51 protein-coding genes and 1 pseudogene (2 of these 52 only partly in view) are annotated in these 57,243 nt (G+C 70.7%); 22 read left to right on the top strand and 30 right to left on the bottom strand.

What is annotated here, in order from left to right:
- The 7 genes from AB0J90_RS00535 to AB0J90_RS00505 form a co-directional block, all read right to left on the bottom strand.
- Positions 1–1,290, bottom strand: partial view of a glycosyltransferase family 2 protein gene (locus AB0J90_RS00535; RefSeq protein WP_363590721.1) — the 5' portion only. The gene continues 48 nt to the left of window position 1, outside the view; 1,290 of the gene's 1,338 nt are visible here — the first part of the coding sequence; the start codon lies at positions 1,288–1,290; its stop codon lies beyond the left edge, outside the window.
- Positions 1,283–2,362: a histidinol-phosphate transaminase gene (locus AB0J90_RS00530; protein ID WP_363590720.1), complete on the bottom strand. Its 1,080-nt coding sequence runs from the start codon at positions 2,360–2,362 to the stop codon at positions 1,283–1,285. Before AB0J90_RS00530 ends, AB0J90_RS00535 begins: the two co-directional genes overlap by 8 nt.
- Positions 2,359–3,642, bottom strand: a complete 1,284-nt coding sequence (locus tag AB0J90_RS00525) for an NAD(P)/FAD-dependent oxidoreductase (protein WP_363590719.1) — start codon at positions 3,640–3,642, stop codon at positions 2,359–2,361. The genes AB0J90_RS00530 and AB0J90_RS00525 overlap by 4 nt, the downstream gene beginning before the upstream one ends.
- Positions 3,639–5,318: a prenyltransferase/squalene oxidase repeat-containing protein gene (locus AB0J90_RS00520; RefSeq protein ID WP_363590718.1), complete on the bottom strand. Its 1,680-nt coding sequence runs from the start codon at positions 5,316–5,318 to the stop codon at positions 3,639–3,641. Before AB0J90_RS00520 ends, AB0J90_RS00525 begins: the two co-directional genes overlap by 4 nt.
- A gap of 13 nt (positions 5,319–5,331) precedes the next feature.
- Positions 5,332–6,441, bottom strand: a complete 1,110-nt coding sequence (locus tag AB0J90_RS00515) for a UbiA family prenyltransferase (RefSeq protein WP_363590717.1) — start codon at positions 6,439–6,441, stop codon at positions 5,332–5,334.
- Between the two features lie 7 nt (positions 6,442–6,448).
- Entirely contained in the window at positions 6,449–7,480 is a 1,032-nt protein-coding gene (locus AB0J90_RS00510) for a polyprenyl synthetase family protein (RefSeq protein WP_363590716.1), read from the bottom strand.
- A gap of 492 nt (positions 7,481–7,972) precedes the next feature.
- Positions 7,973–9,262, bottom strand: a complete 1,290-nt coding sequence (locus tag AB0J90_RS00505) for a glycosyltransferase (RefSeq protein WP_363590715.1) — start codon at positions 9,260–9,262, stop codon at positions 7,973–7,975.
- Between the two features lie 138 nt (positions 9,263–9,400).
- Between AB0J90_RS00505 and AB0J90_RS00500 the strand changes: the two genes are divergently transcribed.
- Positions 9,401–10,270, top strand: a complete 870-nt coding sequence (locus tag AB0J90_RS00500) for a TauD/TfdA family dioxygenase (protein ID WP_363590714.1) — start codon at positions 9,401–9,403, stop codon at positions 10,268–10,270.
- Between the two features lie 76 nt (positions 10,271–10,346).
- On the opposite strand, the gene AB0J90_RS00495 is transcribed toward AB0J90_RS00500, so the two are convergent.
- Positions 10,347–11,045: an SDR family oxidoreductase gene (locus tag AB0J90_RS00495; RefSeq protein WP_363590713.1), complete on the bottom strand. Its 699-nt coding sequence runs from the start codon at positions 11,043–11,045 to the stop codon at positions 10,347–10,349.
- A 114-nt stretch (positions 11,046–11,159) separates the two neighbouring features.
- On the opposite strand from AB0J90_RS00495, the gene AB0J90_RS00490 reads away from it, so the two are divergent.
- Entirely contained in the window at positions 11,160–11,747 is a 588-nt protein-coding gene (locus AB0J90_RS00490; protein WP_363590712.1) for a TetR/AcrR family transcriptional regulator, read from the top strand.
- A gap of 109 nt (positions 11,748–11,856) precedes the next feature.
- Here the strand turns inward: AB0J90_RS00490 and AB0J90_RS00485 are convergent, their stop codons facing one another.
- Positions 11,857–12,255, bottom strand: coding sequence for a hypothetical protein (locus AB0J90_RS00485; protein ID WP_363590711.1), 399 nt, complete (start codon positions 12,253–12,255; stop codon positions 11,857–11,859).
- Positions 12,256–12,476: 221 nt separating this feature from the next.
- Here AB0J90_RS00485 and AB0J90_RS00480 point away from each other — a divergent pair, with 221 nt between their 5' ends.
- Together AB0J90_RS00480 and AB0J90_RS00475 are read left to right on the top strand one after the other, a co-directional pair.
- Entirely contained in the window at positions 12,477–13,325 is an 849-nt protein-coding gene (locus tag AB0J90_RS00480) for a metallophosphoesterase (protein ID WP_363590710.1), read from the top strand.
- A complete protein-coding gene (locus AB0J90_RS00475) occupies positions 13,322–13,981 on the top strand; it encodes a 4'-phosphopantetheinyl transferase superfamily protein (RefSeq protein ID WP_363590709.1) in 660 nt (219 codons plus the stop codon). The genes AB0J90_RS00480 and AB0J90_RS00475 overlap by 4 nt, the downstream gene beginning before the upstream one ends.
- Positions 13,982–14,009: 28 nt before the next feature.
- Here AB0J90_RS00475 and AB0J90_RS00470 read toward each other — a convergent pair whose 3' ends face one another.
- The 3 genes from AB0J90_RS00470 to AB0J90_RS00460 form a co-directional block, all read right to left on the bottom strand.
- A complete protein-coding gene (locus AB0J90_RS00470) occupies positions 14,010–14,744 on the bottom strand; it encodes an HAD family hydrolase (protein WP_363590708.1) in 735 nt (244 codons plus the stop codon).
- Between the two features lie 790 nt (positions 14,745–15,534).
- Positions 15,535–15,882, bottom strand: a complete 348-nt coding sequence (locus AB0J90_RS00465) for an Lsr2 family protein (protein WP_326558798.1) — start codon at positions 15,880–15,882, stop codon at positions 15,535–15,537.
- A gap of 211 nt (positions 15,883–16,093) precedes the next feature.
- The gene (locus AB0J90_RS00460) at positions 16,094–18,013 is read right to left on the bottom strand and encodes a ricin-type beta-trefoil lectin domain protein (RefSeq protein WP_363590707.1); all 1,920 of its coding nucleotides are present in this window, start codon (positions 18,011–18,013) and stop codon (positions 16,094–16,096) included.
- A gap of 363 nt (positions 18,014–18,376) precedes the next feature.
- Between AB0J90_RS00460 and AB0J90_RS00455 the strand changes: the two genes are divergently transcribed.
- The 7 genes from AB0J90_RS00455 to AB0J90_RS00425 all read left to right on the top strand — a co-directional run bounded on the left by AB0J90_RS00455 (position 18,377) and on the right by AB0J90_RS00425 (position 27,086).
- Positions 18,377–19,381 carry a LacI family DNA-binding transcriptional regulator gene (locus AB0J90_RS00455; RefSeq protein ID WP_363590706.1) on the top strand — a complete coding sequence of 335 codons (1,005 nt, stop codon included), beginning with the start codon at positions 18,377–18,379 and terminating at the stop codon, positions 19,379–19,381.
- Positions 19,382–19,601: 220 nt separating this feature from the next.
- A complete protein-coding gene (locus AB0J90_RS00450) occupies positions 19,602–21,275 on the top strand; it encodes an ABC transporter substrate-binding protein (RefSeq protein ID WP_363590705.1) in 1,674 nt (557 codons plus the stop codon).
- A gap of 111 nt (positions 21,276–21,386) precedes the next feature.
- Positions 21,387–22,493 (top strand): ABC transporter ATP-binding protein, encoded by a 1,107-nt coding sequence (locus AB0J90_RS00445; RefSeq protein ID WP_363590704.1) that lies wholly within the window; start codon positions 21,387–21,389, stop codon positions 22,491–22,493.
- Positions 22,490–23,470 carry an ABC transporter permease gene (locus tag AB0J90_RS00440; RefSeq protein WP_363590703.1) on the top strand — a complete coding sequence of 327 codons (981 nt, stop codon included), beginning with the start codon at positions 22,490–22,492 and terminating at the stop codon, positions 23,468–23,470. Before AB0J90_RS00445 ends, AB0J90_RS00440 begins: the two co-directional genes overlap by 4 nt.
- 3 nt (positions 23,471–23,473) lie before the next feature.
- A complete protein-coding gene (locus tag AB0J90_RS00435; RefSeq protein WP_363590702.1) occupies positions 23,474–24,535 on the top strand; it encodes an ABC transporter permease in 1,062 nt (353 codons plus the stop codon).
- The gene (locus AB0J90_RS00430) at positions 24,532–25,551 is read left to right on the top strand and encodes an ABC transporter ATP-binding protein (RefSeq protein WP_363590701.1); all 1,020 of its coding nucleotides are present in this window, start codon (positions 24,532–24,534) and stop codon (positions 25,549–25,551) included. The genes AB0J90_RS00435 and AB0J90_RS00430 overlap by 4 nt, the downstream gene beginning before the upstream one ends.
- A 107-nt stretch (positions 25,552–25,658) precedes the next feature.
- Positions 25,659–27,086, top strand: a complete 1,428-nt coding sequence (locus AB0J90_RS00425) for a GH1 family beta-glucosidase (protein WP_363590700.1) — start codon at positions 25,659–25,661, stop codon at positions 27,084–27,086.
- Positions 27,087–27,108: 22 nt separating this feature from the next.
- Here AB0J90_RS00425 and AB0J90_RS00420 read toward each other — a convergent pair whose 3' ends face one another.
- The 3 genes and pseudogenes from AB0J90_RS00420 to AB0J90_RS00410 form a co-directional block, all read right to left on the bottom strand.
- A complete protein-coding gene (locus AB0J90_RS00420; protein ID WP_363590699.1) occupies positions 27,109–27,264 on the bottom strand; it encodes a hypothetical protein in 156 nt (51 codons plus the stop codon).
- Between the two features lie 60 nt (positions 27,265–27,324).
- Positions 27,325–27,570, bottom strand: a complete 246-nt coding sequence (locus AB0J90_RS00415) for a DUF4184 family protein (protein WP_363590698.1) — start codon at positions 27,568–27,570, stop codon at positions 27,325–27,327.
- A gap of 20 nt (positions 27,571–27,590) precedes the next feature.
- Positions 27,591–27,695: pseudogene (locus AB0J90_RS00410) on the bottom strand (DUF4184 family protein); the annotation flags it as partial.
- Positions 27,696–27,865: 170 nt separating this feature from the next.
- Between AB0J90_RS00410 and AB0J90_RS00405 the strand changes: the two are divergent.
- On the top strand, positions 27,866–29,098 hold the full coding sequence (locus tag AB0J90_RS00405; protein ID WP_363590697.1) for a right-handed parallel beta-helix repeat-containing protein: 1,233 nt from the start codon (positions 27,866–27,868) through the stop codon (positions 29,096–29,098).
- A 46-nt stretch (positions 29,099–29,144) separates the two neighbouring features.
- On the opposite strand, the gene AB0J90_RS00400 is transcribed toward AB0J90_RS00405, so the two are convergent.
- Positions 29,145–29,507, bottom strand: a complete 363-nt coding sequence (locus AB0J90_RS00400) for a YciI family protein (RefSeq protein WP_363590696.1) — start codon at positions 29,505–29,507, stop codon at positions 29,145–29,147.
- A 224-nt stretch (positions 29,508–29,731) separates the two neighbouring features.
- Here AB0J90_RS00400 and AB0J90_RS00395 point away from each other — a divergent pair, with 224 nt between their 5' ends.
- The gene (locus AB0J90_RS00395) at positions 29,732–30,325 is read left to right on the top strand and encodes a TIGR03086 family metal-binding protein (protein WP_363590695.1); all 594 of its coding nucleotides are present in this window, start codon (positions 29,732–29,734) and stop codon (positions 30,323–30,325) included.
- A gap of 265 nt (positions 30,326–30,590) precedes the next feature.
- Here the strand turns inward: AB0J90_RS00395 and AB0J90_RS00390 are convergent, their stop codons facing one another.
- From AB0J90_RS00390 to AB0J90_RS00370, 5 genes are all read right to left on the bottom strand, one after another.
- Positions 30,591–31,079, bottom strand: a complete 489-nt coding sequence (locus AB0J90_RS00390; protein ID WP_363590694.1) for a histidine phosphatase family protein — start codon at positions 31,077–31,079, stop codon at positions 30,591–30,593.
- Positions 31,080–31,088: 9 nt separating this feature from the next.
- Positions 31,089–32,447, bottom strand: coding sequence for an FAD-binding oxidoreductase (locus AB0J90_RS00385; RefSeq protein ID WP_363590693.1), 1,359 nt, complete (start codon positions 32,445–32,447; stop codon positions 31,089–31,091).
- A complete protein-coding gene (serA, locus tag AB0J90_RS00380; RefSeq protein ID WP_363590692.1) occupies positions 32,444–33,658 on the bottom strand; it encodes a phosphoglycerate dehydrogenase in 1,215 nt (404 codons plus the stop codon). The genes AB0J90_RS00385 and serA overlap by 4 nt, the downstream gene beginning before the upstream one ends.
- Before the next feature lie 193 nt (positions 33,659–33,851).
- A complete protein-coding gene (locus tag AB0J90_RS00375; RefSeq protein ID WP_363590691.1) occupies positions 33,852–34,295 on the bottom strand; it encodes a GNAT family N-acetyltransferase in 444 nt (147 codons plus the stop codon).
- A gap of 78 nt (positions 34,296–34,373) precedes the next feature.
- Complete coding sequence (locus AB0J90_RS00370) at positions 34,374–35,213, bottom strand: NAD(P)H-binding protein (protein ID WP_363590690.1); 840 nt, start codon at positions 35,211–35,213, stop codon at positions 34,374–34,376.
- Positions 35,214–35,368: 155 nt separating this feature from the next.
- Between AB0J90_RS00370 and AB0J90_RS00365 the strand changes: the two genes are divergently transcribed.
- The 4 genes from AB0J90_RS00365 (at position 35,369) to AB0J90_RS00350 (ending at position 40,961) form a co-directional block, all read left to right on the top strand.
- The gene (locus AB0J90_RS00365; protein WP_363590689.1) at positions 35,369–35,803 is read left to right on the top strand and encodes a helix-turn-helix domain-containing protein; all 435 of its coding nucleotides are present in this window, start codon (positions 35,369–35,371) and stop codon (positions 35,801–35,803) included.
- A 137-nt stretch (positions 35,804–35,940) separates the two neighbouring features.
- Positions 35,941–37,788 (top strand): NAD-binding protein, encoded by a 1,848-nt coding sequence (locus tag AB0J90_RS00360; RefSeq protein ID WP_363590688.1) that lies wholly within the window; start codon positions 35,941–35,943, stop codon positions 37,786–37,788.
- A gap of 188 nt (positions 37,789–37,976) precedes the next feature.
- Positions 37,977–39,044: a glycosyltransferase family 2 protein gene (locus AB0J90_RS00355; RefSeq protein WP_363590687.1), complete on the top strand. Its 1,068-nt coding sequence runs from the start codon at positions 37,977–37,979 to the stop codon at positions 39,042–39,044.
- 3 nt (positions 39,045–39,047) lie between these two features.
- Entirely contained in the window at positions 39,048–40,961 is a 1,914-nt protein-coding gene (locus AB0J90_RS00350) for a glycosyltransferase (RefSeq protein WP_363590686.1), read from the top strand.
- A gap of 99 nt (positions 40,962–41,060) precedes the next feature.
- On the opposite strand, the gene lysA is transcribed toward AB0J90_RS00350, so the two are convergent.
- The 4 genes from lysA to AB0J90_RS00330 all read right to left on the bottom strand — a co-directional run bounded on the left by lysA (position 41,061) and on the right by AB0J90_RS00330 (position 46,339).
- Positions 41,061–42,428, bottom strand: a complete 1,368-nt coding sequence (lysA, locus tag AB0J90_RS00345; RefSeq protein WP_363590685.1) for a diaminopimelate decarboxylase — start codon at positions 42,426–42,428, stop codon at positions 41,061–41,063.
- Positions 42,425–42,901, bottom strand: a complete 477-nt coding sequence (locus tag AB0J90_RS00340; protein WP_363590684.1) for an Lrp/AsnC ligand binding domain-containing protein — start codon at positions 42,899–42,901, stop codon at positions 42,425–42,427. The genes lysA and AB0J90_RS00340 overlap by 4 nt, the downstream gene beginning before the upstream one ends.
- A 395-nt stretch (positions 42,902–43,296) precedes the next feature.
- Complete coding sequence (locus tag AB0J90_RS00335; protein ID WP_363591373.1) at positions 43,297–45,513, bottom strand: bifunctional SulP family inorganic anion transporter/carbonic anhydrase; 2,217 nt, start codon at positions 45,511–45,513, stop codon at positions 43,297–43,299.
- A gap of 403 nt (positions 45,514–45,916) precedes the next feature.
- On the bottom strand, positions 45,917–46,339 hold the full coding sequence (locus tag AB0J90_RS00330) for a hypothetical protein (protein ID WP_363590683.1): 423 nt from the start codon (positions 46,337–46,339) through the stop codon (positions 45,917–45,919).
- Between the two features lie 533 nt (positions 46,340–46,872).
- Between AB0J90_RS00330 and AB0J90_RS00325 the strand changes: the two genes are divergently transcribed.
- Positions 46,873–48,723 carry a PAS domain-containing protein gene (locus tag AB0J90_RS00325; RefSeq protein WP_363590682.1) on the top strand — a complete coding sequence of 617 codons (1,851 nt, stop codon included), beginning with the start codon at positions 46,873–46,875 and terminating at the stop codon, positions 48,721–48,723.
- A 150-nt stretch (positions 48,724–48,873) separates the two neighbouring features.
- Entirely contained in the window at positions 48,874–49,548 is a 675-nt protein-coding gene (locus AB0J90_RS00320) for a glycohydrolase toxin TNT-related protein (RefSeq protein WP_363590681.1), read from the top strand.
- Positions 49,549–49,605: 57 nt separating this feature from the next.
- Here AB0J90_RS00320 and gndA read toward each other — a convergent pair whose 3' ends face one another.
- Together gndA and AB0J90_RS00310 are read right to left on the bottom strand one after the other, a co-directional pair.
- Positions 49,606–51,072, bottom strand: coding sequence for an NADP-dependent phosphogluconate dehydrogenase (gndA, locus tag AB0J90_RS00315; RefSeq protein WP_363590680.1), 1,467 nt, complete (start codon positions 51,070–51,072; stop codon positions 49,606–49,608).
- Between the two features lie 106 nt (positions 51,073–51,178).
- A complete protein-coding gene (locus AB0J90_RS00310; protein WP_363591371.1) occupies positions 51,179–52,129 on the bottom strand; it encodes a TerC family protein in 951 nt (316 codons plus the stop codon).
- Between the two features lie 225 nt (positions 52,130–52,354).
- Between AB0J90_RS00310 and AB0J90_RS00305 the strand changes: the two genes are divergently transcribed.
- Both AB0J90_RS00305 and AB0J90_RS00300 read left to right on the top strand, forming a co-directional pair.
- Positions 52,355–53,011: a response regulator transcription factor gene (locus tag AB0J90_RS00305; protein ID WP_363590679.1), complete on the top strand. Its 657-nt coding sequence runs from the start codon at positions 52,355–52,357 to the stop codon at positions 53,009–53,011.
- Positions 53,012–53,023: 12 nt separating this feature from the next.
- Complete coding sequence (locus tag AB0J90_RS00300) at positions 53,024–54,406, top strand: HAMP domain-containing sensor histidine kinase (protein ID WP_363590678.1); 1,383 nt, start codon at positions 53,024–53,026, stop codon at positions 54,404–54,406.
- A gap of 6 nt (positions 54,407–54,412) precedes the next feature.
- On the opposite strand, the gene AB0J90_RS00295 is transcribed toward AB0J90_RS00300, so the two are convergent.
- The 3 genes from AB0J90_RS00295 to AB0J90_RS00285 all read right to left on the bottom strand — a co-directional run bounded on the left by AB0J90_RS00295 (position 54,413) and on the right by AB0J90_RS00285 (position 56,710).
- On the bottom strand, positions 54,413–55,315 hold the full coding sequence (locus AB0J90_RS00295) for a TAXI family TRAP transporter solute-binding subunit (protein WP_363591369.1): 903 nt from the start codon (positions 55,313–55,315) through the stop codon (positions 54,413–54,415).
- Between the two features lie 158 nt (positions 55,316–55,473).
- Positions 55,474–56,160, bottom strand: a complete 687-nt coding sequence (locus AB0J90_RS00290) for a hypothetical protein (RefSeq protein ID WP_363590677.1) — start codon at positions 56,158–56,160, stop codon at positions 55,474–55,476.
- Between the two features lie 205 nt (positions 56,161–56,365).
- On the bottom strand, positions 56,366–56,710 hold the full coding sequence (locus tag AB0J90_RS00285; protein ID WP_363590676.1) for an Lsr2 family protein: 345 nt from the start codon (positions 56,708–56,710) through the stop codon (positions 56,366–56,368).
- A gap of 382 nt (positions 56,711–57,092) precedes the next feature.
- On the opposite strand from AB0J90_RS00285, the gene AB0J90_RS00280 reads away from it, so the two are divergent.
- Positions 57,093–57,243, top strand: the 5' end (the start) of a protein-coding gene (locus tag AB0J90_RS00280; RefSeq protein WP_363590675.1) for a diaminobutyrate--2-oxoglutarate transaminase family protein. Its footprint extends 1,235 nt past the window's final position; 151 of the gene's 1,386 nt are visible here — the first part of the coding sequence; its start codon is at positions 57,093–57,095; its stop codon lies off the right edge, out of view.

Raw genomic sequence — 57,243 nt, 5'->3', positions numbered from 1 at the left:
CTCCACCGGGAAGTACGGCTCGACCGTGGTCCGGAGGAAGTCCAGCTCGTCGACGAAGGGCAGCGGGAGCAGGTCGGCGGCCCGCAGCCGGTCCTCGGTGCGGACCAGTTCCACCCGCCCCGCCACCCGCAGCGACTCCAACAGGTAACCGCCGAGGTCCTCCGGGTTGAAGAAGCGCCACACGTCGACGTTCACCACCCGGTCGAACCGGCGGTCGGCGTACGGGGTCAGCAGGCCCATCAGGTGCGGATTCCGCTCGCCCAGCGGGGCGTCGTAGTCGAAGGTGACCGCGTCCGGACCGAGTCGCGGCTTGCTCGCGCCGAAGCCGACCAGCAGGCTGTTGCCGCCGTCGAGCCGCTCCAGCAGTGCCGGCGGCAACTCGCCGACCTGGCCGAGGCCGTGTGCGCGGCAGACCTCCAGGGCATCCTCGAACCAGGCGATCCGCCGCACCAGGGTGGCCCAGTTGCCCGGGTAGCCGAGCAGCTCCATGTCGTACCGGGGGTGCTTGGTGGCGAGGTACCGGTAGTTCTCGGCGAGCTGCGCCATCAGCACCGGCCAGGCCCGGAAGTGCGGCACCGCGTAACAGAGCGCGTCCGCACCGAACTCGAAGGTGTCCCGGGACCGGCCGTACTGGTGGAAGATCCGGTAGAACAGGTCGTTGTCCTCGCCGCCCCAGGTCACCAGGGTCTCGTCGAAGCCGCCGATCGCCTCCAGGGTGGCCCGGTCCACCGAGGCGTTGTTGGTGTGCCCGTACAGCCAGGGGGCGCGGGGGAAGTCCCGGCGGTGGTTCTCGGCCGCGAACAGGTAGTCCCGGACGTCCTCCCGGTAGTCGCCGATCATCGCCTCGTCCGGGGTGCGCCCCGCCCGCAGCGCCCCGATCGCGGCCCAGTCGACCGCGACACTGCGGCCGAGCAGGACACCCGGGCGGTGGTCGCGTCCGGTGTGGAACTCCAGGTGCCGGCGGAGCAGGTCGGGGTGTGGGCAGTGGTCGGCGTCGACGAACACCACCACCTCACCGCGCGCCTCGTGCAGGCCCCGGTTACGGGCGACCGACCGGCCCCGGTTCTGTTCGTGCCGGACGAAGGTCAGGTCCAGGCGGTCCGCGTACGGCGTGACCAGCGCCTCCAGCGAGGGGGTCGAACCGTCGTCGACGACGATCACCTCGAACCGGTCGACGGGCAGGCTCTGCCGGGTGAGCCCGTCGAGGGTGATGTCGAGCAGGTGCCCGTGGTTGAGCACCGGCACCACCACGCTCACCACCGGGGTGGCCCCGGTTCGTCGGTCACTCACCGGACACCTCCGGGGCGAAGGTGCGGGCCACCGCGAGCAGTCGTTCGTTCGCCTCCGCCGAGCCGACGGTGATCCGTACGCCCTGGTCGGGGTAGGGGCGTACCAGGATGCCGGCCTGCCGGCACCGGGCGGCGAAGTCGGCCGCGGCCGGACCCAGCGGCAGCCAGAGGAAGTTCGCCTCGCTCGGCGCGACCGGCAGCCCAGCGGCCAGCAGTTCGTCGCGCAGTGCGGTGCGGGCCGCGATCAGGTCGTCGCGCCGCTTGGCCAGTTCCACGCCCGCGCTCTCGTCCAGCGACGCCAGCGCCGCCGCCTGCCCGAGGCCGCCGGGGTAGAAGACCAACCCGACCATCCGTGCCGCCGCCGCGATCGCCGGGGCCGCCACCGCGTAGCCCACCCGCAGGGTGGCCAGGCCGTACGCCTTGGAGAAGGTACGCAACACGCAGACGTTCTGGTGCTCCCGGTAAAGATCGAGGGCATCGGGTACGTCGGGATCGGTGACGAACTCCCGGTACGCCTCGTCGATGATCACCACCACCTCGGGCGGGATCCGGTCGAGGAAGTCCTCGAGTTCGGCGCGTCCCAGCACCGCCCCGGTCGGGTTGTTCGGGTTGCAGATCAGCACGCACCGGGTCCGGTCGGTCACCGCCGCGGCCATCGCCGGCAGGTCGTGCCGGTAGCCGTCGAGCGGCACCGGCACCGGCCGGCAGCCGGCGTTGGCGACGATGAGCGGGTAGCCCTCGAAGGAGAGCGCCGGGTACACCACCTCGGTACGGTCGCGCCCGAGCGAGGCGACGATGTGCTGGCTCAGCCCGGCCGAGCCCGGCCCCACCAGCACCTCTGCCGGCGGTACGTCCAACCGTCGGGCGAGCGCCGCGACCAGGGTGCCGGCGGTGTGCTCCGGGTACCGGTTGAGCCGGTGCGCCCCCTCCTGCACCAGGCGCAGCACGCTGGGCAGCGGCGGGTAGGGCGTCTCGTTCATCGCGAGGTCCTCCGGCGCCGGTCCGGTCGGGGCGACCCCGCCCGTCGCGTCGGTGGCCTGCCCGGCCCGGCTCGAGTCCACTGTGCTGGTCATGGTGTCGTACCGCCGTTCGCCGTGGGCCGCACCGTGCCGGCGTACGCGCGCCGGTCGCTGAGCAGCCCGAGTTGGTAGAGCCGGTCGACCGGGGTCAACCGGTGCAGGTCGACCCCGGCGAGATTGCCGGTGGTCAGTCGGAGCAGGCGTGGGTTGGCCGCGGTGTGCCGCATCATCCGCCCGCCCAGCAGTCGCGCCACCCCGGTGGTGCTGGTCAGCATCCGGGCCGCGTTGTGGCTGACCGTCGCGGTGTGGTCCAGCCGGCGCAGCCGGGTGCCGTGGTACTCGGTCAGCGCCCGGTCCACCGCATCGGCCTCGGTGCCGCCGGCCGCCCTGATTAGGTCGGCCAGGGTCTCCGCGTCACCGAGCGAGCTGTTCATGCCCTGCGCCGCCATCGGATGTACGGCGTGCGCCGCCTCGCCGACCAGGGCGAGTCCGGCCGTGGCCAGCCGGGGCGCGCGGAGCCGGTAGACGGCGAGGATCTGCCGGTGTCGCAGGTTCGCCCGCAGCGCCCCGGCGAGCGGTGCCAGGGCCGGCAGCCCGGCCAGTACCCGGTCACACCAGCCGGTCAGCGCGTCCGCGCCGAGCCCGCGCATCTCGTCGGCGCGGATCTGCACGTAGAGCCGGCACCGGCCGCCGGGCAGCGGATAGACCAGCCGCAGGCCTTCCTCGCCGCGATAGGCGCTCACCTCCGGGGCCACCTCGACACCGGGCAGGTCGAAGGCGAGCAGCTTGTGGTCGTAGTCGTGCCGCTCACCGGCGAGTTCGACCGACTTGCGCAGTCGGGAGGAGAGCCCGTCGGCGGCGACCACCAACCGGGCGGCGATCTCCACCGGACGGCCTTCGTCGAGTACCCGTACCCCGGTCACCCGGCCGGCCGGGTCGCGCAGCGCCTCCTCGACCAGCACACCTCGGCGGACCTCCACGTTCGGGTCCAGCGTGCCGGCCAGCGCGCGCAGCACGTTGGAGTACCCGGTGCAGAGGATCTGCCGGTACGCCCCGGGCAGCGCGTCGTAGTCCAGGCCGAGCAGCATCCGCCCGTTCGGGTCCCGGATGGCGAGCCGGCTCACCGGGACCGCGCCGCCGTCGAGCAGCGCCGGCAGCGCACCCCAGTCGTGCAGGATGCGGACCGACTCCGGTTGTAGCAGTTCACCCTTGGCCACCTCGGCCGGTGCCGCCTGCCGGTCCAGCACCAGCACCGACAGCCCCAGGGCGCCGAGCGCACGCGCGCTGGCCAGGCCGCCGACCCCGGCGCCGCAGACCACGACGTCGTAGCTCAACGCGCCGCCGCCCCAACCGCCGCGCGGTAGCTGCCCAGCGCCCGCAGCGCCAGCGACTGGGCGATGGCACCGTTCGGGTAGTACATGTAGTGCCGGATGTAGGCGCAGATCCGGCTGGGCCGCCAGATGCCGTCCGGTTCCTGGGCGCCCAGCAGCCAGCCGATCCCGCGCCGGATCACCTCGTCGTCGGCGGGCACACCGGCGGCGAGCAGGGCCGGCAGGGTCCAGGCGGTCTCCTCCACCGAACCGTCGTCGGTCGCGCCGCCCGAACCCCACGACCCGTTCGCCAGTTGGGCTCGGAGCAGCCACTCCTTGGCCCGTACGGCCACCGGGTCGGCGCCGAGGCCGGCGTGGACCAGCGCGTCGAGCACGATCGCGGTGCCGGTGGTGAAGTCGCGGTACCAGAGGTTGTGGAAGGAGCCGTCGGGGCGTTGCTGGGTCAGCAGCCACTGGGCGGCGGCCACCACCGGTGGGCTGTCCGGGGCGTGACCGGCGTCGCGCAGGGCGATGATGCCCTGGCTGGTGATGCCGGGACACGGCCCGTCGTTGGGCAGCTTGGTGTCGCGTACCCAGAGGCTCCAGGAGCCGCGCTGGTCCTGTCGGCCGACCAGCCAGTCGAGGCCCGTACGCAGCACCGGGTCGCCGTCGTGCCCGGGCAGCCGGGCCAGCGCGGAGAGGATCTCGGCCGACTCCAGGGTGACCGGCCAGCCCCGTGGGCCGGAGTAGCTCCAGCCGCCGGCCGGCACCCCCAGCACGGTGAACGGTTCGGCCTGCTGGTTGCGGTGGAACAGCTCGCGGGTGGCGGCCAGCCGAGGGTCGTCGCCGTAGCCGGCCGCGATCAGCCCGGTGGCGGCGAAACCGGAGCGGGTCAGGTCGAGGTTGGCGACCGCGTCCCACGACCCGTCCGGCCGGACCGAACCGCGCAGGAAGCCGGTGATCGCGGTGACCAGGTGCGGGGCTTCACCGGCGTGGGTCAGACCGAGGCTGACCAGCGCGGCGGGCCACGGGTCCTCGCTGAGCACACCGGTCTGTCCCTCGTGCCGGTGGATCGTCTCCAGCAGGCGCAGCGCGGTCGGCAGGGCGAGCCGGCGGGTGGCCCGGCGCAGCGGACCGGGCGGCGGCAGGGTACGGGTCTGCAGCAGCGCCATCCCGATGAACGGTGCGGTACGGAACGACATCCGCTGCCGCCGTACCTTGTCGAACAGGACCAGTTCCAGCGGCAGCCGGCGCAACTGACCCGCTTCGGGGAGCCCGGCGAGGGCCAGGAACTGCTTGCACATGGCGGTCACCGCCAGGTCGTCGATGACGGCGACCCCGCCGAGTTCGGCCAGCCGGCGACGGCCGGCGGCGACCGCCTCCTCGCTCTGCTTCGGTGCGACGTGGTGCAGGGTGGCGGTGGCGATGATGGTGGGCACCAGTTCGGTGTCGGCGCCGGCCACCCCGCCCCAGCCGCCGTCGGGTCGCTGGTACCGGCGTAACCACTGGGCACCGGTTTCCACGAGTTCGGCCGAGCCGGCCGGGTCGGCGGCGTGCAGGGCGGCGATGGACCCCGAGGTGCCGAGTACGGAGCCGGGCGGTGCGTCGCTGAACGCACCGTCGGGGCGCTGGCGCCGGAACATCTCCTCGGCTCCGGCGGAGATGGCACGGGTGATCTGGTCGATGTGGACCGACTGCATATGGGGACTTCCTTCAGCTGTGTTCCGGTACGTGGGGTAGTGGCACGAGGTCGATCGGGGCTTTGGCCGGACCGGCGGCGGCCGATGGGCTCGATGTTGCCGGATCGGCGGTCGTCGTCGCTGCCCCTACCGGTCCGGGCCCGAGTTCGTAACCGACCCGCATCCTGGCCTGGGTCCACCAGGTGAGCAGCAGGATCGGCAGCAGCAGCACCGCGGTGCGGGTCAGGCCGAAGCCGAGTGCGACCAATGCGCCGGCCAGCCCGATCCGTTCCAGGACGAGCAGTTCGTGGGCGCGTAGCGCGGTGCGTACCGGTAGGTCGGTCCGGTGGGTGTGCAGGGTGAGGAAAACGGCCAGGCCGCCCACGGCGACCACCGCCAGTAGGCCGAGGTAGAACACCCGGCCGCCCGGATGGATCGAGCCGGCGGGCGCGACCAGGCCGCCGACGAGTGCGGCGGCCAGGGTCAGCAGGTAGAAGCCGGTGGCGGTCCTGATCGCGACCCGGTTGCCGTGTTGCACCGGCAGGGTCCGGTAGCCGCCGGCCCGGTCACCGACCACGTCGCGGAGCGTGCCGACCAGGTTGGACGCGGTGTCGTGCGCCCAGATGGAGACGATGAACGGCACCAGCACCCACAGGTACGGTCCGGGCGCCAGCAGCCCCCCGTAGAGCAGAGCCAGCGCGCCGAGCATGCCCCGGACCAGGTTGCCGGCCAGCCCTCGCGCCTTCAGGCCGCGGCTGTAGGCGACGATGCCGCCCGCGGCGAGCAGCGCGACCAGCCCGGTACGCGCACCTCCCGCCACCGCCAGCGCGCCCACCGCCGCCAGGCAGGCGATTCCGCAGACCAGTGCGACGGTCGGGTGCAGCCGGCCGGAGGGGATCGGCCGGTGCGGTTTGCCGATCGCGTCGAGTCGCCGGTCGAACCAGTCGCCGAGGTAGTGCCCGCCGAGCCAGCCGATCGTCGGTGCGGCCCAGGCGGCGAGCAGCCGCCACCAGTCGTGCCGGGCGCCGGTCAGTCCCGCGCCGGCCAGTCCGAGCAGCCCGACGTACCAGAGGGTGTACGGCCGCCAGGTCTGTACGTGCGCGAGCAGTACGCCGCGCAGGCGGCGGTGTGTCGTGCTGACCATCGCGGCCTCACCACTCCCGCGCGGTGGCCCACCGGGTGATTCCCGCGAGCACCGAGACACTGGGCGACGACTCTAGTGTGGACAGTTGGAGCCGGGCCCGGTCGAGATGATCGGTGATGTGCTCCGGGGCGCTTTCCAGCGCCCCGGTCTCGTGCAGCAGTTCGTGGAAGTCCGCCAGCGCGGCCGGGTCGGCCGATCGTCGTCTCAACGCCTCGACCAGTCTCCGGCGCTGGTCCGGGTCACCCGCCCGGTACGCCAGCAGCACCGGCAACGTGGGCCGGCCGTTCGCCAGGTCGTTTGCCGGCGACTTGCCGGACTCGACCGCCGGGGTGGTGTACGCCAGCAGGTCGTCGCGGATCTGGAAGGCGATGCCGAGGTGTTCACCGTAGCTGGCCAGCTGTGCGCAGCGGGTCGGGTCCGCGCCGGCGAGGGTGGCCCCGATCTGGCAGACCGCCCGGAACAGTGCCCCGGTCTTGAGGCGGACCATCTCCACGTAGGTCTCCACCTCGACACCGGGATCGCCGACCAGTTGCGCCTCCAGCACCTGGCCCCGGCACAGGTCGGTGCCGGCCCGGGCCAGGATGGCGACCGCGGTGCCGATCGCGGCGTCCGGCACTCCGGCGGCGCGACATTCCGTGATCGCCTCGAAGGCGGTGAAGATGAGTGCGTCACCGGCGACGATCGAGTCCGGCATTCCGTATACAGAAGGGACGGCGGGACGACCGCGACGGACTTCGTCGGCGTCGATGATGTCGTCGTGCACCAGCGTCGCGACGTGCAGGTATTCCAGGCCGAGTGCGGCGGGGAGAATGTCCTCCGGTCGACCGCCCACCGCACCCGCCGACTCCAGCATCATTATCGGCCGGATCAGTTTTCCCGCCGGCAGCAGAGCGTAACGATGTATAGTCGACAACCGGTCCGTGGAGTCTGTCGTTGCTGGCCATCTGTGATCGAGTGCGTCACGTAGGAGCTGCCCGGCGCGACCCGAGGCCAGGTCCTTCAGGAAGTCGCGCGGATCCGTACCGGCAATGGCGGTCATGGGCTGATGTTCCTTGCTAGCGGGATCGCGGCTGTGTCCGTTGTGGATCAATTGAATTACGGCGACCGTACCACCGGCCCTGCACCGGGTAAAGAAGTTTCTCGATGGTATTGTCCCCGTAACAAACCAGTCTCAACACCGAGATGTCAGGCCAATTCACGGTCGTTCGGCCCAACTGCGTATGACCTTGGTTAATGACCTCCTCTCTGTTCAAATCAGGCAAGATCGACACTCTCTGATCGAATCGGAACATGCCCAGTTCGGGCCGCCGATAGGCCAGTGGATCGGCTTCCGGGGCAATGCCGAATCCGGCGGCCGGATAGCCTTCCTCGCCTATCCGGAGCGTTATGATCGGGCCATGTCGGAGGCGTACCCCGGCGATCCGGAACTGCACACCGGGACACACCGACGGTCGCTGCCCGACCTGGTGGCGGCCGATTTCGGGTACGCACCGAGGCCGTTCGACCGCGGGTAGCCGACGGACACCCGGCGTTACCGACCGACCAGCTCGGTGAGGTCAGCCACCAGTTCGTCGAAGCCGGGGCTGCCGAGATGGCGCCGCTGCATGGCTCGGGCCCGCCACCGGTAGCCCGGGTCGTCGAGCACCCTCGCGCAGGTTTCGACCACGTCGGGCACGGTCAGTTCGGCCACGTCGAGCCGCTCGCCCAGGCCGAGTTCGCTGATCCGGTCGGCGTTGGCCGGCTGGTCGGCGAAGACCGGCAGCGCCACCATCGGCACCCCGGCGCCCACCGCCTCGTGGACGGCGTTGAAACCGGCGTGGGTCAGGAACAGGTCCACCGCCGGCAGCAGCGTCCGCTGCGCCACGAACGGGGTCAGGTGGACGTTCTCCGGCGGCGGCCCGACCAGGTTGGCGAGTTCGGGTCGGCCGCCGAGCGCCAGCACCGTGTGGCACGGCAGCGAGCCGAGCGCCGCCACCAGCGGCGGCAGCAGCTCCGCCATGCCGGGCAGGGTCAGCACCAACGAACCGAGGCTGGCCAGGATCACCGGTCGGTCCGCCGGCAGCGCGGCGATGACCGGGTCCAGCGGCGCCCCGTCTCCCGCCGGTGCCCGGTAGTGGCGGGCCGTGGGCAGCCGCAGCTCGTCCGGGTACCAGGCATCGGGCACCAGGCCGGCGCGCAGGTGCCGGTGCGGGTGCAGCGGGTCGTCGACGCTGGCCAGCCCGAGCGCCGCGCGCTGCGCGTCGAGCGTGGCACTGACCAGGGGCAGCTCGCGCATCGCGTACGGCGAGATGTCGAGCGTCACGTGCGGGATGCCGAGCAGCTCGGCGAACAGGTAGCCGCCGTACTCGGCGGGCTCGTGCACGACCACGTCCGGCTGCCACGGTCCGGCGACGTCCAGCAGGTCGCGGGCGAAACGCAGCGCGATCGGCCCGGCGTACGCCCGCGCGATCTGCTCCGCCGCCACCGGGTCTACGGTCCGCCGCTCGGTCAGCAGGCGTTGCGGCAGGCCGAACTCCTCCGCGAGCCGGGGATCGTTGCGCAGCCGGTCCTGACCGGCCACATTGGGCAGCGGCAGGTGCGGTACGCCGTACCGGGCGAGTTCGTCCGCCATCGAAGCGGCGGTGGCCACCGCGACCGAGTGCCCGAGTGCCCGAGCCGTGCGAGCCAGCGGTACGAGTGCGGGCACCAGGTGCGAGTAGATCGGCTGGCTGGTCAGCAGGATGCGCACGGCTTCCCCGTCCTCGTCGCGGTGCCGGTCCGTACGGCGACCCGCGCGCCGCCCGGTCGGGTACGACCCCGGCGCGGAGATCCGATGCTGCACCCGACCCGGAGTGCCGTCAAGGTTTCCGGTTCCGCCAGTCGATCGTCCAATCTGGATCACGATCCTCTGGCGGGTGGCCCGATGCCGTGGAATGATTCGTCGATCGAACGGCGACGTTCTTCGAGGCCGGAGGCGGACATGTCGGTTTCAGCCGGGACCACGCTCGACGTCAGGCCGATCGCGGGCGCGCTCGGCGCGGAGATCCACGGCGTCGACCTGACGAATCTCACCGACGAACTCTTCGCGGAGCTGCACCGGCTCCTGCTGGAGCACCTGGTCATCTTCGTCGTCGGCCAGACGGGACTGACGCCGCAGGCGCACGTCGCCTTCGGGCGCCGGTTCGGTGAGGTGGAGCTGCATCCGTACCTGCCCCGGCTCGACGGCCAGCCCGAGATCGTCGTGATCGACTCCGAGAACGGCGGCAAGGTCGACGTCTGGCACACCGACATGACCTTCCACCAGAGCCCGCCGCTGGCCTCGATCCTGCACCTGGTGAAGTGTCCGGGCGCGGGCGGCGACACGATGTGGACGAACCAGTACCTCGTCTACGAGCAGCTCTCCGCGCCGATCCGGCAACTGCTCGACGGGTTGACCGCGATCCACGTGATCAGGATCGGGAACGAGTTCACCAGCCGGGCCGAACACCCGGTCGTACGCGTACACCCGGAGACCGGCCGCCGCTCGCTGTACGTCAACCGCCTCTTCACCTCGCACATCCCGCAGCTCAGCCGCAACGAGAGTGACGCGCTGCTGCAGTACCTGTTCGAGTTCTCCGAGGGGCCGCAGTTCACCTGCCGCTACCGCTGGCGGGCCGGCGACGTCGCGGTGTGGGACAACCGGGTCACCATGCACTACGCGGTGAACGACTACACCGAGCCGCGGCGCGGCCAGCGGGTCACCATTCTCGGCGACCACCCGGAGGGCGACTCGCCCCGGTGGGAGCATTACCAGGCGGCGCCGGGTCAGCGGTACTGGCCGGGGCGGGTCAACGCGGTGGAGAACTACTGACCCGGCGGGCCACCAGCTACGACGCGCCCCGGCGCTACGACGCGCCCCGGCTGACCCGCTTCGGTCGGCCTCCCGGTCAGGCGCCGGCCAGCTGCGGGTAGAGCGCGGTCAGGTCGGCGGCGAGCCCCGCCTTCACGCTGCGGCTCACGTCGTCGGCCAGGATCTCGGCGGCCCCGGTCTCGATCCCGTCGAACGCCTGCCGTGCCACCTCGGCCGGGGAGGTCTTCGGACCGGTGATGTGGGCGGCCATCTCCGTGTCGACGTACGCGACGTGCAGGCCGGTGACGCCGACGCCCTGCGGTTGCAGCTCCAGCCGCAGCGAGTTGGTCATCGACCACAGCGCCGCCTTGGACGCGCTGTACGAGCCGCTGATCGCGAGCCAGGACAGCGCGGAGTGGATGTTGAGCAGGTGGCCTCCGTTGCGGACGAGCAGCGGGGCGAAGGCGCGGGTGACGTGGAGCGGGCCGTAGAAGTTCGTTTCGAACTCGCGGCGGACGTCGTCGACGCTGGAGCCGAGGAACTCGGCGCCGATCGCGATGGCCGCGTTGTTAACCAGGACGGTGACGTCGCCGGCCAGGCGGGCGGCGGCGGTGACCGACTCGGGGTCGGTGATGTCGAGGGCCACCGGGACGACGTCCGGGTTGGTGATCGTCTTCGGGTCGCGAGCAGCGGCGTAGACCTTGCTCGCGCCTCGGGCCAGGGCCTGTTCGACGAGTGACTTGCCGAGGCCACGGTTGCCGCCGGTGACGAAGACGACCGAGTTCTGGATCTTCATGGTGGGAACTCCCTGGGGCGTGGAAACCGATCTGTTTCCCGACTATAAACCGATCTGTTTCCGACTGCAAACCGATCGGTTTGCAGTCGCCGGGATGACGGGTAGGCTGCGGATATGACCTCGACCGCCAAGCCCGCCCCGCGTGAACGGCTACTCCGAGCCGCAGCCGACCTGTTCTACCGCGAAGGCATCACGGCGACGGGGGTGGACAAGCTCTGCCAGGCCGCCGGGATCTCGAAGAAGTCGATGTACCAGTTCTTCGCCACCAAGGACGAACTGCTGGCGGAGAGCCTGAATACCTGCGGACCGGCCAGCGTCGCGGGCTACTTCGCCGATCCCGCCGCCGACCTCACCCCGCGCGAGCGGATCCTGCACGTCTTCGAGCACCTGGAGAAACTGGCGGCGGAACCGGACTTCTTCGGCTGCCCGTTCGTCAGCGCCGCCGCCGAACTGCGCGATCCGACCCACCCCGCGAGCCTGGTCGCCGGCCGCTTCAAGCAGATGATGACGGACTACTTCGAGGAACAGGCGAGACTCGCGGGCGCGACCGACCCGGAAACACTGGCCAAGCAGTTGACCATCGTCTACGACGGGGCGGCAGCCCGCAGCGTCGTACGGGCGGCCGGGTTGGACGGGCTCAGCCTGCTCACCGCCTCGGCCCTGCTTGCGGCGGCAGGCGTCCACCCGGCCAGCCCGGAGTAGCCCGACCGCTGGTCCCTCCCGACCGGACCCTTTCCTCGGGGGTCGTACGGACGGGTGACGCGAGGCCGGCGGGCCCGGACCGACCGGGGCGCGCCGGGCGGGGCGTGGGTCAGCGCCGGGCGGCAGGACCCGGAGCAGGGACCGCGTACAGCTCCAGCGCCGCGGGCAGCGGGACGACGCCCGGGCCACCGGCGCGTACCCAGGCGGCGATGTCGTCCACCGCGGTGTCGTCGAGGACGAAGCCGAACCAGACCGGACGGGCGCCGGTCGCCCGACCCGCCGGGGACGGATGTACGACCACCACGTTCGACCGTTCGCACGCGTCGAGGCAGTCGTCGCTGACGCGTACCCGATGGTCCGCACCGACCTCGGCCCGGAGCCGGTCGACCTGCCGGACATGGTCGACGTCCGGATGTTTGCGTGTCGAGCCGCAACAGCAACCGCGACAGACGGTCAACGCGCAGCCGCTCGGCGTCGACCAGCGCCGCCCGGCCGTCCGCTCAGGCATGGTGGTCCGCCCACCGGTTCGGGCCGGCGACGGCGTGCGGCGGCTTCGGTCGCAGCGTTCGCGGTTGCCGGGGCTCGGTGGGCAGATGACGCACCCGTGCATCGTGACATCCGGTCGTCGGGGCGTCCGGGCGGCCCCGAGCAGCGCCCGCGCGACATGACTCGCGTCAATATCGCGTAGGCGCCGCCGGGATGCGAGGCTGGTGCGGTGAAGAGTGGAGCATGGCGGTGACCGGTCACCTTTTTGCGGTGAGTGATCTGCATGTCGGTTATCAGGAGAATCGCCGGATAGCCGACGAGTTGCGCCCGGAGTCCGACGACGACTGGCTGATCGTGGCCGGCGACGTGGGGGAGATGGCGGCCGACATCGAGTCGGTCCTGACCGGGCTGGCCGGGCGGTTCGCCAAGGTGATCTGGGCGCCCGGCAACCACGAGCTGTGGACACCGGCCGGGGATCCGGTCCAGCTTCGTGGCGAGGAGCGCTACCAGCACCTGGTACGGATGTGCCGGGCGATCGGCGTGGTCACGCCCGAGGACGAGTACCCGGTCTGGCACGGAACCGGAGGTCCGGTGACCGTGGCGCCGCTCTTCCTGCTCTACGACTACTCGTTCCGGATGCCGGGGCTGCACACCAAGGAGGCGTCGCTGGCGCGGGCGTACGAGGTGGGTGTGGTCTGCACCGACGAGTTCGTGCTGCACCCCGACCCGTACCCGACCCGGGAGCAGTGGTGCTGGGACCGGGTGGAACAGACCGAGCGCCGGCTCGCCGCCCTGGACCCGAGCCTGCCCACCGTCCTGGTCAACCACTATCCGCTGGTCCGGGAGCCGACCGACGTGCTGCGCTACCCGGAGTTCGCGCAGTGGTGCGGCACCGACCGGACCGCCGACTGGCATCTGCGCTTCCGGGCGGCGGTGGCGGTCTACGGTCACCTGCACATCCCGCGTACGACCTGGCACGACGGGGTGCGGTTCGAGGAGGTGTCGCTCGGTTATCCCCGCGAGTGGCAGCGCCGCGAGCAGCCGCCGCGGGTACCGGTCCGGCTGTTGAGCGACGAGGAGCCGGCCCGGTGATCGAGCGACTGCTCTGCGCCCCGGTGGCCGCCGTGGAAGCGTTCGACGACAGCCGGCCCGGACTGCTCTTTCCCGAGGAGGAGGCGCTGCTGGCGAACTCCGTCGAGAAGCGGCGCAACGAGTTCGTCACCGCCCGCCGCTGTGCCCGCGAAGCCCTGGCCGAGTTGGGCATCGCCGCGGCGCCACTGCTCCCCGGCCCCCAACGCGAACCGCGCTGGCCCGCCGGTGTGGTCGGCAGCATCACCCACTGCGACGGCTACCGGGCCGCGGCCGTGGCCCGTACCACCGACCTGGCGACGATCGGCATCGACGCCGAACCCCACCTCCCGCTGCCATCCGGGGTGCTCGAGGCGGTCGCGCTGCCGGCCGAGGTCGCCCTGCTGGCGAAACTCGCCGAGTCCGACCCGTCGGTCTGCTGGGACCGGTTGCTCTTCTGCGCCAAGGAGGCGGTCTACAAGGCCTGGTTCCCGCTCGCCCGACGCTGGCTCGACTTCCACGAGGCCGAGATCGAGATCGACCCGGCCACCGGCACCTTCACCGCTGTCCTGCTGGTGCCCGGTCCGCTGGTCGACGGTGTGCCGCTCACCGGGTTCACCGGGCGTTGGCTGGTCGACCGGGGACTGCTGCTCGCCGCGATCACGATGCCCACCCACTGAGTAGCAGGGCTGGGTCGGTGTCGCCGGCTCAGCGCACCGGGTCCGACTGCCGACCGGCGAGGACCCCCGACGTCGGCCACCCGAGCAGGGCGGGCAGTTCGGCCGGATCATCGACGACGTGCTCCGGCCGAACCGGATCCGGGTCGTCGCGGTGACCGGCCGAGGACGGCACCAGGGAGTTGGTCACCAGCACCGGCCGCATGCCGGCGGCCAGCGCACCCGAGTGTTCCCGGCTGCCACCGTCGCCGACGAACCAACACTCGTCCGCCGGCACGCCCAGTCGGGCAGCGGCCGTGGCGTAGAGCCGTGGGTCCGGCTTGCGGTAGCCCTCCTGCCAGGAGAAGACGGTCACGTCGAGATACGGCGCGTACGGGGTGACGGTCCACCGCTCACACAACTCGCTGGCGCAGTCGCTGAGCAGGGCTAGCCGGAACCCTCGCGTACGCAGTTCACCGAGCAGGTCGAGGACGCCCGCACGGGGTCGCCGGACCCGGACCGCCCCGTCGTGCTGTACGCGTACGGCTAGGTCCAGTTGGTTGTCGTCGGGGTCGGCTCCGCACTCGCGAGCGATCGCGCGCAGCGTCGCGGCGGTGCCGCCGTAGCGGCCGGTGGCGCGGGCGGTGAACGTGCCGCCCATCCGGGCCCAGAACACCTCGGCCGGGACACCGAGTGCGGCCGCCGTCTCGCCGAAGGCCGCGCGACGCTCCGATTCGGCCGCCGGGTCGGTCAGCGTCCCGAAGAAGTCGAAGATGACCGCGCGCATCCGTTCATGCTGGTCGGGGCCCCGTCTGCGAGTCAAGCGACGGTGTCGGCCGACGCGTTACGTCCGCCCGCGCCCGGCGGGCTCCCGGTCCGGGTGGGACCGGGAGCTTCACGACCGGGCTCATGCGACCGCTTCGTACTGCTGCTCGGGAGCCAGGCCGGCAGCCGAACCGGACGCGGGCGGGTTCGGCGTATTGGCCGGGTGCACGGGGCGCCGACCGGACCAGAGCACCCGGGCCAGCTGAGCACCCGGGCGGCGAGTAGCCCCCCGATGCTTGCGCCAAGCACGATGGCGTGCCCGGTCGGTTCCTTGGCAGACAAGGTCGACTCCGTTCAATGAGTGGTGTGCACTCAAGCTAGGAGCCGCTTCCGTTGCCGGGATAGCGAATACCAGGTCGGCAAGGTGACATTGTGTGCCGGGTCACCGAGATGTCGTCCTACTGCAAACGGACCAAATGGCGCTGCCTCAGAACGGCAGGAATGCCTGGTCAACGCGCCCTTGATCTGGTCGGGCGGTAACCGTCGCAGGATGTGGGCGCAGAACGCGTCCGTCGGGTTTCAGTCTCTGTTCGTTACGCCGCGTATGCCCAGTTGCGGTGACTGCGGGTGGGTCGCAGTGCGTACGGAAGCGCCGCCGAGGATCTTTGCGGTGGTGCAATTTCCAGCGCGTGGGCTAGCGAGCCCGGCTCACCGACGATGGGTAGGCCGGGCCCGACTCCGGAAGCGATCGATATCCGGGGGATGCCCGGCCGGGCATCTCCCGTGTTAACCGCACCTCCTGAGCCGCCCGCTCAGTGGTTGTTGTACGCCTCGACGACGGAGGCCGGAATCCGACCGCGCTCGGAAACGTCGTAGCCGTTCTTCGACGCCCATTCGCGGATCGCCTTGTTCTGGTCGCGGTCGCTGCGGGTCGGTGCCGCGTTGCCGCTGCGGCGAGCCGGCCGACGGCTTTCCACGCCGCCACGACCGACGCGGGTACCTGCGGCGATGTACGGGTCCAGCACCTTACGGAGCTTGCCCGCGTTCTCTTCGGACAGATCAATGGTGTAGCTGACGCCGTCGAGCCCGAACTCGACGGTGCGGTCGGCCTCGCCGCCATCGAGGTCGTCGGTCAGGACGGTGATTACCTTTTTAGCCATGGTTGATCACTCCACGTGAACAATGGGGTTCCAGGTGATGAGTTTGACTCATCAATCACTGATTTCGCAACGTTCCCCCATTGCCCCGAGTGGCGTGGGCGCCCGGAGCGGCCCGAAAACTCCTCCTACCGGCATAAGCGACGCCGCCGGCGCCCTCCCGGTTAGGTGGGCGCCGGCGGCTGCCGGTACGGTACGAAGTGCTCCGCGCTTACTAAGCCGGGAGGGTCCATTTCTGGTTTCCGGCGCCCGTGCAGCTCCAGATCTGCAGCGGCGTGCCGTCGGCGCTGGTGTTACCCGTCACGTCCAGGCACTTGTTCGCCTGCGGATTGACCAGGTCCCGACCGGCGGTCCAGGTCCACTGCTGGGCACCGGAGCCGTTGCAGGTGTAGAGCTGCACGCGGGCACCGTTGGCCGTCGACCCGGCGTTGATGTCGAGGCATTTGCCGAGTGCGCGCAGGGTCCCGTCGGAGGCCCGGGTCCAGCGCTGAGCGGCCGTTGCGTTGCAGCCGTACAACTGCACCGCCGTGCCGTCGGCGGAGCTGGCACCGGCGATGTCGACGCATTTTCCGGCGAGCCCGGTGATCTGTCCGGTCGGGCCGGCGGGCGGGGGAGTGGTGGGTCCGGTGCCCGGGGTTCCGTTCCAGGTGAAGGTGGCCGAGGTCTTCGTGGGCAGGGGGTAGGTGAAGGACTGGTTTCCCCAGTTCACCTTGACGTTCTGGGTGCTGCCGGTGTTGTTGTACGCGATCAGCGCCTTGGAACCGTCCGGGTTCTTCCAGGCCACGTTCGGCACCGACGTGTTGCCGGTGGAGTCGATCCGGTAGGCGCCCGGCTTCACGAACTTGGTCAGGTGGCCCATCGTGTAGAACTCGATCGTGTAGTCGACCTGTCCGTGCCGGCTGTCGCCGTTGTGCACGGTCACCAGTCCGGTGCAGGTGCCACAACCGCCGTTGTGCGGACCCTGGTTCTGATCCAGCGCCAGACTCCATTTGATCCAGCTACGGTCCCAGTTGCGGGTGTAGTCGACCAGGTTCAGCATGTCCTCCGTCTGTTGGTTGGCGATCCAGTCGCCGCCCGAGTGCTCGGTCATGTACGCGTTCACGTTCGGGAACTGGTTGTGCACCGTGGTCTGGGTGCTCACGTTCCCGCCGTACCCGTGCCAGGCGATTCCGCCGAAGAGCGGGTCGTTGCGGATCGCCGGGTCGTTGACCAGAGGCGCGGCCCATTCCTGGTAACCGTCCCAGTTCCAGTCGTGCACCAGCACCTTGGTGTTGATCCCGGCGTTGCGGAAGGCCGGGTAGAGGTGGTTCTTGGTGAACTCCTGCAACCCGGCGGCGTTCCACTGCATGGAGGGGTAACCCGCACAGCAGGTCGGTTCGTTCTGCGCGGTCACGTAGTCGACTTTCACGCCCTGGGCGGCGTAGCCCTGCACGTACCGGGCGAAGTACTGGGCGTAGGTCGGGTAGTGCTGCCACTGCAGCCAACCCTGGGTCATGCTGTTGTTGTCCTTCATCCAGCCCGGTGCGCTCCAGGGAGAGGCCATCACCTTCAGCGCCGGGTTGAGACTCTTGGCCTGCTTGGTCAACGCCATCACGTCGCTGTCCCGGCTGAGGGAAAAGTCGTTCAGATCGCAGCAGGTGTCGTCGTACGAGTAGCTGAACCGGGCCAGGTCCGACGCGCCCATCGGATTGCGGGTGAAGCTCAGGCCGATTCCGTTCACCGGGTCGAAGAGTTGGCGCATCACGCTGTCCCGGGTGCTCTGGCTGAGTGCGCCGCTGCCGTTGATGAGCCAGGCGGCGGTGTCGGTGAACGAGGCCCCGGCCCCCTCGAACTGCTGGTACGTGGTGCCCTCGTTGACGGTGACGGTCTGGTTGCCGGCACCGCTGCTGGGCGCGAAGGCGATCGGGGTCTGCGGCTGCAGGCCGCGGGTGACCGTACGGCCCCGGGCGTCCGAGGTCGTGGTCAGCCAGATGTTGACCTGCTCGCCGGCGGCGAAGGCCGCGGGTGCCCGGAGCACGGCCAGCCCGGTGGCGGCCAGGCAGCAGGCCAGCAGGGTGGCCTGGAGAGCGTGCCGGCGGGTCGGTTTGGTCGGGCGGGTGGGTGCGACGAGCGGTGGAGTCGCTGTCGATGGCACAGGATTTCCCCTTCCGCGAGGAGTTTTCTCGGCGGACGGTGGGCCGTCCCGCGCCCGCTCGGCGCGGGCGGTCACCGCCGGGGCGACGAGGACGGGCCACGGCCGGATGGGACTGAAGTGCTGGTCGGCCGGGGTGCGATGCCCGTGGTCGTCGGGATCCAGCCAGCGATGCGACTAAGCGCATCGATGGTGATGAAGAGGTAACACGCCCTCCCAGCTAACTGCAAGGTTTGTTTAGAAATCCATTTTGTTACGCGACTGTGATTGACGTGGCCCGCGTCACTCCGGTTGACTCGGCCCGGAACCGCTTCCGCAACCGGTTCCGAACCAGCCGTTAACCGTCCCGACACGAAGGGGCACCCAGTGCCGATCACCATCGCCGACGTCGCGGCCCGAGCCGGGGTCAGCAAGACCACGGTTTCCCGGGTGCTCAACGGCAAGGGTGAGCTCGACGTGCAGACGGCGGCGCGGGTGCGTCGGGTGATCGAGGAACTGGGCTACGTACCGAGCGCGCGGGCGGTCGGACTGGCGCGGGGTCGCACCCGCGTGGTCGGCATGCTGGTCCCGTCACTGACCTGGCCCTGGATGGGCGAGGTGTTGCAGGGCGCGGTGGACGTGGTGGAGACCGAGGGCTACGGGCTGCTGCTGTTCACCTGCAACCGGGGTGAGGAGTCGATGCGTCAGTTCGCCTCGCAGGTTTCCGCCAAGTCGTTCGACGGCCTGCTGGTGATCGAGCCGGAGGGCACCCTCGACTACATCACCGACCTGCACGCCCGCGGCCTGCCGGTGGTGCTCATCGACGACCGGGGCCACCAGCCGCTCTTCCCCTCGGTGGCCACCACCAACCGCAGCGGAGGCGCCGCCGCAGCCCGCCACCTGCTGGAACTCGGTCGGCGCCGGCCGTTGGTCATCACCGGCATCGAACCGTTCGGATGCACCCAGGAACGGATGGCCGGATTCGGCGGTGTCTACGCCGAGGCGGGCCTGCCGCTGGACCCGAGGCTCGTGGTGGAGGGTGACTTCACCTTCGACCGGGGTCGGGCGGTGGTCAAGCAGATGCTGGCCGACGGGGTCGAGTTCGACGCCGTTTTCGCCCACAACGACCTGTCGGCGGCCGGCGCCCTGCTGGCCATCCGGGAGGCGGGCCGCCGGGTGCCGGAGGACGTCGCGCTGGTCGGCTTCGACGACATCCCGTACGCCTCGCACACCGATCCGCCACTGACCACGGTGCACCAGCCGATGCGTCAGATGGGCGAGGCGGCCGCGCGGATGCTGCTCGCGTACTTCGACGGCACGCCGCTGCCCGACGCCCCGCACGTGCTACCCACCACGCTGATCGTCCGAGCCTCCACCATGGTTCCCGCCTGACCCCACCCGACCCCGACCGGTCCCCACCCCCGACCGGTCCGCCCGGCTCCACCGGACCACCCCCACCGGCCCCATCCCACCTCACCCCCCACCGCAACCAAGATCCTTCGGACCCGTCTACCCGATCGTGAGAGCGCTCTACCGATCGGCCGGCCCTGTCAGAACGACCTTTCCGCACAGCCCATGACCACCCTCACCACCACGACACAGGGAGGAATACATGCACGTCAGGCGCACTCTCGCGGTCGCCCTCGCCAGCGTGATGGCGGTCGGTGTACTCGCCGCCTGCGGCGACAGCCCGAACGCGAACCGGGACGGGAACAACGCCCCGTCGGTACTGAATATCGGCATGCCCAACGGTCCGCAGACCGAGAACCACAACCCGTTCCTGACCTCCGCGTCCGCCGCGTCGCTCGGCTACCGCTGGATGATCTACGAGCCGCTGATCATGGATAACCTGATCCGCCCGTCCGACGCGGGCAAGCCGTGGCTGGCCACGAAGGCGGAGTGGAGCAACGGCTACAAGACCCTCGCGCTGACCATCCGCGACGGCGTCAAGTGGTCCGACGGCAAGCCGTTCAGCGCCGAGGACGTCGCGTTCACCTGGGAGCTGATCAAGAAGACCGAGGCGCTGAACATCAACGCCCTGCCGCTGCAGGAGATCACGACCAGCGGTAACACGGTCACGGTGAACTTCGGTGCGGCGCAGTTCGTCAACCAGCACAAGATCCTGACCACCATCCCGATGGTGCCCAAGCACATCTGGTCCACGATCGCGGACCCGGCCACCGACATCAACAAGAACCCCGTCGGCACCGGCCCGTACACGCTGAAGTCGTTCACGCCGCAGACCACCACGCTGACCGTGCGGGACAACTACTGGCAGGAATTGCCCAAGGTCAAGGAGCTGCGCTACACGTCGTACAACGACAACAACGCGCAGACCACCGCGCTGGCCAACGGCGAGTCGGAGTGGAGCTTCGTCTTCATCCCGAACTACAAGACCGTCTACGTGGACAAGAACCCCGAGTTCAACAAGGTCTGGCCGGCGTCCGTACTGGGCATCCACGGTCTCTACATCAACGTCACCCGCAAGCCGTTCGACAACCCGGTCCTGCGCCGGGCGATGAACATGGTGATCAACCGTAACGACATCTTCGTCCAGGCCGAGGCGGCCTACTTCCACCCCGAGGTGACCTCGGTGACCGGCATCCCGCTGCCGGCCGGCGAGTCGTTCATCGCGCCGGAGTACAAGGGCCAGACCCACAAGGTCGACGTCGAGGGCGCCAAGACGCTGCTCACCGGTGCCGGCTTCAAGCTCGAGGGCAACGTGCTGAAGGACCCGACCGGCAAGCCGGTCACCCTGAAGCTGAGCGACCCCGCCGGCTGGTCCGACTACATCACCAGCCTGGAGATCGTGAAGGACAACCTCTCCAAGATCGGCATCGCCGCGACCGTGGAGAAGGCCAACCAGGACGCCTGGTTCACCTCGGTCGAGGAGGGCAACTTCGAGGCCAGCTTCCGCTGGACCAACGGTGGCGCCACCCCGTACGACATCTACCAGACGATCATGGACGGTCGGCTGCTCAAGCCGATCGGCACCGCGTCGCCGCAGGGCAACTTCGGGCGGTTCAACAGCCCGGAGGCGACCAAGGCACTGGAGGAATACGCCAGCGCCCCCGACGACGCCGCCCGTACCACGGCGATGAACACGCTCCAGAAGATCTTCGTCGAACAGATGCCGATGATCCCGGTCGGCGCGGACAACGCCGGTGGCGCCTACGTCACGAAGAACTGGGTGGGCTGGCCGGACGACCAGAACCCGTACGCGCCGGCGCAGCCGACGCAACCGAACGCGGTCGACGTCGTCCTGCACCTCAAGCCCAACTCCTGATCCGTCGCGCTGCCTCCCGGGTGTGCTGCACAGGGCACCCGGGAGGCGGCGCAGCCGCGCGGGAAAGGCAGCACCGCGCGGGGATCAGCTCTCTTCGACAGGAGCTCCGGCATGACCATGAGCGAGACCTCCACCCCTGCCCTGACCGAGGTGGTGTTGGAGGCGGAAAGCCTGACCAAACATTTCCCGGTCCGACGGCGGGTCCGGGACCTCCTCTCCCGCGAGCGGCGGGTGGTGCACGCGGTCGACGACGTGCACCTGGTGCTGCGCCGGGGCCGGGTCACCGCGCTCGTCGGCGAGTCCGGGTCCGGCAAGTCCACCGTGGCCCGACTGCTCGCCCAGCTCTACCGCCGTACCTCCGGCGACATCCGGCTGCACGGCGAGTCGACCACCGTGCACGGCGGACGGCGGTTCCGGGCGTACGCCCGACGGGTGCAGCTCACCTTCCAGGACCCGTTCGCCTCGCTGAACCCCGTGCACACCGTCCGCTACCACCTCACCCGTTCACTGCGCATCCACGGCCACGGCGGGAACACCCGGGCCGAACTGGAACAGGCGCTGCACGAGCTGCTCGGCCGGGTGGCCCTCACCCCGCCCGAGCGCTACATCGACAAGTTCCCGCACGAACTCTCCGGCGGCCAGCGCCAGCGGGTGGCGATCGCCCGCGCGCTCGGCGCCGACCCCGAGGTGCTGCTCGCCGACGAACCGGTCTCGATGCTCGACGTCTCGATCCGGCTGGGTGTGCTGAACCTGCTGCGTGATCTCAAGGAACGGCTGAACCTGGCCATCCTCTACATCACCCACGACATCGCCTCCGCCCGCTACTTCGCCGACGACACCCTGGTCATGTACGCCGGCCGGATGGTGGAGGGCGGCGACAGCGAAACGGTGACGCAGCGGCCGGCACACCCGTACACCCGGTTGTTGATCGCCTCGGCGCCGGACCCGGACCGGATCCAGGGCTCGCCCACCGAGGCCGCCGCCGCCACCCCGGAGGACCGTGGCGGCGGGGAGCCGCCGAGCCTGATCGACCCGCCGCCCGGCTGCCGTTTCCATCCCCGCTGCCCCAGCGCGATGCCCCGCTGCTCGACCAGCCTGCCGCCCCGGCTCGCGGTGCAGGGCGAGCCGGGCCACTGGGCCTCCTGCTGGCTCTACGACCCGGAGAACACCGAGACGCCCGGCTCGGCCGCGCGTGAGCTACGGACGGTGGTCTCGTGAAATTCCTGCTGCAACGGATAGCGTTCTACCTGTTCACCGCGTGGGCCGCGATCACCATCAACTTCTTCATCCCCCGGATGATCCCCGGTGACCCGGTCCAGTCGCTGATCTCCCGCTACCAGGGCCAGATCAGCACCCAGGCGATGCAGTCGCTCTACGTCCTGTTCGGTCTGGACAAGGACAAGAGCGTCTGGCAGGAGTACGTCGAGTACTGGGGCCAGCTCTTCCGCGGTGACCTGGGGCTGTCGTTCACGTTCTTCCCGGCGCCGGTCTCCCAGGTGCTCGCCGACAGCCTGCCCTGGACCCTGGCCCTGGTCGGTATCACCACCGTGATCAGCTTCCTCACCGGCACCATGCTCGGCGTGGTGGCCGGCTGGCGGCGCGGCTCGTGGATCGACGGACTGCTGCCGGCGACCACGTTCCTGTCGTCGGTGCCGTACTTCTGGCTCGGGCTCATCTCGATCGCCCTGCTCGCCGGGCCGGGCAGCTTCTTCCCGTCCTCCGGCGGTTACGAACCCGGCCTGGTGCCGGCGTTCGACCAGTACTTCATCGGCAGCGCGATCCAGCACAGCCTGCTGCCCGCGTTCACCATCCTGATCTCGTCGGTCTCCGGCTGGATCCTGAGCATGCGCAACATGATGGTCACCGTCGCCGCCGAGGACTACATCACCGTCGCCCACGCCAAGGGCCTGTCGGAACGCCGGGTCGCGGTCAGCTACGCGGCTCGCAACGCGCTGCTGCCCAACGTCTCCGGCTTCGCGCTGTCACTGGGCTTCATCGTCGGCGGCACCCTGCTGGTCGAGATCGTCTTCTCCTATCCCGGCCTCGGTTTCCAGCTCTTCCAGGCGGTCGGCGCCAAGGACTACCCGCTGATGCAGGGCGTCTTCCTGATCATCACGCTCTCCGTACTGCTGGCGAACCTGCTGGCGGACCTGGCGTACCTGGCCCTGGACCCCCGAACCCGCAAGGAGGGCTGAGCGATGGCCATCCCCACCAGCAGCATCGACGCCGTCATCCCCACCGGCGCGGTCACCGACGCCACGCCACCGCCCGCGGCCCGTCGCCGCAAGTTCCGCTTCGTGGCCAATCCCAAGGCCGCGACCGGGCTGGTCATCCTGGGCCTGTTCCTGCTGATCGCGGTGATCGGCCCGTGGATCGCACCGTACGACCCGTCCGGGCGCGGACCCGACCTGGTCGCTCCGCCGTCCGGGGCGCACTGGTTCGGCACCACCCACCTCGGCCAGGACATCTTCAGTCAGGTGCTGGTCGGCACCCGCGGGGTCATCTTCGTGGGCTTCCTGGCCGGCGTGGTCGCGACCGTTCTCTCGGTGGTCATCGGGGTCACCGCCGGATACCTCGGCGGGGCCGCGGACGAGAGCCTGTCCGCCCTGTCGAACGTGTTCCTGGTGATCCCGGCGCTGCCGCTGGTGATCATCGTCGCGTCGACCATCTCCTCCGCCGGTGACCTCGTGGTCGCCCTGGTCATCGGGTTGACCTCGTGGGCGTGGGGAGCGCGGGTGCTGCGCGCCCAGACGCTGTCGTTGCGCAGACGCGACTACGTGGAGGCGGCCCGCGCCAGCGGGGAGAGCACCTGGCGGATCGTCGGCTTCGAGATCCTGCCGAACCTGACCGCGATCATCGCCTCCAACTTCGTCGGCACCGTCATCTTCGCCGTCATGTCCGAGATCACCCTGGCCTTCATCGGCATCTCCACCATCTCCGAGTGGAACTGGGGCACGATCCTGTTCTGGGCGCAGAGCCAGCAGGCCCTGGCCCAGGGAGCCTGGTGGTGGTTCGTCCCGGCCGGGCTGGCGATCGCCGTCCTCGGCACCGCGCTGTCGCTGGTCAACTTCGGCATCGACGAGTTCGTCAGTCCCCGGCTGCGCAGCAGCGGCAAGGCGAAGGTGCGTACGGCCGACGGCCGGGTCGTCCGGATGCGGGTCGGGTTCACCCCGGTGCTCGGGGCACCGCCGAGTCCGCCTCCGGTGCCCCGGGGTGCCGCCGTGCTGAGCAACGCCGAGGGAAAGGCGGCCGGGCGATGAGCCGACCCGTGCTGGAAATCAAGAACCTGAACGTCGACTACGGTCTCGGCGACCAGGCCGTACGCGCGGTCCGGGACGTCAACCTCACCCTGCACCGGGGCGAGGTGCTGGGACTGGCCGGCGAGAGCGGCAGCGGCAAGTCCACCCTGGCGTACGGGGTGACCCGGCTGCTGCCGCCGCCCGGTGTGATCAGCGGCGGCTCGGTGCTCTACCACCCGCCGAGCGGCGAACCGATCGACATCATGACCCTCACCCCGGCGGAACTGCGCAGGTTCCGCTGGGCGGAGACCTCGATCGTGTTCCAGGGGGCGATGAACTCGCTCAACCCGGTGCACAAGGTCTCCACCCAGCTGATGGACGTGATCAAGGCGCACGAGCCGACGATGAGCCCCGCCGCGCGGCTGGCCCGCGCCCGCGAACTGCTCAAACTCGTCGGCATCGCGGCCGACCGGCTGGACAGCTACCCGCACCAGCTCTCCGGCGGCATGCGCCAGCGGGTCATGATCGGCATGGCGCTCGCGCTGGAGCCGCAGATCGTCATCATGGACGAGCCGACCACCGCCCTCGACGTGGTGATGCAGCGGCAGATCCTGGGGCAACTCGTCGAGCTGCGTGAACGGCTCGGCTTCTCGGTGCTGTTCATCACCCACGACCTGTCGCTGCTGGTCGAGTTCTCCGACCGGATCGCGATCATGTACGGGGGACGGATCGTCGAGGAGGCGCCCGCCGCGACGCTCTACCGCGACTCGCTGCACCCGTACAGCGAGGGGTTGTTGAACTCCTTCCCGGCGCTGCGCGGACCGCGACGCGAGCTGAGCGGCATCCCCGGTTCGCCGCCGGACCTGCGCGGCATGCCGACCGGCTGCTCGTTCCACCCGCGCTGCCCGAAGGCGTTCGACCCGTGCGCCACCCAGATCCCGGTGCTGGGTGTGCCGAAGGAGGGTACGTCCGCCGACCGGAACGTGGCCTGCTGGCTGCATCCCACTCGCGAATCCGTCGTGATCAGTCGGGGGTGACCTGGCGGTGCCGACAGTTCCCCGTCGCGCCGCGCGCGGACCACCGGCACCGGTTGCCGCGCACCCGCCAGCCCGACACCAGTACCTCACACCCGATCAGGAGAGCCATGGACACGACCGCCTCGACACTCGATCCTGCCCGCGTGGCCAGCGGTCAACCCGACCCGATCGACAGCCTGCCCGCCAGCTTCCGTTGGGGCGTGGCGACCTCGTCGTACCAGATCGAGGGCGCCGTCGCCGAAGACGGACGTACGCCCTCGATCTGGGACACGTTCTGCCGGGTTCCCGGCGCGGTCCACAAGGGCGAGCATGGCGACATCGCCTGCGACCACTACCACCGGATGCCCTCCGACGTGGGGCTGATGCGCGACCTAGAGGTCGACACCTACCGGTTCTCGGTGGCCTGGCCCCGGGTGCAGCCGGGCGGCCGTGGCCCGGCAAACCCGGCCGGGCTGGCGTTCTACGACCGGTTGGTGGACGAACTGCTGGCCCAGGGGATCGACCCGTGGGTCACCCTCTACCACTGGGACCTGCCGCAGGAACTCGAAGACGCGGGCGGCTGGCCGGCGCGGGACACCGCCTACCGGTTCGCCGACTACTCGATGCTGGTCTTCGACCAGCTCTCCGACCGGGTACGCACGTGGACCACGCTGAACGAGCCGTGGTGCTCGGCGATGCTCGGTTACGCGTACGGGCGACACGCGCCGGGCAAGCGGGACTTCGGGGCCGGCATGCACGCCGTACACCATCTTCTGCTCGGACACGGGCTGGCCACCCAGCGGATGCGGGCGGCGGCGCCCGGCCCGATCGACCTCGGCATCACGCTGAACATGAGCACCTCGGTCGCCGCGACCGAGAGCGAGCCAGACGTGCACGCCGCCCGCCGGGCGGACGGGCTCGGCGTGCGGATCTACCTCGACCCGCTGCGGCACGGCCGCTACCCGCAGGACATCGTCGCCGACCTCGCCGCGCGCGGGATCGAGCTGCCGGTCCAGGAGGGTGACCTGGAGATCATCTCGGCCCCGATCGACGTGCTCGGCGTGAACTACTACTTCAGCACCCAGCACTCCGGGGTGGACGAGCAGGGACGCACCGAGGACGCCGACGGGCTGCCGGTCAGCCGTGAGGTGCCGTTCGGTCGGCCCCGGACCGCGATGGACTGGGAGATCGTTCCCGAGGGCTTCACCGAGCTGCTGGTACGCCTCAGCCGCGACTACCCCGACCTGCCGATGGTGATCACCGAGAACGGTTCCGCCTTCGACGACGAGCCGGACGCCAACGGGTTCGTGCAGGACGACGACCGGATCGGCTACTTCGTGTCGCACCTCGGCGCGGTCGCCCTCGCCCGCCAGCAGGGCGCCGACATCCGCGGCTACTTCGCCTGGTCCCTGATGGACAACTTCGAGTGGGCCTACGGCTACGACAAGCGGTTCGGCATCATCCGGGTCGACTACGACACCCAGGTCCGTACCCCCAAGGCCAGCGCCCTCTGGTATCGCGACACCATCCGCCGCATTCGCAACGCCGGCAACTGAACCATCGGGTACGGCGGCCGCCTCACCCGGTCGCCGTACCCCGTTCGGCCGTACGCACCTGTGCCGCCCCGGCACCCGCCAGCAGTGCGAGCACGGCGATCAGCATCACCCGTACGGCCTGGTCGTGGAACAGCTGGACCGGCTGCATCGGCAGCAGCGCCAGCCCGAGGGTGAACACCAGGGCCGCGGTGGACCAGAACGGAACGGGCCGTGGCGCGACCGACGGCGGTGATCCGTGTCAACGCCGCAGCAGCCGCGATCGGCCGATGTGGACGATCAAGGCCGCGCTCGCGGCGAAGCCGAAGACGTCGGAGGCGGTGGACAGGAACTCCCACCACGGCACGCCCTGCCACACCTGGGCGTGCAGGAACGGGAAGGCGACGCGACCTCGGTCGAGGCTCGGGTGGGTGAACGCGTCCCACCCGATGTGGCTGACCGCGCCGACCAGTGCCGAGGTCGTGCTGACCCACCACGGATGACGCACCAGGCCGAGTACGCCACGTCGGGCGCGATCGCGCCGGTTGTCAGAGCCACCCCGTCGAACCAGCGAGGTCGCCACCGTTTCAAGAGGACAACGGCGACGGGATGGGTGGGCAGCGTCAGCGGCATGATCAGATCGTATGGACGCCCGATCGGTCGATGGTGCAGGTGGGGTGCGGGCGCTGTGAAGATGTGTGGTCCGGACCGCGCGGTCGGCTAGACGACTAAGTTACCACTCGATCACGCAGCGTAACTACTCTCTCCCTTCTGGCCCCTCCGAGTTTGTGCAGGTGAGAGAGATGATTAGGGTTCGAACGCTGCTCCATACCGGAACGATCCTGTTCCTCGCCGCAGGTCTGACAATGTCGGCCACGCCGACGTCGGCCCTGGCGGCCCCGCCCGTACGCTGCGGTGACACCATCACCAGGGACGTGACCCTGCGGGCCGATCTGCGCTGCACCGGCGACGCCCTGGTGATCGGCGCGAACGGCGTCACCGTGGACCTCAACCAGCATGTCGTCAGCGGCCCGCGTACCAGCGGTGTCGGTATCTCCGCGACCCAGCGAAATGGACTGCGTATCCGCAACGGCGCGATCATCGACTTCGCATGGGGGGTCACCCTCGACTCCACCCGCAACACGGTGATCGAGAACGTACGCCTGCTACGCAACGGTTCCGACTCCCCGGGAGACGACGGCGGTGTGCAGGCCGAGTCCGTCTCCGGTCTGCGGATCGCCCAGGGTGCCATAGAAGCGGTTGCGAGCGGTACGCCGGCCGTGGTGGCGACGAACTCCACCGGGATCGCCATTCGCGGCGTCAGGGTGCACGGCGGGATCGACCTGAGCATCAACACCCACGGATCACTGATCGCCGACAACATCTTCCGGGGCGGCCGCGTCACCGCATCGGAGGCGAACCGCACGGTGGTGCGCGACAACCACTTCAGCCAGAGCGGGATTCGGGTCTCCGAGTCCAACGAGGTGACCATCAGCGGCAACGACCTCACCGGCGGCACCATCCAGCTCGGCATCGCGGTCGAAGACGTGACCGTCCAGCGCAACAGCCTGCGGGCATCCGAGTTCGGGCTGGTGATCGACGGGCCCGCGAGCAACACCCGGGTGATCGAGAACGAGTTCACCAACCACTTCTACGGGATGTACGTCCGGGTCGGCCTCCTCGCGGTCATCGACGGACTGGCCGTCGCCCGGAACACCTTCACCGACAACGGCGGAAACGGGCTGTTCTTCGAGGCCCCCGCGATCGGAGCGTCGCCGGCCCGGATCAGCGTCACCGGCAACCGGTTCACCGGCAACGGCTACGCCTCGGGTGAGAACGACGCCGCCGGCCGGCCCAACGACGACGGGCTGCACACGAACGTGCCGGTCGGCAGCGACATCCTGGTCACCGGGAACCGTACCCAGAGCAACGCCGACCACGGCATCGAGGCGCTGCCGCCCGGCAGTGTCCGCGACGGTGGCGGCAACGTCTCCACCGGCGACCTGAACGGATGCGTGGGGGTCGTCTGCCGGTGAACGCTGCCGGTGCCCGACGACCCCCCGTCCTGACGTCGTCGGTCCGTCAGCCACCGGTGGTCGATACGCCTACGAAGCCGCTCGCGACCGGGCGCACCTCGACCCCGCCACCCTGCTGGGTGGCGGGGTTCCGCCGGGCGATCTCCAGGGCGGCGTCCAGGTCGGGGGCCTCGATCACGTAGACGCCGGCGATGACCTCCTTGGTGTCGAGGAAGGGGCCGTCGGTTACGACGTCGCCGCGCACCGAGGTCGCCGTGGTGCTCGGTTGCAGCGCGAACGCCGCGAGCATGGTGCCGCCGAACCTCTCCACGTCCTCGCCGTGCCGCTGATGCGCCTGCTGCTCCTCCGGAGTCAGGTCCGCGGCGTCGGCAGGGGCGTTCGCGAACAGCAGGATCGCGTACTGGGCCATGGGATTCTCCGATCAGATGTTGTCGTCTTCACTCCTGCGACGAACGACCGGCCCGGAATCGACAGCAGCGGCCGACGAGCATCGGCGTACGCGTTGTCATCGCGGCGTACGTGTTGTCATGAACAGGGGTCGGCGTGGTGGTTCACTTGGACGCACCCACCTGTCGTACGGACGTGGTTGTCTGCTTTTCGGTAGAAACCCACCACGACCAGGGAGATTTCGTCATGGCGCCGGAGAACGAGCCGATTGTCCTGCTGTCGCGAGCGCTGGACCAGGTTGGTGAGCTCCTTGGCCGGGTACGCGACGACCAGCAGGATCTGCCGACGCCCTGCCGGTCGTGGACGGTGGCCCAGCTCGGCGACCACGTGGTGCATGACCTGCGCCAGTTCACCCTGACGGCGACGGGTGGCAAGCCCGACTGGTCCGAAGCCGCCCCGGCGCTGACGTCGGACCGGGGCGCGGTCTTCGGCAAGGGCGCCGCCGAACTGCTCGACGCGTGGCGTGGCGCGGGCGACCTGACCGGGACGATCACGCTGCCCGGCATGGGCGAGGTGCCGGCCCGCTTTCCGGTCGACCAGCAGATCGCCGAGTTCGCGATGCACGCCTGGGACCTGGCCAGGGCAACCGGTCAGTCGACCGACCTCGACCCGGAGGTCGGGCAACTCGCGCTGCGCTGGGTCCGGGACACGCTGCGGCCACAGTTCCGGGGCACCGAAGCGGACGGGCGTGCCTTCGGCCCCGAGGTAACGGTCACCGACGACGCTCCGCTGTACGACCGCCTCGCGGCGCTCGCCGGCCGCGATCCGGGCCACGCCTGACCACATCCCGGTTCGTTTCGTCAGTGAAGCCGCAGGCTGTGGCGATCTGCTACCCCTCCAGGGGTAGTGAACCGTCACAGCCGCGTGGCCGTTCCGGTGAAGGAGCGTTGGGAGCCGGTCGAAGGGTGGGTCTAGATGTTCAAAGCCGGCGGGAAGCCGGTCCAGCGTAGGTCTGGCGGCAGGTGGGACATGTCGTTGAAGCGGATCAGGGCCGGTGGGCGGTCCGGGCGGTAGAGGATCGTGGTCAGGGCGCAGTTGCTCTGGTTCAGGCCGAGCCAGCGCTGGTCGGGGCGTCGAGGGCGTGCCGGACGAACCAGCCGATCAGGAAGTTGTGCGTCACGATCAACTCGTGCGTGCCCGGCCCGGCCGGCTCCGGGCCGGCGGGTTCCGACACCGACGGCCGGGCGTACCGCTCGATCGCGGCTGTGGCCAGGCGGGCACCGTCGGCGTACTCGGTGGGGGTGACGCCGTCGAGGAAACGGGTGTAGACCTCGGGCAGGGCATCCGGGTCGGGCACCGGCGGGATGTAGTCGCCGAGCACGTCCTCGACCTGCAACGGTACGCCCGGAAGGAACTCACCGATCAGGTGCGCGGTGTGGACCGCACGGGGGAGTGGGCTGTGGTGGACGGCGGTCAGCGGCACGGTCGCCAACCGCCGTCCCAGCAGCCTGGCCTGCTGCTGCCCGGCCTCGCTGAGCCGACCCTCGTCGATCGCCTCGCCGTGCCGGGCCAGGTGCAGGAACCGGTTCGTCACGAGCTGCCGCTACTTCGAGAGCAGGACGCCGGGGTTCAGCAGACCGGCCGGGTCCAGGGCGGACTTGATCCGGCGCAGGACGTCGATCTCCTCGGCGGAGCGGGACAGCGACAACCACTCGGCCTTCGCCCGACCCACCCCGTGCTCGGAGCTGATGCTGCCGCGCCGGGCCGCGACCTGCCGCAGCACCGCGTCGGTCACCTGCTCTGCCAGTTCGCCCGCGCCCAGCACGTTGACGTGCAGGTTGCCCTCGCCGAGGTGACCGAACAGGATCGTGCGGGCGCCCGGTGCGACCGCTTCGACCGTCTCCGGCAGGACCGCGACCAGCCCGGCCAGCTCGCGCAGCGGTACGCAGATGTCGAGCTTCGTCGGCACGCCCGCCGTGTTGATCGCCTCGGTGTGCGTCTCCCGGTACGCCCACAGCCGCGCCCGACCGGCCGCGTCCGAGGCCACCGTGGCATCCTCGACCGCCGCACACTCTCCGAGCATGTCCAGCAACTCGTCGGTCGGGTCGGTGTGCCCGGCACACTCCAACAGCACGTACGCCGCGTAGTCGGTGTCGAAGGGGGCGGGCAGGCGACCGTAGGACCGGACCAGTTCCATGCCCTCGGGGTAGCAGATCTCGGCCGCGGCGAGCGTCGACAGGCGACTGCGCGCGGCGGCGAGCAGGGTGAGAGCGGCGTCGGTGCCGTCGACCGCGACCAGGGCCACCGCCCGAGCGGGCAGCAGCGGAACCAGGCGCAGGCGTACCCGGGTGATGATCGCCAGGGTGCCCTCGCTGCCGGCGAGCAACTGGGTCAGGTCGTACCCGGTGTTGTCCTTGGCCAGACCGGCGAGCCTGGTGATCACCGTGCCGTCGGCCAGTACCGCCTCCAGACCGGTGAGCTGGTCGCGCATACTGCCGTAGCGCAGCACCCGGATGCCACCGGCATTGGTCGCGACCATCCCGCCGATGGTCGCCGACGAGCGGGCGGCGAGGTCGACGCCGACATCCAGTCCGGCCGGGCGGGCGTGCGCCTGGAGCTTCTCCAGGGTGACGCCGGCACCGACGGTCACCTGGCCCTCGATTGCGTCGACCGGCTCCAGTTCGGTCAGCCGGGTCAGACTGACCAGCACCTCGCCGCCGCCCGGCACGCCCCCGCCGACCAGGCCGGTGTTGCCTCCCTGGACGACCATCGGCACACCCGCTGCCGAGCAGGCTCGCACCACCGCGGCGACCTGCGCGGTGTCCGCCGGGCGGACCACGCAGCGCGCGGTCCCGGTGAACCGGCGGGTCCAGTCCGTCTCGTACGCGTCGCGCAGATCCGGGTCGACCAGCAGGTGCGCCGGGCCGACGATGCCCCGCAACTGCTCCTCGATGTCGCTCACGACAGTTCCCGCAGCCGGATCGTCTGGCTCATCGCCCGCAACTGGAGCACGACGTCCTCGGTGTAACCGGCACCGAGGTCGGTGAGCAGGTAGCCGTACTCGCCACGGGTGCCCAGCAGTTGGCCCTCGATGTTCACCGCGTGCTCGGCCAGGATGCTGTTCACCTGCGCCAGCACGCCCGGCATGTTGTGGTGCGTGTGCGCGATCCGGTGAGTCCCGGTTGCCGCCGGGAGCTGGATCGCGGGCAGGTTCACGCTCAGCGTGGTGTTGCCCTCGCCGACGAACTGGGCCAGCTTGTTGGCCACGAACCCGCCGATGTCCGCCTGCGCCTCCTCGGTCGAGCCGCCGATGTGCGGGGTGAGGATCACGTTCGGCAGGCCGCGCAGCTCGGAGGTGAACTCGTCGCCCCGACCCTTGGGCTCGTGCGGGAACACGTCGATGCCGGCGCCGGCCAGGTGTCCGCTCACCAGGTGGTCGCGCAGGGCGGCGTAGTCGATGACAAAGCCCCGGGACAGGTTCAGGAACAGGCTGCGGGGCCGCATCCGGGCGAACTGTTCCTCGCCGAAGAAGCCGCTGTTGCCCGGTCGGCCGTCCACGTGCAGGGTGACCGTCTCGGCCACCTCCAGCAGCTCGTTCAGGCTGTCGCAGCGCTTGGCGTTGCCGAGGGCGAGCTTGTCGGCGGTGTCGTAGAAGTAGACCTGCATGCCGAGGTTCTCGGCGAGCACCGAGAGCTGGGCGCCGATGTTGCCGTACCCGACGATGCCCAGCGTCCGGCCGCGGACCTCGTGGCTGCCGTTGGCGGCCTTGTCCCAGATCCCGGCGTGCATGCCGGCGTTCTTCTCGGGCAGCCGCCGGGCCAGCATGATGATCTCGGCCAGGGCCAGCTCGACCACGCTGCGGGTGTTGGAGAACGGGGCGTTGAACGCCGCGATGCCGGCCGCGGAGGCGGCGGCCAGGTCGATCTGGTCGGTGCCGATGCAGAACGCGCCGATCCCCACGAGCTGCGGCGCGGCGGCCAGCACCCGGGCGGTGACCTGCGTCTTGGAGCGGATGCCGAGCAGGTGCACGCCCTCGATCCGGGCGATCAGCTCGTCCTCGTCCAGCGCGTTGCGCAGCGACTCGACGAGAAATCCCTCCGACTCCAGCCGGGAGACCGCGTCGGGGTGAATGTTCTCCAGCAGCAGGACGCGTGTCTTGGCCTGGTCGATCATGATCTTTGTTCCGTCCGTTGCGGTCCGTTGCGTTGATCAGGGGCGAGCGCGCCATAGAGCCCGACCAGAGGCCAAGGTTAGTCCAGCGCCGAGTTGCTCCGACGGGTCGTCCGCTCCGTCCCGACCCTTGGATCCCCGCCGTCCCGTTCACGCCCCCGCAACCGGCCGTTTCAGTCCAGGTGGCGGCGGAAGTTCAGTCCAGGTAGCGGCGGAAACCGGCGGCGATCTGCCGGAACCCGGACGACTCGTAGAAGGCGTGCGCCTCGTCCCGGGTCAGCCGCGAGAGCAACTGGACCTTGTAACAGTTCGTCGACCGGGCCCGGTCGACCGCCGCCGCGAGCAACTCCCGGCCGACCCCGAGACGGCGTACGGACGCGCCGACCACCACGTTCTCCACCAGCATGAACGGCCGGCCGCCCCGGGTCAGGTTCGGCAGCACCGTGCAGTCGAGCGTGCCGGCGGGCACCCCGTCCACCTCCGCGAGCAGCACCGTACGCCCGGACTGTGCGGTGATCTCCCGCCAGATCTGCCCGGCCCGATCGGGCGGGAGCGGGGTGTCGCTCGGATGCAGTTCTCCGTACAGCGCCAGCAGTGCCGGCAGATCCGCCTGCACCGCTGTCCGAATGGTGATCGCCATCCGCCCACTCTTTCACCGGACGGGTGGGCGTCGGGCACCCGTCCGGTGCGGGAGCGTGCTTCGGGAAGGGCGGGTGGGTCAGCGGAAAGCGGCGAGGTTGCGGACGGCCCAGTCGGCGAAGGTGCGCGGTGGTCGGGCGAGGATCTGCTCGACGGCGGGGCTGACCTGCTGCTCGGCGGGCGTGGGCGAGCCGAGGATGGCGAGGGTGCCGTCCACGACCGGCTCGGGCATGAACCGCAGCATCTGCGTCCGCGCCTCGTCCCGGCTCTGTTCGACGAAGCGTACGGGCGTGCCGAGCGCGTCACCGATCGTCCGAGCCCGCTCGCGGGACGAGACCAATGCCGGACCGGTCAGCTCGTACGTCCGGCCGGTGTGGCCGCGCTTGCGTAGCACCACGGCCGCGACCTCGGCGATGTCGGCGGGGTCGATGGTCGGCAGGCCCACGTCGCCGAACGGTGCCGCCACCGTCCGCCGTTCCCGGATCCCGTCGGCCCAGGCGAACGCGTTGGAGTCGAAACCGCCCGGTCGCAGGATGGTCCAGTCGAGCCCCGACTGCCGCAGTGCGTCCTCGATCCGCAGCAGCGGCGCATGGGACACCGACCCCGGTCGGGTGCCGGCGGCCTGGGAGGACTGCAGGACCACGCGCCGCACCCCGCCCGTCTTCGCGACGTCGAGGATCTTGTACGCGTCGAGGTGTGCTCCGGCGCCGGAGACGAGGAGGTACAGCGCCTCGGCGCCGTCGAGCACCGGTCGGAGGGTTTCCGGTTCGGCCAGGTCCGCCGCTCGGTGACGTACCCCCGGGGGTATGGCCGATTCGGCCGTGCCCCGCGAGACTGCCGTCACCTGCTCACCGGCCGCGCTCAGCGCCGCTACGAGTGGTCGGCCGACGTTCCCGGTCGCTCCCGCTACCACGATCATGAACAGCTCCCAGTCTTTCTGGACGGGTGCCGACACCACCGGTGTGCGGTGCCGGATCAGCGGCGAAAAGCCAGGTCGTCGCCGTGACCCAGCGAAACTAACAGGCTCGGTATAGTAGGTACCTACAGGAAAGTGACTACCCTGGGGGAATCCGAATGAGTGGCTCCGGCGACGAACAGCCCCGCATCAGCGGCGCCGCCACCCGCCCGGACGCGTCGAGCGCTCCGGAACTGGCCTGCCCGATCGGGCCCGTGGTCGACATCGTCTTCAGTCGCTGGACCACGCCGATCCTCTGGAGCCTCAACGAGCACGGTCGGCAGCGGTTCGTGGAGTTGGAACGCCGGATCACCAGCATCACGCCGAAGGTGCTCACCCAGCGGCTGCGGCAACTGGAACGCGACGGTCTGGTCGTGCGGACGTACCACCCGGAGATCCCGCCCCGGGTGGAGTACGAGATCAGCGACCTCGGGCGCAGCCTGGCCCCGCTGTTCCACACCCTCGCCCAGTGGTCCGACGCGAACCTCGGTCAGGTCGAGCGGGCCCGGACGTCCTACGACGCCACCGATCGGCTGCCCGCCCGCAGATCCTGAATGGCGTACGGGCCGCGCTGAACACCGATCACCCCGCCGATGGCCGGGGCCCGAACTCGGGATGACAACCCGGATCGGCATGATCCTCGGTGGACGGACGGGCCGGATGACGTGCTCGGCCTGCATATCATCGAGCCGTGTCCGGTGATCCGACGCCCGCCGTAGAGCCGTCGTCCGGGACCGGTGCGCCCGTGCGGCCGGCGGAGCCGACCGGAGCCGGGCGGGACGGGCACTTCGTGGTCTGGGGCGACAATCCGCTCGCCCGTCGACTGGTCGCCGAGCTGATGGACACCTACCACGCGCCGGTCACGGTGATCCTCGGCTCCATGTCCGCCGGCCAGGCACCGGACATCGCCGGGCTCCGCCCGGAGAACGGTGACCCGGCGCTGCGCCCGGTCGTCGTCGTCGCGCCCCGGCTCAGCCAGGAGGTGCTCCGGCACGTCGGCGTGGAGCACGCCGCCGCGCTCGCCCTGGTCGGACGGGACGACATCGACAACGTCGACGCGGCGATGATGGCCCGCGAGGTCAGCCCGACCGTCCGGATCGTGGTCCGGATCTTCAACCCGGTGCTCGGTGAGGGCGTAGCCGCGATGCTCGGCGACTGCGACGTACTGTCCGGGTCGGAGATCGCCGCGCCGGCCTTCGTCGCCGCCGCGCTCGGCGACGACACCCCACGGTACGTCCGGCTGCCCGACGAGTTGCTGATGGCGGTCAACCGGGACGGGGTCGCCGACCCGGACGACATCCTCTGCGGGCTGGCGGTCACCGGCGGGCAGGCCGGACCGGTGACGCTGCCGGAGCGGGACGCCGACGCGGACCTTGTCCTCGCCCGGGTCTCCGGTGCCCGACCGCGGCCCGTCAAACGCCGTCGGCGGCGGCCGCTGCGGACCACCCGGCTGCTGCTCGACCGCAAGCTGCGGCTCGCCCTCGGCTCGGTGGCCGGACTGCTGCTCGTCGGCACCCTCACCCTCGCCGTGCTGCGCGACCTGAGTTTCTGGCAGGCCGCCTACCTGACCGCGGTCACCGCCCTGGGCGGGGCCGACGCCGACCTCACCGGCTCGGCCAGCGAGCAGGTGGTGCAGCTCGTGCTCGTACTCGCCGGGGTGGCACTGATCCCGACCGTCACCGTGCTGCTGGTCGGGCTGGTGGTGAACGTCCGGCTGGCGCTGGCGGCCGGCGTACTCACCGAGCCGATCTCCGGTCACGTGGTCGTGGTCGGCCTGGGCAACATCGGCACCCGGGTGGTCGAGGAGTTGCACGCCCTCGGGATCGGTGTGGTCGCCATCGACCGGGCCGCCGACGCCCGGGGCGTGCAGGTCGCGCGGGACCTCGACATCCCGGTCCTGGTCCGGAACGCGAACAGCGCCGAGACGCTGCGCGCGGCTTCGGTGCAGACCTGCCGGGCGCTGGTGGTGCTGTGTGCCGACGACGTGACGAACCTGGAGACCGCGCTGCTGGCGCGCTCCGTACACCGAACGGACCAGGACCGGGGCGGACCGGCCGCGGATCCACGACCGCCACTGCGAGTGGTGCTGCGGCTGTTCGACGAGGAGTTCGCGGGTCGGATTCGGCGGTTGTTCGGGATCAACATCTCGCGGAGCGTCTCCTACCTGGCCGCGCCCGCCTTCGCCGCGGCACTGCTCGGCCGCGAGGTGATCGACACCGTCTCGGTCGGGCGGCGGGTCCTGCTGGTCGCCGAGATACCGGTCGGCGCCGGGTCGGCGCTCGAGGGCGAGTTCTGCCCCGAGGTCAGCCGGCCGCACGAGGTACGGCTGATCGCGGTGCGGACCGGACGGGTCGGGCAGACCCTCTGGTCGCTGCCGGACCGACGACCCCTGGTCCGCACCGACCGCCTGCTGGTGGTCGCGACCAGGGCCGGGCTGGCGGCACTGCTCACCCGGACCGCGGCCTCGGCCAACCCGCCCCCGCTGGTCGAGCCGAAACCACTGCCGCTGCTCGCCCGGCGCCCGAACCGACCATCCTGAGCAGGGGATTCACCGACCGACCATCGAGAGCGGGCATTCCGCTGGAATGTTCCGGATTCGGGCAAGCCAGCGTTCGTAGGCCGGTCAGCCGTCGTTACCTGGTCACCCCGCGTTAACGTGGTGTCCGCTGTCGCGCCTTCCGGTTACCTGAGGCTGGGTCCGCCCCATGCACCCGGAGGTGGACAGCGGTGGCCCTGCTCAGCTTGATCGTCCCGGTGTACCGGGTCGAGGAGTACCTCGCGGAGTGCCTCGACTCCCTGCTCGACCAGTCGTTCACCGACTTCGAGGTGATCGCGGTCGACGACGCCTCACCGGACGGCTCCGCCGAGATCCTCGCCCGCTACGCGGCGATGGACAGCCGGATCAGGGTGGTGACCCTGCCGGGAAACGTCGGACTGGGCGCGGCCCGCAACACCGGTCTGCAGCATGCCACCGGCACCTACGTCTGGTGCGTGGACAGCGACGACTGGTTGCCGCCGGGCACCCTGCAGGCGGTCGCCGACCGGCTCGCGCAGACCACCCCCGACCTGCTCGTCACCGGGTACGCGCGGGTCTACTGGGACGGCCGGGTCGAGGACCACCCGGTGTCCGCCGTGCACGGCGGCCGACCGGTGCCGCAGACCTTCACCTTCGCCGAGGTTCCGGGCCTGCTCAACCACCTCTGGATCGCCTGCAACAAGGTGGTCCGGCGGGAGTTCCTGGCACGGACCGGCATCACCTTCGGCCCCGGCTGGTACGAGGATGTCGCGTTCATCCTGCCGCTGATGCTCGCGTCGGAACGGATCAGCCTGCTCGACCGGGACTGCTACGCGTACCGGCAGCGCCAGCAGGGGGCGATCACCCGTACGGTGAGCGAACGTCACCTCGAGGTGTTCGACCAGTGGGACCGGGTGTTCGCGTACATGGACTCCCGCCCCGGCGACTTCACCACCCTGCGCCCGGTGATCTTCCAGCGGATGATCTGGCACTGCCTCCAGGTCCTCGGACACGCGAGCCGGGTGCCCGGACCGATGCGCCGTACGTTCTTCGCCCGGATCACCGCGCAGTACCGCCGGCACCTGCCGCCGGGCGGCGCCCCGGTGGCAGCCGGCAACGACGGGTTGAAGCAGCGGCTGGTCGCGATCGGTGCGTACCAACTGTTCGAGCTGCTCATGACGGCCTGGCAGGTACGGCAGCGGTTGACCGGACGGCGCCCGCAGGCGGGTTCTCCCGCGCCGCGTAGAGTGGTTCGACGGTCACCGATCAAAACAGGATGAGGCATGCCGAAAGCCACAACTGAGTCGCGGGGCGCCAACGCAGGCGGTACGTGGAGACTGGTCAACGGTCCGCCGCCGGTGCTCAGCGAGCGGTTGGGCCGTCTCGTCGGCCTGCGGACGCTGAGAATCCCCGGCTCCCATGGCGTGCTGGTCCTCGCCGGCACGCTGGACCGGTTGCGTGATCTCCTGGCCGAGTATCCCGAGACGCTGACCCCGACCAGTCGAGCCCGCATCGTCGTCGCCTACTGGCGCTCGCCGCGTAGCGGCTGGTCCGGCCGGATCGGTCCGCTGGACCACCTGGTCCGGCAGCGGGTGGCCCTGCCCCGCCTCGGACGCGGCCCCGCCACCGTCCGGGTACGGCTGCGCAAACCCGTCCCGCTGCGCGACATCGTGCGCGCCTCGGTGGAGGCGTTCGGCCCGGCCCGACCGTTGCCCGCACCGGTGAGCGCGAGCCTGACCAGCCAGGGCGGGCTGCCGGCGTACCTGCCGGGGCAGCTCGGCGCGTCCGTGGTGGCCGATGAGTTGCCGCTGAGCACCGACATCCGGGCACACGACGTGGTGCTGCGCGACCCGAGCGTGGCGCAGCCGGGCGAATCGGCCGAGGACCACCCGTACGCGGTGGCGGTGCCGGCCGGTCGGCACGACGTACAGACCCCCGACGGCGGGACCGTGGTGCTGGTGGACGCCCGCCGGATCAACCCGAGGGGGCGCCGGGCCAGCTCGTACCAGCCCGAGGCGGCCACCGTACGGCTCGACCTGGACCCGCGGGGGCGGGCCCGACGGGCGCGCAGTGAGGCCGACCGGCATCCGCTGGGCGGTGCCGGACTGGACTCGGCGACGCTGGCCACCCTGCGCCTGGTCAAGGCGGTGGACTGCCCACCGCTGACCGACGAGCGGCCGGTCGACACCGCCGCGCTGCTGGTCCAGTTGGCGATGACCGGGGCACTGCTGCGCGTACCGGCGCTGCCGCCGCAGGTCGCCGGGCTGATCCAGCCGGAGCTGCGGGAACTGCTGACCACGCCGCTGCCGGACGAGCCGCTGGCGCTGGAGGCGCGCAGCGTACGGCAGCGCCGGGCCGCGCTGCGCGGTCACGCCGCCGGGTTCGCGCTGCCGAGGGTGACCGCCGACGCCCTGCCCGAACTGCGGCGCCCGCCGTCGGTCAGCGCGATCCTGGCCACCCGCCGGTCGGAGATGCTGGCCGGGGCGGTCAAGGCGATCGTCGACCAGACCTACCCCGAGCTGGAGATCATCCTCTGCCTGCACGGCATCGAGCTGCCGGCCGAGGTGGCGACGATGCTCGCCGAGTCCGGCCGCCCGTACGAAATCGTGCCGGTGACGGCCAGCACCGGGTTCGGTGCCGCGCTCGGCGAGGCGACCCGGCGGGCCCGGGGCAGCCTGGTGACGAAGTTCGACGACGACGACAGCTACGGCATCGAGCACGTCTGGGACCTGGTGCTGGCCCGGCACTACTCCGGGGCCACGCTGGTCGGCAAGGGCACCGAGTTCGTCTTCCTGGAGACCCTCGGCGTCACGGTACGGCGTCCGTCCGGGGTGCCCGAGTCCACCGGCGAGATGGTGGCCGGCGGAACCATGCTGCTGGCCAGGGGCGATCTCGAAGCGGTCGGTGGCTGGCGGCCGGTGCCCCGGTCGGTCGACTACGGGGTGATCGAGCGGCTCCGGCGTGACGGCGCGGTGATCTACCGAACCCACCCGTTCGGCTACGTCTACCACCGCCGCGAGTCCGGCCACACCTGGGACCCGGGGCAGCAATACTTCCTCGACACCGCGTTCGCCCGCTGGCCGGGGATCCCGGTCGAGGCGTTCGCCGACCCGGAACCGGCGCAGGTCGCGGCGGCGTCCGGTGCACCGCAGGGGGAGCCGGCCCCGAGCACCGACACCGTCCACACCGGAGCCTGACCGGGTCGCCACCCGCCGAACCGGCGGTGGCCACACGCTGAGACACGGCAGGGCCGACGGTGGCACCCCTGTCACCGTCGGCCCTGCCGGTGCCCGCGGTCAGTCGCTGGGGGAGGCAGGGTCGAGGTCGCGGGCGAGTACGTCGTCCACCGTCTCGGCCCGTACCAGCAGCCGGGTCCGGCCGTTGTTGACCGCCACCAGCGGCGGCCGGGGCACCAGGTTGTAGTTCGAGGCGAGGCTGAGCTGGTACGCCCCGGAGCAGGGCACCGCGAGCAGGTCGCCGGGGCGCAGGTCGCCCGGCAGGGGCGCGTCGCGTACGAGCACGTCGCCGGGCTCGTCGTGCCGGCCGACGACGGTGGTCCGCTGCTCCTGCGCGCGGCTGAGCCGGCCGAGCAGGACGGCGGTGTACCGGGCGCCGTAGAGCGCCGGGCGCGGGTTGTCGCTCAGCCCGCCGTCGACCGCGACGAGTTGGTGCCCGTCCGGGTCACGGCGTACGGCGAGCACCCGGTAGAGCGCCACGCCGGCCCGCGCCACGATGGCCCGACCGGGCGCCACCGCCAGCCTCGGCACCGGCAGGTCGTGTTCGTCGCAGGCGACCCGGAGCACCTTACGGGCGCGGGAGGCGAACGCGTCGAGGGCGAACTGCCCGTCGGCGTCGGTGCCGGGTACGGCGTGCCCACCCCCGATGTTGATCTCGCTGAGCTGGGTGCCGTGCCGTTGGGCCAGGGTCGCCATGGTGGCCACCAGGTGGTGGATCGCCCGCTCGTAGCCGCCGAAGCGGGAGGTCTGCGAGCCGAGGAAGAAGTCGAGTCCGACCAGTTCCAGCATCGGCTGGTCGGTGATCCGGCGGACCATCTCGTCCAGGCTGGTGCCGGCCGCCGGCACCCCGAACCGGTCCGCGACCGGCGCCGCGGGCAGCATCGACATCGTCTCCACTCGGCCGGTGTCCCAGTCGGGCAGCACCCGCAGCAGCACCCGCTGCCGGCGTCGCAGCAGCGCGGCCAGGCGCGGTATCTCGGAGCTTGACTCGATCACGATCGTGCCGACGCCGTAGTCCAGCGCGGCGGCCAGGTCGGTCGGGCTCTTGGCGTCACCCTGGAGCACAATCCGGTCGGCCGGGAAACCGACGGCGGCGGCGGTGGCGAGCTGCCCGGCCGAGTGCACGCCCAGCGACAGCCCCTCGTCGGCGATCCACCGCAGTACGCCCCGGCAGGTCAGCGCCTTTGCCGCGTACACGACGTTGGCGGGGCCGAACGCGTTCGCGTACTCCCGGCAGCGTCGGCGTACGTCCGCCTCGTCCAGGACGTACGCCGGGGTACCGAACTGTTCGGCGAGTTCTCCGAGATGCACCTCGCCGACCGAGATCTCGCCGTGCTCGTCGCGGTGGGCCATCGAGGGCCACACGTCGCCGTGCAGGTGGGCGGGGAGTGACGTACGCAGCGAGGGGATGAGTTCGGCCAGGGTCATGACGGTTCGCCTTCGGGCTCGGCGGTGGCCTGCTCGGGGATGTCGAGCGGGCGCAGTAGCAGGTGGGTGACGGTTTCCGAGGCGCCGCCGCGCAGCCGCAGGTCGGCGACGGCGGTGTTCAACTCGGGCAGCCCGGCGCAGGACAGCCGCACCATCAGGTCGATGTCGGCGGCGACCCACCACGCGGCGACCACCCGGGGGTCGGTGCGCAGGTGTCGGGCGAACCGGCCGCCGTCGGTGCTGGCGGCCAGCCGTACGCAGACCAGCGCCTCGATCCGGGCCGGCGTCCGGGCGAGCAGGTCTGCCGGTCGTGGCCGTGCGGTGCCGCCGCCATCGGTGCTGGCGGCCAGCCGTACGCAGACCAGCGCCTCGATCCGGGCCGGCGTCCGGGCGAGCAGGTCCGCCGGTCGTGGCCGTGCGGTGCCGCCGCCATCGGTGCTGGCGGTACGGCGGGGCAGGGTCGGGCTGTGCATGTGCCGATCGTGGCGCTCCGGCGCGCCCGGATCACGGATCTTCACGCGTTCACCACGGCCGAACCGGTGATCCCGACGTTTCCTTGACGCGGGTGTGGTTGCGGCGTCAGCACCGGGGCCGGCGGCGTAGTGATCACGTCAAGACCGGTGCCGGTTGCCGTACCGCGGTGCTTGTGTTGATCACAGGTGCCCTGCGGGCGGTTCGCCCGTGCGGCGTACCCGGTGAGTGTCCTCCGCCAATCCCCCCGGCGGTCGGCTCGTCGGGTACGCCGCCCCGGGCGCCGTGGTTTGTCCAGCGAAACGGTTCAGAGAGGTCGGACGGTTCAGAGAGGTCGGACGGTTCAGAGAGGTCGGACGGTTCAGAGAGGTCGGACGGTTCAGAGAGGTCGGACGGTTCAGAGAGGCAGTGGACGCCGGGCACCGTTGCCGGCGTCCACCAGGTACATCCGTGCCTCGTGCAGGTCGAAGTAGAGACCGACCAGGGTGAGCTGGTCGGCGTCGAGCCGCCGCCGGACACTCGGATAGGTCTGGAGGTTGGCGATTTGCTGGGCGACGTTGGCCAGGGCCTGGCGTTCCAGCGCGGCCGGATCATGCGGCGGGCCGGCCGCGTCCCGGGGCGGTGGCACCGCCGACCCGCGCCGGTCGTCGCGTCGCCCGCCGAGGCGTACGTGGCTGAGCCAGGAGCCGAGGTGCGACTCCCGGGCCACTCCGCCCTGGAGGACCGCGCGCATGGCCCCGCAGTCGGAGTGCCCGCAGACGGTGATGGTGGAGACCTGCAGGACGTCGGTCGCGTACTCGATCGCGGCGCCGACGCTGTGGTCGCCGGGGGTGCCGTGCCGGGGCACGATGTTGCCGATGTTGCGCAGGCAGAACAGGTCGCCCGGCCCGCTCGAGGTGACCAGGTTGGGCACCAGCCGGGAGTCGGCGCAGGTGATGAAGAGTTCGTCCGGGCGCTGCCCGTCGCGGGCAAGTTCCGTGAGGTAGGGCCGGACCAGCGGGGCGACCCGGCGCTGGAACTCCCGTACGCCCACCAGCATGTTGCCGCCGATCTCGCCGCTCGGCGGGGTTTCGGACGCCCCGCTCGGTTGCCCGTTCTCGCGCCGGGCCGGTGCTGGTGCGCCGCCCTGCCAGTGTGACCAGGGGGCGAGCCAGCGTGGCAGTCGTTCCGGCAGGCTCTTGCGGTTGCCGAGCCGGTCCCGTACGGCACGGTCGAACCAGCCGTCCAGCGCCTCCTCCACCCGTACCTGACCGCCGTTGCGTTCGTAGCCGGCCCGCCACTGCTGGATCACCCCGAAGGCGGCGTGGTCGAGGAAGTCGAGGCGCAGTTCCAGGTGGACCCGCGCGCCGGGCGGGAGTCGGCGCAGTTCCTGGTTGAGCCGTCCGGCGCCGAGGAAGAGCAGGGTGCCGGTGATCTGCACGAGCCAGTCGTCGGCGCCACGCCGGTCGACGTCGATGCGCCAGTGGGTGAGCCGGTACAGCGCCGAGACCAGCGCCACCGCCATCCCGAGCAGTACGCCGGTGACCAGGTCGAGGAAGACGACCCCGGCCACGGTGACCGCGTACGCGGGGAACTCCCGGTGCCGCATCAGGTCGCGTACGTGGGCCACGCTGATCAGCCGCAGCCCGACGATCACCAGCACTCCGGCCAGCGCGGACATCGGGATCAGCTCCAACACGCTGGCCAGGAGCAACGCGAAGACGGCGATCCACAGTCCGTGCATGATCGCCGAAGCGCGAGTACGGGCACCCGCCTCCACGTTCGCCGAGCTGCGGACGATCACGCCGGTGACCGGCAACCCGCCCAGTGCGCCGGAGGCGGAGTTCGCCACACCCTGGGCGATCAGCTCGCGGTCGAGCCTGGCCCGTGGGCCGTCGTGCAGCCGGTCCACCGCGACCGCGGAGAGCAGGGATTCGACGCTGGCGACCACGGCGAGCAGGAACACCCCGGAGAGCACGTCGGCCAGGGGAGCGTCCGGCCACCGGGGCAGCGTCAGGTAGCTGAGTGGATCGTCGGGTAGGGCGACCCGGGTGAGATCGAGCCCCAGGCCGGTTGCCATCGCGGTGGCCACGGCGATGGCGACCAGCGGCGCGGGCAGATACGACACCCGTACCAGCCGGGGCCAGACGAGCAGTACGGCGACCGTGACCACACCGACCAGGACCGCGGCGTCGTGGTATCCGACGAGTTGGGCCGGTAGTTCGCGGAGGTTCTCCCAGACCGAGCGCTGCGGTGCGCCGCCGAGCACGACGTGCAGCTGGCTGAGGGCGATCACGATGCCGATGCCGGCGAGCATGCCGTGCACCACCGCGGGGGAGAGCATCAGCGCGGCTCGGCCGAACCGGCTGAGTCCGAGGACGATCTGGACCAAACCGGCGAGGGTGACCATGGCGGCGGTGGCCATCCAGCCGTGGCGGAGCACCAGGTCTGCCACGATCACCGAGAGCCCGGCGGCCGGGCCGCTGACCAGCAGTGGTGCGCCGCCGATGGCGCCGACCACGATTCCGCCGACCACCGCGGCGATGATGCCGGCGAGCAGTGGTGCGCCGGAGGCCGCCGCGATGCCCAGGGAGAGCGGGACCGCGACGAGGAAGACCACGAACGACGCGGGCAGGTCGTGGCGGAGGAGCGTACGCCGGAACCGGGTTGCTCGGCTCGTTGGCGATGGATCCGGGACGGGCTGGGAGGCTGCTGCGCTAGGAGATTGCCCCGTATCCACCATTTTATCCTCCGGGTCGTGACAAGGCTCGGACAGGATGATGACAAAAATAAGAACTAATGCCATGTAAGGGTGTGCATGCCGCTCATCGGGCACACTACCTTCTGGAGTTGATCGATAACACCCTGCTATTTCTGGCGGTCAAATAGAGATCAAATCCCGTTGACCTGGGCGCGGGTGTCGAAGATCGATCATCCATTGTGGACCCCGGAGCCGGCTGTGAGGAGTTCGCGGCGAGGTGTCGTCCCGCCCATCGCTCAGGATGTCGACCGGTCACAGTGGATCCGGGGCGCCGGACTCAGATCTCGAAGGTCGAGGACGGGTGCTCCTCGCCGCGTACGGATCGGCCGGTCCGGACGTAGGTGCGGATCGCGGTCAGGGTGGCGTCCGGGGCCAGGATGGCCGCGCGCCAGCGGCGTACGAGTGCGCTCATCTCCCGGTGGGTCACCCTAAGCTCGCTGATCTCCCGCTCGGCCTGCAGTGCCCGACCACGGGCCTGCGCGGTCTCCAGTTCGAGTTCCGTCACCCGGCCGCGCAGCGGTCGCACGATCGTGAGTGCGGTGTCGGTCAGCAGTGCTGCGGTGTCCGCCCTGAACCTGCGTCGGCGCATCGTGACCGTGGCCACCGCGACCACGCCGCCGATGCCGCCCAGCAGGCCGATGACGGAGAGCAGGATCTGGATCCAGGCCGATCCGACGGGAGGTGGAGTGGTTTCGGTCATGGCGATTCCGGCGCGGTGGGCGGACCGGGAGGTGCCCCGGCCGACCGGCGCGGGTTCTCGACGAGCTGTCCGGAACTGGGTCCGGGGGGCGCGAGGGGAGTGCCGGAGCCCCGCCGACGCCCGGTTGTCCGGGAATCGTTTCTGTTCACCGTGGTGCCTCTGGGGAATGTGGCGGCCCGGGTGGCCACGTTGTCCGGCTGATCCGGGCCGGCTGATGTCGTCGCGTCGTAAGCGAACAAATATCTTGTCCGTGAATACTACAATCCGTGTTGGCCCGATTACTCATGGATATCTGACGGATCATCGACACCTGTGCGTCCGTACCCGGCCCTACGCTGCGCGTGGGCACGCTCCACACACGACATGAGGTGGCGGACTTCGTTCCGGCGCGTTCCTTCCGCCCACCGCGTCCCGTACGGCATAGTCGGTGCCGCGGGGGGAACGGATGCGTACGCCACAGCCCGCCGTCCAGGCCGGTGCGACGTGTGCCGCGGTTGGGCGGCTGCCCGGCGGCGCGGGTGGGAGGATTCCGGTTGCCGCAGCGCCGCATCATCGGCTTCGTCACGCTGACCGCCGCCCTCGGACTGGGTGTCTTCCTGCTCCCCGCCGCGGCGGGGATGCTCTGGGGGACCATCGGTGCGGCCAGCGTCACCGCCGTGGCGTACGGCATCCACCAGCACCGGCCCGCGCGCCGCGCGCCGTGGCTGCTGCTCGGGTCCGGTCTCGCCGTCCTGGCCGCGGGTGACGTCGCGTACGCCATCGCCGCCACCTCCTCGGGCCAGGTCCACTCGCTGCTCGCCGACGTCCTGTACGTGTCCCTGTTCCCGTTGCTGACCGCGGCTCTGGTGCAGTTGACCCGCAGCAGCGCGATCATCCGTGACCGCTCCGGCCTGACCGACCTGCTCGCGGTGGTGCTCGCCGTCGGACTCGTCGGCTGGACCCAGCTGGTCGCGCCCGCCCTGCCCGGCACCGGGCTCTCCCGGGTCGAGCAGTGTGTGCTGGTCAGTCACGTCCTCGGCGGCCTGCTAGTGCTGGTGGTGATGGTGCGGCTGGCGGTCGCGGCGCCGCGCAACGTGGCGGTGCTGCTGCTTGCCGTGGGAGCGGCCGGGCTGCTCGCCTCGGACACCGCCTACGCCGTCGCCGAACTCGGCTCGGGCTGGCGACCGGGTGGGCCGGCCGAACTGGGATGGCTGGTCCACTACCTCGCCTGGGGCGCCGCCGCACTGCACCCCTCGATGACCCGGCTGACCGCGCGGGTCGACGTGCCACCGGACGAGACCGCCGCGACCCGGGTCGGCCTGGTCGCGCTGGCCAGCCTGACCGCCGTGGTGGTCCTGTTCGCCGAGGCGGTCGCCGGTGCGGTCCTCGACGGAGTGGTGATCGCAGTGGTGGCCGGGCTCAGCACGGTCCTGGTGGTGACCCGCGTGGTCGACGCGCGGAACAAGCACCGGCACGCCGTACGACGCGAGCGGCACCTGCGGGAGACCTCCACCAGCCTGGTCGGTGCGACCGGTAGCGCCCAGGTCGGCGAGGCGCTGCGGGTGATGGTGGCGCAGATGCTGCCGGCCGGCACCCCGCACCGTCTCGTCTTCGCGCTGTACCGGCCGCCCGGCCGCCGGACGGACGACCTCGACTTCGTCTGGTCACCGAGGGTGGACCTGGACCAGCCGCTGCCGACGAACAACACCCCGCGGCGCAGCCTGCTGGTCGAGACCCGGCTGCTGCCCGCCGTGCTGGTCGAGCCATTGGGCGGTCTGCCGGCCACCATCGTGGCGTCGCTGACCCCCGGCGCCGAGTCGGTGGCCGGGCGCGGGGGCGCCGCCCTGCTGGTGGCCGCGGACCGGGACACCCTCGTCGCCTCGCGGGACGTCATCGAGGTGGCCGCCGGTCAGGCCACGCTCGCCCTGCAACGGCTGGCGGTGACCGGCGCGGCCCACCGGCGGGATCGGGACCGGTATCTGGACCTGGTGGCCGGCAACACCAACGACGGCGTCCTGATCGTCGGCGACGACGACCGGGTGAACTACGCCAACCCGGCGTTCTGGCGGATCCTCGGCATCGAGTCGCAGGCCTTCGCGACCTGGCGGGACATCATCCACCCGGACGACCACGAGCAGGTGGACCGCGCCCTGCGCGCCGTACGCGCGGAAGACGAGTCGTCCGGGATGGACGTGCAGTGGACCCTGCGCCGGTCCGACCGGAGCCGGGTCCTGGTCGAGGTGAACTGCCGGCCGCTGCTGGCGGAGCCCGGCCCGCCCGGTGTGTCGATCACCTTGCGTGACGTCACCGACGAGCGGCGGCGGGAGTGGGACCTGCTCCGGCGCCGGTTGGAAACCACCGCGCCGGGGCTGAACCGGCGCAGTCTGCGGCGACGCTTCCGCTGAAGCCGCAGGCGATGCGCCCTCGGTGAGCCGCGCAGGGCGGTCGCAGGTACTCCACGTTGGGCGAATTGACGGTAATCCGATAGTTCTCTGGACGACCCTGGGTGATCGTCCAGTTAACTGACCGCGATGTCAGCCCGGTTTGGGGGGTTTATGAAGATCCGTACGTTTGCCTCTGCCGCCCTCGTCGCGGTCCTCCTGGTCAACGCGCCGCCGCTGCCCGCGTACGCGGGAACCGCCCCCGCCGGATCGGCCTGCCGGCCCGGTACACCCGACCAGGCACCACCCACCCAGCAGTTCCACGACCCCGCCCGACCGGAACTCGGACCGGCCGCACTGCCGCAAGACCGCCCGGTCGGCCCGCTGCTGTTCGGCTACCGACGGTTCGGCGGGCTCGGCGAGCCCGAGTTCGTGGCCAAGTACCGCAGCGGCGGAAGCTGGATCTACCCGCCCGCCGACGGCTTCCTCGTGGTCCACGGCGAGCCGGTCAGGTTCGAGCAGACACTGTGGGCGGGCAGCCGGGTCGACCGGTTCGGTTATCCCGGCGGCGCCTACCTGGCACCGGCCCGGACGTTGTTCCTCCAGCGGGCACTGCCGCCGCAGAACCTCAACACCCCGACCGGGACCCCGGCGAGCAACTACCACCTGTACTGCGTACTGCGGGCGTTCCGGGTCGACTCCGGGCCGATCGCGCCGTGGTTCGAACAACTCGGACTCGGCCTGCAGTACAAGCTGGAGGCGAGACACGTGCCCGGCGCCCCCGCCCCGCTCAGCGTCAACTGGCTGCTGCAGAACGGCTACCTGGTGGAGGAACGCCCGCGCGGGTAGCGGAGAGACGGTCGGCCCGCCGGTGCCGTGACTCACGACACCGGCGGGCCGTCGAGGTCAGGACGCCGATTCGGTACGGGCGCCGGCCCACAGCGTGTGGAAGGAACCCTCCCGGTCGACCCGCTGGTACGTGTGCGCGCCGAAGTTGTCCCGCAGGCCCTGGATCAGGGCGGCGGGCAGCCGTCCCCGGCGCAGCCCGTCGAAGTACGCCAGCGACGAGGAGAACGCCGGGGTCGGGATGCCGACCTCGGTGGCGTACCGGACCACCCGGCGCCAGCTCTCGATGGCGTCCGACACCACGTCCGCGAAGTACGGTGCCACCAGCAGCGTGGGCAGTTCGGGGTCGGCGTCGTAGGCCTCCCGGATCCGGTTGAGGAACCGGGCCCGGATGATGCACCCGCCGCGCCAGATGGTGGCCATCGCGCCCCGGTCGATGTTCCAGCCGAACTCGTCGCTGCCGGCCTGGATGTGGTCGAACCCCTGCGCGTACGCGACGACCTTCGAGGCGTAGAGCGCCTTGCGGACGTCCTCCACGAACGCGTCCCGGTCACCGATGCTCGCCTTGCCACCCGCGTCGGCGAAGCGCTCACGGGCGGCGGCCCGCTGGTCGGCGTGCCCGGACAGCGAGCGGGCGAAGGTCGCCTCGGCGATACCCGTGATCGGCACGCCGAGGTCCAGCGCGCTCTGTACGGTCCAGCGCCCGGTGCCCTTCTGCTCCGCCTGGTCGAGCACCACGTCGACGAACGGCTTGCCGGTGGCGGCGTCGGTGTGGCCGAGCACGTCAGCGGTGATCTCGATGAGGAAGGACTCCAGGTCCCCCTCGTTCCAGGTGCGGAAGATGTCGGCGAGTTCACCCGGCGACGCGGACAACCCGTCCCGCAGCAGGTCGTACGCCTCCGCGATGAGCTGCATGTCGGCGTACTCGATGCCGTTGTGCACCATCTTCACGAAGTGCCCGGCACCGTCCGGTCCGACGTGGGTGCAGCACGGCACGCCGTCGACCTGCGCGGCGATCGACTCGAAGATCGGCCCGAGCTTGGCGTACGCCTCCACCGACCCGCCGGGCATGATGCTCGGGCCGAGCAGCGCACCCTCCTCGCCGCCGGAGACACCGGTGCCGACGAAGTGCAGCCCGTGCGCCTTCAGCGTCTCCTCCCGCCGCCGGGTGTCGGCGAAGTGGGCGTTGCCGGCGTCGATGACGATGTCGTCGGTCTCGAGCAGCGGGATCAGCTCCTCGATGACCGCGTCGGTCGGGCCACCGGCCTTCACCATCACGATGACGGCGCGCGGGCGGGACAGCGACGCCACGAAGTCGGCCATCGACTCGGCCGGCACGAACTCGCCCTCGTCACCGTGCTCGGCGATCAGGCTCCGCGTACGGTCGGCGGAACGGTTGTGCACCGCCACCGGATAGCCGTGGCGGGCCAGGTTGCGAGCCAGGTTGCGCCCCATCACGCCGAGTCCGGTGACCCCGATCTGGGCGCTGCCCGCCGCTGGCTTTCCGAACGCTTCCTGTTCCGCCATGTTCTCTCCCTTGGTCCGACGTCGGTGACCATGCTGCCAGCGTTTCTCCGTGACGGCTGCCGGCCCAGCTATGTGATCTTCCTCTATGCAGGTCCGGGCCGACCGCCTAGCCGCGGCCGTCCCGATTGGTGGGCGGCACCGGCCGCGGCGCGTGCCGGCTGGCCAGCAGGCTCCAGACGATCGAGGCGGCGATGGTCACCACGATCACGCTCAGGGTCAGCCAGATGGGCAGTTTCCCGATCGGGGTTTCGGCGAGGATGAGCTTCACCCCGGCGAAGGCGAGCAGCACGGCCAGGCCGTAATGCAGGCGGCTGAACCGGCGCAGCAGGCCGGCGAGGCAGAAATACAGCGCCCGCAGACCGAGAATGGCAAACGCGTTCGCCGACCAGAGTACGAACGTGTCGGTGGTGATGGCCAGGATCGCGGCGATCGAGTCGACCGCGAAAATCAGGTCGCTGGCCTCGATCGCGACCAGCACCACGAAAAGCAGCGTCACCCTCCGCCGGCCGTCGTGCCGGGTGACGAACCGGCCGTCGTGGTAGCGCGCATCGGTGGGCAGCAGCCGGCGAACCAGACGGACCACCGGATTGCGTTCGGGCTGGATCTTCCGATCGTGCTTGAACCCCATCTGATAGCCGGTGTAGATGAGGAACGCGCCGAATATGTACGCGGTCCAGAAGAACGTCCGGAGCAGTTCCGCCCCGGCGAAGATGAATGCCAGCCGGAAGCCGAGTGCGCCGACGACCCCCCAGAACAGGACTTTGTGCTGGTAAGCGGCGGGTACCGCGAAATACGTGAAGATCAGCGCGAAGACGAACACGTTGTCGATGGAGAGCGTCTTCTCGATCAGGTAACTGGCGAAGTACGCGGTGCCGGACCGGGAACCCTGCCACCACCACAGCAGTACGCCGAACGCGAGCCCGGCGCCGACCCAGATCCCGCTCCAGAGCGCCGCCTCGCGCAGGCCGACGACGTGGTTGTCCCGGTGCAGCAGCAGGTCCACCGCGAGCATGATCACGATGACGATCGCCAGCGCCGGCCAGGCCCACGCCGGCACCGCGGCGGTCACCCGGGCCGCCGCGTCGTCGTCACCGGCCACACATACCCCGCCGGTGCGGGTTTATCAGTGACGGCAGGTTCGCCGGTGCTGGCGGGTGGTCGGCGGCAGCCGGTTGTCGAGGGCGGCCGGGGCGAACGCCCGCAAGGGAAGCCGGAGATGCCCGCGCCCACCGACGGCCGGCGGACCGGCACAATAGCGGGCAGTCGGCGTGAGGGAGGGCGTGTGCGCATCCTGTTGGTCGAGGACGACAGCCGGGTGGCCGCGGCGATGGCCTCGGCGCTGACCCGCCGCGGGTTCGACATCGAACAGGCCTCCACCGCGGCGGCGGCGCTGGCGGCGGCCCCGTGTGACCTGGTCCTGCTCGACCTCACCCTGCCCGACGGCGACGGGGTCGAGGTCTGCCGGACGCTGCGCCAGCGCAGCCCCCAACTCGGCATCATCGCGGTCACCGCCCGCGGCGAGGAGCGCGACCGGGTGCTCGGGTTGCGTGTGGGGGCGGACGACTACGTGGTCAAGCCCTTCTCGATGGCGGAACTGCACGCCCGGATCGAGGCGGTGCTGCGCCGGGGTGCGTACACCGCCCCGGAGCGCACGGTCATCGAGGCCGGCCGGATCCGGATCGACGTGACCGCCCGGTCGGCCGAGATCGACGGGGTCGCGGTGGCCCTCACCCGCAAGGAGTTCGACATCCTGATGTCGCTGGCCCGCCAGCCCGGACTGGTGGTGCCGCGCGACCGGATCCTGCTCGACGTCTGGCAGACCACCTGGACCGGCCGGCACACGGTGGAGGTGCACGTGGGCTCCCTGCGAGCGAAGCTCGGTGATCCCGGCCTGGTCGAGACCGTCCGGGGCGTCGGCTACCGGCTCCGGGTCGGGTAACCGGGAGCTGCCGTGCGTCGCCGTCTGGTCTTCAGCTACCTGCTGTTGATGGTCCTGGTGCTGGTCGCGCTGGAGATCCCGCTCGCCTTCACCCTGGCCACCGCGGAGACCGACCGGGTCCGGGCCGACCGGCTCGCCGACGCGACCCGGTTCTCGTCCCTGTCCGGGCCGGCCCTGCGCGGCGGGGCGACCGGCGGGGTGAGCGCGGAACTTGACCGCTACGCGGAGCTGTACGGCCTGCACGCCGCCCTCGTCGACCGGGACCGCACGGTCGTCATCCGTACGCCGCAGTACCGGCCGGACGCGCAACTGGTGGAGTCCGCCACCCGCGCTTCGCTGGCCGGACAGCAGTCCGCCGCGCCGGGGCTGGTCTGGCCCTGGGGTGACGAGCCGCTGGTCGTGTCGGTGCCGGTGAGCGAGAGCGGCGAGGTGCTCGGCACGGTGATCATCTCGTCGCCGACGTCGCGGATCGGCCGCACCACGCTCACCTGGTGGTTGGCGCTGGCCGCGATCGGTGCGCTCGCCCTGCTGGCGTGCGTACTCACCGCGTTCCGGCTGGCCGGCTGGGTGCTGCGGCCGGTCACCGTACTCGACGCGGTGACCCACGAGATCGCCGCCGGGGACCGGGCCGCCCGCGCCCCGCACCGGGTCGGGCCACCGGAACTGCGCCGGCTGGCGGCGAGCTTCAACGACATGGCCGACGCGCTCTCCGACGCGATGGAGCGGCAGCGGGCGTTCGTCGCGCACGCCAGTCACCAGCTACGCAATCCGCTCACCGCGCTGCGGCTGCGGGTGGAGGAACTGGGGCCCAGCGTCACCGACGAGGACGGCCGCACCGAGCACCGGCTCGCCCTGGAGGAGAGCGACCGGCTGGCCCAGGTGCTCGACGGCCTGCTCACCCTGGCCCGAGCCGAACGGGGCGCGGACAAGATGGTGGTGGTCGACGCGGCTGCGGTGGCGGTGTCACGGGTGACGGCCTGGCTGCCGTTGGCCAGGCGCCGGTCCATCGAGCTCACCGTCAACACACCGAGCACCCCGGCGTACGCGAGTGCCGCGCCGACCGCCCTGGACCAGTCCATCGACGCGCTGATCGACAACGCGGTCAAGTTCACCGACGACGGCGGACGGGTCGAGGTGTCCGTCTACAAGCTGGACGGCGGGGTGGCGATCCACGTACGCGACAACGGCCGGGGCATGACGTCGGCCCAGCTCAAACACGCCACCGAACGGTTCTGGCGGGCGGCGGACGCGCAGAACATCTCCGGTGCGGGACTCGGCCTGACCATCGTCGCGGTGCTGGTGGACGTCTCCGGCGGGCGGCTCACCATGCGCCAGGCGATCCCGCGCGGGCTGGACGCGGCACTGTGGTTCCGTACGCCGGACGAGCCGGCGTAGCGCGGGTCAGGGTTTGCTGGCGCGGTAGTACTCGGCGGCGCCCGGGTGCAGCGGCAGCGGCGCGGTGGCGATCGCCGACTGGATGCTCATCCGTCCCGCCGCCGGATGCGCCCGCCCCAGCTCGATCCGCCGTTCCATCAGCAACCGGGTCAACTCGTACACCAGGTGTTTCGGCAGGTCGGCCGAGACGACCAGGTAGTTGGGGTCGGCGACGGTGGTGACCGGCGCCAGGCCGTACACCGAGGTGGGGATGTCGCGGTTGACGTAGACCTGGCTGTAGGCCCGGCGCAGCGGTTCGGTCCACTCGCCGAGGTCGATGATCCGGGCGGGGGTCCGCCGGACGAGTTCGGCCACTGCCTGGACCGGCAGGCCGCCGGAGAAGACGAAGCCGTCTATCTCACCGCTTTCCAGCGCGGCGACCGAGGCGTCCAGCCCCAGCCGCCGGGTGTCGACCGAACCGAGGGTCAGGCCGGCGACGTCCAGCAGCCGGTTGGCGGTGATCTCCGTACCGGAACCTGGGGCGCCGACCGAGACGGTGCGCCCGCGCAGGTCCGCCAACCGGCGGATGGGCCGGTCGGCGCGGACCACCAGGTGCAGCAGGTCGTCGTAGAGCCGGGCCACCCCGAGCACGGCGGGGGAGTCGCCGGCCGTCGCGGGCAGGGTGTCCGCCTGGGTGAAGCCGAGTTCGGCGCCGCCCCGGGAGACCAGCTCGACGTTCTCCGCCGAGGCCGCGGTGACCACCACGCTCGCCCGTACGCCCGGGATCTCCCGGTTGATGATCGTGACCAGGGACTGGCCGAACGCGTAGTAGACGGCGGTGGGGCTGCCGGTGGCGATCCGGATCAGCACCGGCTCCTCGGGCGCGTCGACGCAGCCGGCGACGAGCACCGTCAGGATGGCGGCACAGATGACCGAAACGGCCCGCCGGGCCGAGCGTGGAAACCCGTCCGGGGGCGGCGGGGTGAGGGGCACGGGTCGTACTCTCCGGCGGAAGTAGGGGTCGCCGCGGCAAGTCTGGCCCACCCGGATCGGTCGTGCATACCGACCGAACGGTCAACCCGCCGCCCCTACACCGCGAGGTCGAACTGGTCCCCGGAGCGCACCGCGCCGAGCAGCCGTTGACTGTCCGGGCCGACGTCCACGCTGATCAGAAAGCAGCCGGACCGGCGGCGCAGGGCGGCGCGGGCGTCGAGCAGTTGCGCGCCCCGGACGAGCATCGCGGCGAGGTCGTGGTCGGCGACCCGTACGCCGAGGATGTTCTTGTGCAGGTGGCGCCCGGCGGCGGTGAGCACCGAACGCCAGACGGCCCCGGCGAGCCGGGGACGCCACAGCTGGCGGGCGCTCGATCCGCCGCTGACGCTCGGGTCGAGGATCGCGGCGCGGCCCTGGCTCCAGGCCGTCGTCATGAGTGCCCCGTATCCGGCCCGTTCGCCACGCGGCAGGTAGAGCCGGTGCAGTTGGTAGCGTCGGCGCAGCCCGGCAACGGCGACCTCCCGGGTCACCGGCAGGTCCAGCCGTCCGAGCAGGTACTCCATCCGGTGCGCGGCGAGTTGCTGGTTGAACTCGGCCACCAGCACCCCGTGTACGCCGTGCGTGCCCGCCGGGTGCGCCTGTGGGGTGGCGAGGCCGAGGGGGGTGCAGCGGACCAGCGCCGCGACCTCCAGCGCCTCGACCAGATCCGGCCAGTCCAGCCACGGCGGGTTGGTGTTGTCGTGGATCGAGGTTCTCGAACTGAGCTGGGTTATCGTCGCCATCGACTCGCTCCCCGCAGGACCTGGGCCGGTTTCCAACAGCGTGGATCGGCCGGTCACCGTGGGAAAGCCCACGGCGGGAGTCTTGAGCGAATCTTGCGCGTCCGGATGGTGCCGTTCGGGGCGCCAAGCCCGGCCGGCCGGGGCGGGGTCGGATTCCGACCTCGTCCTCGGCCGCTCGGGACGCGATTAAACGCCCCCTACGAGCTCAATGGCTCTGGTACGCGCGCACCACCTCGGCCGGTATCCGGCCTCGTTCGGAAACGTCATATCCGTTCTTGGTGGCCCATTCGCGTATGGCCCGGTTCTGGTCGCGGTCGGTCCGGGTCGTGCCCCTCGCACCGCGGCGACCTGCGCCACGGCCCTCGATGGCGCTACGGCCCATTCGGCTGCCCGCGGCGATGAAGCCGTCCAGGGCCTTACGCAGCTTGCCCGCGTTCTTCTCGGACAGGTCAATGGTGTAGTTGACCCCGTCCAGACCGAACTCGACGGTGCGGTCGGCCTTACCACCGTCCAGGTCGTCGGTGAGTACGGTGATTACCTGCTTGGCCATCTCTGCGCCCCCATGGGCAATTGATTGGTGAGTACATTGTGACTCACCGAGTTTCGCTCATCGTCGAACGCTTTGCAACGCATTCGCCATTATTTCCGTCGCGTCGGTACATTTTTGCTCGACGAGTGCGGAATCCGATGGCGAGGGACAACCGGGAGAATCGGGCCGGTGGGGCCGTGCCAGGATGGGCGGATGATCGCGAGTGGACGGACCCGGACGGCATCCGAGCCGGTCGGTCCACCGTTGCCGGCGACCCGAGGCGGGGCGACCGGAGCTGGGCGATTCTTAATGACTTTTCGGACATTTACCGAAAAGCTGCCCGTCCAGGGTGCCCGGGGGCGCCGCGATGTGGTAGTTAGGTGAGGCTAACCTTGGAGGCATCGTGGTCGTCTCGCAACTCCCGTCATCCCTGCCCGCCGCCCAAGCCGTCGCCGACGTGCTGGGACGCCAACAGGATCGCGAGTCCGCCGCCCGGACCTACGCACGCACGCTACCGATCGTGCCGGTACACGCCGACGGGATGGTGGTCCAGG

The organism is Micromonospora sp. NPDC049523 (assembly GCF_040676775.1).
GTDB lineage: Bacteria > Actinomycetota > Actinomycetes > Mycobacteriales > Micromonosporaceae > Micromonospora_G.
The sequence above is the reverse complement of the archived record's forward strand: the minus strand, read 5'-3'. Positions and strand labels throughout refer to the sequence as shown.

Coding starts and splice junctions, on each gene's coding strand:
- AB0J90_RS00450 (WP_363590705.1), top strand. CDS start 19,602: ATGCACGTCAGGCGCACTCTCGCGGTCGCCCTCGCCAGCGTGATGGCG.
- AB0J90_RS00375 (WP_363590691.1), bottom strand. CDS start 34,295: ATGGCGATCACCATTCGGACAGCGGTGCAGGCGGATCTGCCGGCACTG.
- AB0J90_RS00520 (WP_363590718.1), bottom strand. CDS start 5,318: ATGCAGTCGGTCCACATCGACCAGATCACCCGTGCCATCTCCGCCGGA.
- AB0J90_RS00430 (WP_363590701.1), top strand. CDS start 24,532: ATGAGCCGACCCGTGCTGGAAATCAAGAACCTGAACGTCGACTACGGT.
- AB0J90_RS00425 (WP_363590700.1), top strand. CDS start 25,659: ATGGACACGACCGCCTCGACACTCGATCCTGCCCGCGTGGCCAGCGGT.
- AB0J90_RS00405 (WP_363590697.1), top strand. CDS start 27,866: ATGATTAGGGTTCGAACGCTGCTCCATACCGGAACGATCCTGTTCCTC.
- AB0J90_RS00495 (WP_363590713.1), bottom strand. CDS start 11,045: ATGAAGATCCAGAACTCGGTCGTCTTCGTCACCGGCGGCAACCGTGGC.
- AB0J90_RS00290 (WP_363590677.1), bottom strand. CDS start 56,160: ATGGCGACGATAACCCAGCTCAGTTCGAGAACCTCGATCCACGACAAC.
- AB0J90_RS00515 (WP_363590717.1), bottom strand. CDS start 6,441: ATGGTCAGCACGACACACCGCCGCCTGCGCGGCGTACTGCTCGCGCAC.
- AB0J90_RS00445 (WP_363590704.1), top strand. CDS start 21,387: ATGACCATGAGCGAGACCTCCACCCCTGCCCTGACCGAGGTGGTGTTG.
- AB0J90_RS00285 (WP_363590676.1), bottom strand. CDS start 56,710: ATGGCCAAGCAGGTAATCACCGTACTCACCGACGACCTGGACGGTGGT.
- AB0J90_RS00485 (WP_363590711.1), bottom strand. CDS start 12,255: ATGCCTGAGCGGACGGCCGGGCGGCGCTGGTCGACGCCGAGCGGCTGC.
- AB0J90_RS00350 (WP_363590686.1), top strand. CDS start 39,048: ATGCCGAAAGCCACAACTGAGTCGCGGGGCGCCAACGCAGGCGGTACG.
- AB0J90_RS00465 (WP_326558798.1), bottom strand. CDS start 15,882: ATGGCTAAAAAGGTAATCACCGTCCTGACCGACGACCTCGATGGCGGC.
- AB0J90_RS00330 (WP_363590683.1), bottom strand. CDS start 46,339: ATGACCGAAACCACTCCACCTCCCGTCGGATCGGCCTGGATCCAGATC.
- AB0J90_RS00435 (WP_363590702.1), top strand. CDS start 23,474: ATGGCCATCCCCACCAGCAGCATCGACGCCGTCATCCCCACCGGCGCG.
- AB0J90_RS00365 (WP_363590689.1), top strand. CDS start 35,369: ATGAGTGGCTCCGGCGACGAACAGCCCCGCATCAGCGGCGCCGCCACC.
- AB0J90_RS00530 (WP_363590720.1), bottom strand. CDS start 2,362: ATGACCAGCACAGTGGACTCGAGCCGGGCCGGGCAGGCCACCGACGCG.
- AB0J90_RS00500 (WP_363590714.1), top strand. CDS start 9,401: ATGTCGGTTTCAGCCGGGACCACGCTCGACGTCAGGCCGATCGCGGGC.
- AB0J90_RS00395 (WP_363590695.1), top strand. CDS start 29,732: ATGGCGCCGGAGAACGAGCCGATTGTCCTGCTGTCGCGAGCGCTGGAC.
- AB0J90_RS00510 (WP_363590716.1), bottom strand. CDS start 7,480: ATGACCGCCATTGCCGGTACGGATCCGCGCGACTTCCTGAAGGACCTG.
- AB0J90_RS00340 (WP_363590684.1), bottom strand. CDS start 42,901: ATGCACAGCCCGACCCTGCCCCGCCGTACCGCCAGCACCGATGGCGGC.
- AB0J90_RS00490 (WP_363590712.1), top strand. CDS start 11,160: ATGACCTCGACCGCCAAGCCCGCCCCGCGTGAACGGCTACTCCGAGCC.
- AB0J90_RS00400 (WP_363590696.1), bottom strand. CDS start 29,507: ATGGCCCAGTACGCGATCCTGCTGTTCGCGAACGCCCCTGCCGACGCC.
- serA (WP_363590692.1), bottom strand. CDS start 33,658: ATGATCGACCAGGCCAAGACACGCGTCCTGCTGCTGGAGAACATTCAC.
- AB0J90_RS00320 (WP_363590681.1), top strand. CDS start 48,874: ATGAAGATCCGTACGTTTGCCTCTGCCGCCCTCGTCGCGGTCCTCCTG.
- lysA (WP_363590685.1), bottom strand. CDS start 42,428: ATGACCCTGGCCGAACTCATCCCCTCGCTGCGTACGTCACTCCCCGCC.
- AB0J90_RS00470 (WP_363590708.1), bottom strand. CDS start 14,744: ATGCGCGCGGTCATCTTCGACTTCTTCGGGACGCTGACCGACCCGGCG.
- gndA (WP_363590680.1), bottom strand. CDS start 51,072: ATGGCGGAACAGGAAGCGTTCGGAAAGCCAGCGGCGGGCAGCGCCCAG.
- AB0J90_RS00370 (WP_363590690.1), bottom strand. CDS start 35,213: ATGATCGTGGTAGCGGGAGCGACCGGGAACGTCGGCCGACCACTCGTA.
- AB0J90_RS00480 (WP_363590710.1), top strand. CDS start 12,477: ATGGCGGTGACCGGTCACCTTTTTGCGGTGAGTGATCTGCATGTCGGT.